The sequence below is a fragment of the Anaerovibrio lipolyticus DSM 3074 genome (genome assembly GCF_900141865.1).
In the GTDB taxonomy this organism is placed as follows: Bacteria; Bacillota; Negativicutes; order Selenomonadales; family Selenomonadaceae; genus Anaerovibrio; species Anaerovibrio lipolyticus.
Window position 1 is genome coordinate 173,014 of record NZ_FQYW01000005.1, and the last position, 44,729, is coordinate 217,742.

Genomic DNA, 44,729 nt, shown 5'->3' on the forward strand with positions numbered 1-44,729 from the left:
GAAAACTCAGGCATAATTTAATTACTCTCCCATTTTTGCTTTGATGGCCTCAGCAGCCACCTCTTTGTCGTCAAAATGAATTGTCTTATCCTTAAGAATCTGGTAATCCTCATGGCCCTTGCCGGCAATTACCACAATATCCCCAGTAGTGGCGATTTCCACTGCTCTGAAAATGGCCTCACGACGATCAATAATAGCTTCATGCTGCTTACTGCCCGCAGCCTGCTCAACACCTTCCACCACCTGACTGAGAATAAATGCAGGATCCTCAGTACGAGGATTATCGGAGGTAGCAACAATAATATCTGAAAGCTCAGCAGCTATACGCCCCATAATTGGACGCTTTGTCCGATCACGGTCACCACCACAGCCAAATACAGTAATAATACGATTGTCGCAAATCTTGCGGGCTGTGTTAAGAATATTTTCCAGTCCATCAGGGGTATGGGCATAATCCACAATAACGGCAAAGTCCTGACCGCCACGTACCAGCTCAAAACGGCCCGGCACACCGCCAAACTCCTCCAACGCTGCCTTAATGAATGGAAGTGGCACTCCCTCAGCCATAGCGGCTCCCGCCGCCGCCATTACGTTATATACATTGAAAATACCCGTAATCTTTAAATCCAGTGGCAAAGAGCCAAACTGCTGCTTTATCTCGAACTTGGTGCCACTGGCCAAGACCTGAATTTTTTCAGCCTTCAAGGATGCATCATTTTCAATACCATAAGTAATATGGCGACAATCAGCGTGATCCAACATGAATTTTCCTGCTTCGTCATCAATATTTACAACTGCAGTCTTACCATTCTTCACATTTGATGAACTGCTCACCATATCAAAGAGCTTTGCTTTGGCCAGCTTGTAGTTTTCCAAGGTCTTATGATAATCCAAATGATCCTGAGTGAGATTGGTAAATACCACCGTGTCAAATTCAACACCGGCCACCCTGTCCTGATCAAGGGCATGGGAAGACACTTCCATAACCACATAATCCATGTTTTTCTCCAGCATCATATTCATAGTATGCTGAAGCTCAACCACATCAGGGGTAGTATTATGAATCGGCAGCACCTCATCCTCTATCATTATCTGGATTGTACCAATAAGGCCAACCCTAAAGCCCATCTTACGCAGCATAGCCCGTATCATATAGCTTATAGAGGTCTTGCCGTTAGTGCCGGTTATACCAATTACACGCATACGCTGAGCGGGATAATCATAAAAAAATGGCACAATAACCTTCAGGGCTTCCTTCAGGTTTGGCACCAACAATACATCCATTCCAGCAGGCATAAAGGCGTTTTCATTATCTGTAATAATGGCCACAGCCCCCTTCTCCTTGGCCTGAGGAATGAAATCGTGACCATCTACATGTGCCCCCACCATACATACGAAAAGGGTACCTTCAGTAGCCTTTCTGGAATCATGTTCTATATCTTTAATTACAGTCTCACTGTTACCAATAATCTCTGCACCTTCAATAAGAGCTGCCAGTGAACCTAATGTTTTTGCCATTAGAAAATCCTCCTAATTTTTGTCATAACATAACTAAGATATTATACCGCTAAAACAAGTATTTTTCTACCATAAAAAAGTTAATTTAGACGTTCATATATCCTTTCAATAGAAAAAGGGACTGCTTGCGCAAATCCCTTCTTCATATCACCTATTCTTTTAATGCTTTGCCTGATTCCCTGCAAAATAATTTTCCTGTGGTACAGTCATCCCCAACTGGGTCACAGCTATTTCTTTGATTCGGGAATGAGACTTCAACTTTGCGTTCTCTACTCTGAGTGTTTCATTACTCTTCTCCAGGGCACTAGCTTCAGCCTGAATACGACCGACTTCGTATACTTCGCTTGCAAGGCAACTGCTGAACCATAAGATTAATCCATAAATAAGTGCACCTACAACTAAAAAGCAAACTGCCTTCCTACGACGAGGGTCCTTCTGCACGTTACGCCTTACAATCTTACGTCGTATAATCTTTTGCTGTTCCTGGGGAAGTTCCTCAAAGTACTCTTCTTCAACTAACTGACGGGCAAGCACACAAGTAACCTCCTTTCAGTGCTTATTTACCAGGTGTCAATCCAATTTCTCCGCTATTCGCAGCTTAGCGCTCTTGGCTCTTGAGTTCTGTTCCAGTTCATTGTCTGAAGCCACCGCAGCTTTTACAAGCAGCTTAATTTCTGGCTTATGATTGCATACACAAACTGGAAGAGATGGCGGGCAAATACATCTGCTGGACATTTCCTTGAGTACATTCTTGGCTATCCTGTCCTCAAGGGAATGAAAGGTGATTATCGCTATTCTGCCGCCCGGCTTTAAATGCGTAACTGCAGTACGGAAAGCTTCTTCAAGAATCCCCAGCTCGTTATTAACCTCTATTCTAACTGCCTGAAAAATACGCTTGGCAGGATGTCCCCCCTTGGCATTTCTCACAGCAGCTGGAACCGCTTTTTTTATTATGTCCACCAGCTCACCAGTAGTCTTTATAGGCGCTGTCTTTCTCGCCTCCACGATGAACTGGGCTATTCTCTTATACCATCTTTCTTCACCATATTCTTTAAAAATACGGCAAAGCTCGTCCAAGTCATACTTGTTGATTATATCATAGGCAGAAAACTCTGCCTGCTGATTCATTCTCATATCCAAGGGTGCATCCTGCATATAGGAAAATCCTCTTTCAGCTGTATCCAGCTGATGAGATGATACTCCCAGGTCAAAAAGAATACCATCTATTTCCTCTGCATCCTGCTCCCTAAGTATTGTTTCAAGATTAGAAAAATTCGCCTTAACTATATTAACGCGACACTTGACTCCAGTCAACCTCTCCGTGGCAGCTGCAATGGCTGCTGTGTCCTGGTCAATACCTATTAATCTGCCATCCTCATTTAACTTATCAGCAATCATCCGGGAGTGCCCGGCACCGCCCAATGTACAATCCACATAGGTTCCGGACAGGTTTGTTACCAAACCATTAACGGTCTCCTCCGGCATTACACTTACATGATGAAATTTCTCGCTCATTTGCTACCTCATATTCCCAGCTCTGCCAAGGTTTCAGCTATAGCAGAAACAGATGGAGTAATTTCTTCATTGTATTTAAGCCATTCATCCTTGCTCCAAACCTCTATGCGGTTGGAAACGCCGATAAGAACGGCATCCTTTTTCAAGGACGCATGCTGACGAAGGGTGGCGGGTATCAGAAAACGGCCTTGCTTATCCAGTTCGACCTGACGGGCACCAGCGAAGAAAAATCTTACAAAGGCACGGGCTTCAGTTTTTGCTAAAGGTAGTTGACGAAGCTTTACTGAAAGCTGTTCCCATTCAGATTGCGGATAGATGAACAAGCAGTTATCCAACCCCTTGGTAATAATGAAGGATTCGCCTAATTCAACACGAAAATCAGCCGGTAAAATCACGCGACCTTTCGCATCCAGCGAATGATTGTATTCGCCCATTAACATCCTTCATCACCACCTTGTAGACATAGTCTACCACAATCCCCCACTTTTTTCCACTTTTTACTGATTTTTTGCCCCCACAATTTTTATTTTTTGGAAAAACAGGAAAAATGTCCCATATTTTCAAGTAGCTAATACGAATAAAGTTAAGTTGAAAACTAAAAACACCTTTGACATACTGTCAAAGGTGTTAGTTGACATTATTTATTTTTTAACCCATCCATCCTTATTCATGAGTGGGAGATATAATACTCGTTCCAAAAAGTCCTTGTTAGTATTTTCTGTATGAAATATAGGTACCCTCTCAAGAGCATAAACATTACTGTTGCGGTTGACCGCATCATACTTAATGGTAAATCCGGCCTTATAGCCTGCATTCTTCACTAACTGCGCAATATGGAGGTTGTAAGTCCCAGTCGGATATGCGATGAAGCAGGAATCCTTTCCTAGCTTCTCCTTTAGCATTGCTTTGGATTTCGTCAGCTCCTCCATAATCTGATCGTCACTGGCCTCAGTCATGGACTTATGAGTAGCTGTATGTGACTCAATGGAAAACCCATTGGCCTCCAGTTCCCGAGCCTGATCCCAGGTCAGATAATTTGGATATTTCTCCAAATAAGTAGTAACCACAAAAATAGTTCCCACAAAGCCATATTTTTTCATTATAGGATATGCATTCTTATAGTTGTCGATATAACCGTCATCAAAGGTTATCATCACCGGATTATCCGGAAGCTCCGCACCATTTGTCACAAACTCGTATAGCTGATCAGGTGTAATAGTATGATAACCATGCTGGCTTAACCACTTCATTTGCTTTTCAAAATCTTCCGGTCTAACTGAAAGGGAATGAAATGTATTGTCAATTTTATGATAATTTAGAACCGTAACTCCTCTATGATCCTCCGATTTAGCTACCTGATGCACCACAGGCTCTTCCTTCTTGCCCATAAAAGCAATCAAACCAACAGCCAAAAGGATAATTCCTGCCACTATAAACAATCTGTATTTTTGAATATACTCATCAATATTAATCATAATTCTCCTCCATATTAATAACACCACTACATTATACCGCAATCATTTTATTTTTCCCACATTATATTAGGAAATTTTTCTTATTTATGTTATAATCGAGGGGTGTAATCAATAATAATTATTAAGGAGGTTATTATATATGACTATTACAAAGGACATGTCCATCATGGAGGTTGTTACGAAATATCCTGATACCGTTCCTGTATTCATGGAGAGCGGTATGGGCTGCATTGGTTGTGCAGCTGCACACTTCGAGAACATCGAGCAGGGTGCTTCTGCCCATGGCATTGACATTGATCAGCTCATTGCAGGTCTGAATGAAGTTGTTGGCGAAAACTAATAGCCGACATGGGATAACTTAGTCAACTCAAAGGACGTCTGGAAAATCCAGACGTCCTTTTTTTGTGTAAACGGTGGTCAGGATAGATTGACTGAAGTCAACTTTCACTGTCCAACTTTTTTAGTATACATATATACCTTGGCAGGGAAGTTAACTTTAGCTCGGGGCTCTGTGCTAAAACTATTTTTTGCTTTTAATTAGCAGCGATAAAAGCCGAACTCGCTTCGCTCAAACAACGACATTTTATCGCTGTGTAAGAACGCAAATAAATAGTTTTCTACGCCCATCGCCCTAATGCTTCAGTTAATCTTCCCTGCTCGTTCCCATACTACTTTCAAATCTTGATATTCTTGGCCTCAGCCAGGGTTGCCCGTGCCTCAGTCACTAAGCTCTCGATTATAGTAGCCATCGGCTCGATTTTCTTTAGTGGGGTCAGGCTCTGCCCAGCCTGAATCATGCCCTTTTCCATATCACCATCAACAGCAGCCAGCTTATTGGTACCTGTAGCCAGCTTAAGAAGCTCCTCCTTAGTAGCCTTGCCAGAAAATTCCAAAGCCTGATATTCCTCGGAGAATTTGTTTTTAAGACCTCTTACCGCACTCTTGATAGTCTGACCGGTTACTATAGTATCCGTATCAACTGCCTCAATGAGTTTCTGCTTAAAATTATCGTGTACCGGGCATTCCTCCGCCACCAGGAAGCGGGTACCCATCTGAACACCAGCTGCTCCCATCAACAGAGCAGCTGCAATACCACGACCATCTGCAATACCGCCAGCCATTACCACTGGGATATTTACCTCCGGAATAACCTGAGTCATCAGAGCCATGGTGGTAAGCACACCAATGTGACCGCCAGCTTCCATTCCCTCTACCACAATAGCATCTGCATTGTTCTGCTCAAGGCGCTTAGCGAGCTTAACATTTGGCACTACTGGAATTACCTTTATATCAGCCTTATGAAGTGGCTCCACAAAAGGAACAGGATTTCCGGCACCTAAAGTAACAAACGCTGGCTTCTCCTCACAGATAACCTCCAAAATCTCGTCCTTATTTGGAGCCATTAACATGATGTTTACACCAAAAGGCTTATCCGTCAATGTCTTGGCCTTGCGGATTTCATCCCTTACATAATCGGTGGTACGACCACCACAGGATATGATACCAGCTCCCCCAGCATTTGATACTGCTGCCGCCATCTTGGCATCAGAAATCCAGGCCATCCCCCCCTGAATAATTGGATACTTTATCCCCAGAACCTCACAAATACTTTTTGCCATATCAGCACCTCCATTTTCAAAATCTTTACCCCTTTAATTCAACAACTATATAGTTATTCCCTTTTTCTCTACATGCTTTGTTATCCACTCTGTAACATATTCGCAAGAAAAGCTGCCGTCAGCAACTCCTATTACCAATATTTCCATTTCTTCAGTTTCATACAATAAAGTCTTCTCATTCATAAAAAGAAAAACTTCCATTGCGTGAACGGCTGTCCTTTTATTTCCATCTACAAACGCATGATTATTGGCAATGCCAAAAAACAGGCGTGCCGCCTTTTCAAATAAAGTGGGAAACAAATCCTTTCCCCCAAAAGTCTGAAATGATGCATTTATTGCTGACTCTAGCAATGCCATATCACGAATACCGTCTTCTACTGGAATATTGCTCGCCTCTAAATCAGTATGAAATTGCACTATGTCATCCAATAAAATTTCAGTAATGTACTCTATAGTAGCATAACTCATTTATAAGCCAGCCTCCGATAAAGTTCCTCATTCTTTTTCATTATATCCTGAGACACTTCCCGCATTGCCTCCTTGATGGCCTCACTATTCCGAGAGTTAAGTACGACTCTTTTTACCTGTTCCTGATCATCTTCTTTAACATCAATATTATCAGTCATAATCAACACCTCCTACAATTCTTGCTTGAAGTATATCATTAGCCTATATTATTAGCAAGAACTATATTTATAAACTTTATATAAGTGTTCATAGAAAGTATTTAATATTTTTTAATAGCCAATCTCTATTTAAACACATATTAAAGGAGATGCCTCCCAAAGGAAGCATCTTCGTCAAATATGCTATTTATAAGCATTCTGTCAAGTCTACAATACAGCCGCCCCAGGACAGCCCCACTCCAAAGCCCATCAGCATTACCCTATGCAAATTCTCCGGTTCGTTTTCCTTCATCATATCCACCAAGGCAATTGGTATGGAATTTGAAACAGTATTGCCATATTCCTGCACATCATTCCAATATGGTAACTTCTTTAACTTGCATATTTTTTGCAAACTTTTCAGCATAAAGTTATTGGCCTGATGAAAAACATAATAATCAATGTCTGTTCTGTCTAAATTATTAGCTGAAAATATCTCATTCAGACTGGGCGGAACAACCTCAAGAGCAAAATCCATAATCGCCCCACCATCCATAAAAAGATTACGATTTGTCCTCTTATTATCATATCTATCGGTAACATTTTTAATTTCAGTGGTCTGGTAAGGGTGTCTTGCTCCGCCAACCGGGACAATAAGGTTATTATAGCCGCTTCCATCAGTACCATATTTAAAGCCATATAATCCCTCTGAATCACTTTCTTTACCTACTACCAATGTAGCAGTGGCTGCATCACCAAATAAAGGCAATACTGCATGATCTTCTGGATTAATGTACTTACTATAGGTCTCTGCTGTCAATAACAATACATTTCGTGCCTGCCCTGATTCGATAAGTCCTTTGGCCAATCCCAGCCCATAAATATATCCTGTACATCCATGATTGTAGTCCAAAGCCCCGCAATTCTTGGATAATCCCAATCTATCCTGAATAATACATGCAGTGGTCGGCAAATAATAATCTGGGGACTGACTACAAAACAACACATAATCTATATTTTCTTTAGATACATCTGCCAATAATTTTTCGGCGGCTTTAACGGCCATATCCGAGGAAGTTTCATTTCCACCAGCCACATGACGGTACTCTATACCAGTCTTTACCCGCAGACGTTCATTTAAATTTTCCTCAACCTTTTCTGGCAAATAATAAGTAATTCTTTCAATATATGCTTTCAATGATTATTCCCTCACACATTAAAATAATCGGTACTTGCTACCGTTATGTATATTTGCAGTGGTCAATTATACCCCCCCTAGGAGATAGCCACCATCCACCACAATATTTGTGCCTGTTATCCAACGTGCACGCTCACTCAACAGAAACAATACCATGCCAGTAACGTCCTCCGGCTCACCTATTCCCAATAAATGCCAATCATAAAATTTCTTATTAACCAAAGAGCTTTCATCTTCTTTTCTTGTCAGCTCTGTATTGACCCAGCCAGGGCTTACTGTATTTATACGATTTCCCCGCGTATAGATTTCCTTGGCAATGGAACGAACTGCTCCCTGTATAGCCAATTTCGCTGAGGAATAGGCAAAATTGCTTTTTTCACCAATAGTGGCTGCTACTGACGAAAATAATATACTTGAACAACCATCCATAGCATTTTTCTTTTTATTGACAAGCTGTATAAAACGAATACCGGACCAAAAACTTATATCCATAATTTTTCTAGCTTCCGACTCATCATAATTACGCAAAGGGGTACTAGAAAAAATTCCCGCAGCATGGACTGCCCCATTAATTTTTCCATAGCTTGCAACAAAAGAAGAAATAACCTCTGCCATCCCTTTAGTATCGCAAACATCAATAGTTGCTGTAATAATGTGTTTAGGATACTCATGTTTTAGCTCCTGCAACCGCTCTTTACGTCTAGCTATGGCTAAAACCATGGCACCAGAAGCAGCGAGTTCCTCAGCCACCTTTCGTCCCATTCCAGATGAAGCACCAGTAACAACAAACCGCTCCCCAGAAAAATTATATAGTACACTTCCCATCCATTCCTCCGCAAATCAGACTCTTATTTCATCAGTTCAAATAAATCTTTCACTGTCTTAGCCTCATTTACTACTTCACGATTTACATTAGTAAAACCAAGCTCTTTTGCCATAGCTATGAAGCTAACAAAACTGAGGGAATCCCATTCCTCAACATCTGCCAAAGCCATCTCCAGAGAAATCTCTACATCAGTATCTAAAACATCTTCCTGCATTTTTTCAATAAATTCCTGTTCAGTCATTTTTACATTCCTCCAAACTATATAAGACTATCTTTATTTATTCTAAACACAAATATTCCTGTAATACTTTCTTATGGGTAAGCCATCTTGTCTTATCGATTTCTAACCTATAAGTCAATTTCTCTTTTCCATCTTTTAACACATAATGTTCTTGCTCCTTGATAATTTCATATCCCAAGAACTTATCTAGTTTTAATGCCCGCTTATTATCAGCAAATACATCAGTATTAAGTTTGAGCATATCTAGAACCTTAAAGGCATATTCTATACTTGTGTAAAATAAACACATTGCTGCATCTTTTGGAGCATCTATATCAATGCCTAAATATGCTCCTGGAGAACATGAGTGATTTTCTTCATCATATTCTGTATACCCTATATAACCAATTGGTACGCCTCGATATTCAAACACAAAATTTCTTGTTACTGTTTGCTCCTTCATTCGCGTAAACCATCCATAATGCTCATCCCATGTAATTTTGTGATCAGTCAACATTTGTGAATGAACCTTCTCTGAGTTTCGCCATTCTAAAATTAACTTCAAATCTCTTTCCTCAACAGGACGAATGCTGTAGTCAACAGTTACATTCAATGGTTCCATAGTTACCCCCCTAATTTCATTATTTATGACCTCTTGCTTGTCATTACTCGCGTTTTCAGTGTAGGAATTGAATTTAACATGGTATTTTAATTCTTATTATGTTATTAATTATAACATATTTTATAATATATAATCTCTAATTATATATTTTATATTTAATAGTTTTAAATATATTTTTCATGTTTATAATCTAACATATATAAAACGTGTTTTTATAACATATGCAGAAACATTTATATATCATGTTTTTCAGTATAGAATATTCTAAAGAGGTGATGAACATGAGTAGTAAGCTGCTCATCACGAAGAAAATGCGCGGTGATGACGGTTACCGTGTGTTCTCGGTAAGATTAAAAACGGAACTTTTAGACCAAGTAAATGCACTTGCAGACGATACAGGACGTACACGCAACGAACTGATAGGAATGTTGTTAGAGTTCGCACTTGAACACAGCGAAGTAGTAAATGACCGTTAATGCGGCGTCTTAGATTGTCAACCTTATTAAGTAAACTAGCCAGCCCTTTACACAAGTTCGGGGCTGGCTAGTTTACTTATATTTAGCGGGTGGCATGGAGCGATTCCATGAATAAGCAGAGCTATAAATGTCACATCAATACGACATTTATAAGAGCATATATGATATGACTGACGGCTGCGAAGCCCGTCAATATTCTAACGAAGCAGATAATTTTGTGATGTGACACTAGCGGCGCGAATGAATGGAACACTCCATGTCAGGCCCCGCAAATGTTTCTGTAAAATAAAAAGGGATGCCCCATAAGGAAGCATCCCTTTATTATTTAATATGATTTACACCTCATCCGTCAACTGCGTTGACACCTTCTCCATAGGGGAAGGCAAGGTAAGGATTTTAGCCGATGATAACCATAGCCTCGCCTGCAGCAACAGTGGAGCCCTCGGATACGTTAACAGCCTTAACAGTACCATCGCAAGGAGCAGGAATCTCGTTCTGCATCTTCATAGCCTCGAGGATGATTACAGTGTCACCGGACTTAACAGCAGTGCCTTCGCCAGCAACAACCTTCAGAACCTTACCAGGCATTGGAGCTGCTACAGCAGTCTCACCAGCGCCAGCAGCTACAGCAGCCTTCTTAGCTGGAGCAGGTGCAGCAGCTGGAGCAGGAGCTGCCTTAGGAGCAGCAGGTGCAGCCTTTGGAGCAGCAGCCTTTGCAGAAGCTGCGCCCTTTACTTCCTCAACCTCAACCTCATAAGCGGTACCATTTACTTTGATATTGAACTTTTTCATTTAATCTTTCCTCCAAATATAAGTATTTCTTCTGAATTAAAGTGGAATGTTGCCGTGCTTCTTGGCAGGCATAGCCTCACGCTTGCAAGCGCAAGCATTCAGTGCAGTGATGATACGAGGGCGGGTCTCAACAGGCTCAATAACCATGTCAGCATAACCGCGCTCAGCAGCCTTATAAGGGGTTGCGAACTCATCAACATAATCCTGAGTGTGCTGAGCCTTAACATCTGGCTCATCACGCTTAAAGATAATGTTAGCAGCACCTGCAGGACCCATAACTGCGATTTCGGAAGTAGGCCAAGCCATAACCTGGTCTGCGCCCAGCTCGCGGCAGCACATAGCGATGTAGGAACCGCCATAAGCCTTACGGGTAATAACAGTAATCTTTGGAACAGTTGCTTCACTGTAAGCATACAACATCTTTGCACCATGACGAATGATACCGCCATGCTCCTGACCAACGCCTGGCAGGAAGCCTGGTACGTCAACAAGATTAACAAGAGGAATGTTGAATGCATCACAGAAACGAATGAAACGAGCAGACTTATCAGAAGCATCAATATCAAGGCAGCCGCCCATAACCTTAGGCTGATTTGCAATGATACCTACGCTACGGCCATCAAAACGTGCAAAGCAGGTAATGATGTTGGTAGCAAAATGCTGATGTACTTCATAGAACTCGCCGTTATCAACTATTGCAGCAATGATATCCTTCATATCATAAGGCTGGTTAGGGTCATCTGGAATAACGGTGTTCAAGCTGTCGTCCATACGATCTGGGTCATCACCAGTATCAAACATTGGAGCGGACTCCATGTTATTGCTTGGCAGATAGCTCAAGAGATAACGAATCTGCTCAATGCAGTCCTTCTCATCTGCAGCTACAAAGTGAGCAACGCCGGACTTGGTGTTGTGAGTCATTGCACCGCCAAGGGCCTCAGCAGTAACCTCCTCGTAGGTTACGGACTTGATAACTGCCGGACCAGTGATGAACATCTGGGAAGTCTTATCCACCATGTAGATAAAGTCAGTGATAGCTGGAGAATATACAGCACCGCCTGCACATGGTCCCATGATTACAGAAATCTGAGGGATAACGCCGGAAGCTGCGGTATTGCGGTAGAAGATACCAGCATAACCGGAGAGAGCATCAACAGCCTCCTGAATACGGGCACCGCCGGAATCATTGATACCGATGCAAGGAGCACCCATCTTCATTGCCAGATCCTGAACCTTCCAGATCTTCTTTGCGTGCATTTCACCAAGGGAACCACCCTCTACGGTGAAGTCCTGTGCAAAGGCATAAACCAGACGGCCATCAACAGTACCGTAACCAGTTACAACGCCCTCTGCTGGAAGATCCTTCTTCTCCTGACCAAAGTTAGTACAACGATGCTTTACAAAAGCATCCAGTTCTGTGAAAGAATCCTCATCAAAGAGGAGCTCAAGACGCTCACGGGCAGTCATTTTGCCCTTGGCATGCTGCTTTTCAATACGTGCCTCGCCGCCGCCGAGCTCAATGTGAGCCTTCTTTTCTTTCATAAGTTCAATTTTTTCCTGAACTGTAGCCATTTTTTGCCTCCTAATCAGCCACAAGTGGCTGTATTTAATACATGATTAACGGTCTTCGTGCTGACAAAGTTCGAGCAGAACGCCACCAGCAGATTTTGGATGAACAAATGCAATGTCAGCGCCGCCAGCACCCTTACGAGGAGCCTTGTCAATCATAACAATGCCCTTCTCCTGGAGGTCAGCAATTGCAGCAGGAAGATCATCAACACGGAGAGCAATGTGCTGAATACCGCCACGGCCGCCGTTCTTCTCGATGAACTTGGCGATAGGGCTGTCATCAGCAGTACCAACCAAAAGCTCAATCTCGGAACCGTTTGGAGTAGGATGGAAGGTAGTGGTAACCTTCTGCTCTGCAACAGTTTCCTCGCCAGTGCAAGCCAAACCGATAGTAGTCCAGAGATCCTTGCCCTCCTGTAAATCCTTGCATGCAATACCAATGTGATCAACGCCTAAAATCTTGAATGCCATTTTTGTTTTCCCCCTAAATCTCTAATTCACACTTACTTAAGCATATCCTTCATTACATTGCTAACAACCGTATAAGGATCGGTCTCCCTAGCCTTAATCTGCTCTACATATTCATCCATCTTGCCGGTTTCAACAAGCTTGTTGGTAATATAAGAACCTATATTGCTATGGAGCACATCCAGCATCTCGTTCTTTGAACGCTCTGTACGGCGTTTGGTCAATATTCCGTTTTCAGAGATATACTTAAAATGCTTTTCAATGTTTTCAATTGTTTCGGTAATACCTTCATTCTGGCTGGCAATTACCTTCTGGATAGGTGGACGCCAATCTGTCATCAATCCGTCCAGGTCAAGCATCATGTTCATTTCACGAACCAGCTTGTCAGCCCCATCATGGTCAGCCTTGTTAATGGTAAACACATCACCAATTTCAAGGATACCTGCCTTAATGGCCTGAATATCATCACCCATGCCAGGAATCAATACAACCATTGTTGTATCAGCCGCCTTGACAATATCTACCTCGGACTGTCCAACACCAACAGTCTCAACGAAAATAATGTCCTTACCAAAGGCATCCATTGCTTTAACTGCATCAGCAGTCTTATGAGATAGTCCACCAAGACTTCCGCGGGTTCCCATACTGCGAATGAAAACTCCTTCGTCCATGGTCAGACCATTCATTCTGATGCGGTCACCTAAGATAGCACCGCCGGTAAATGGGCTGGTAGGATCAATGGCGATAATACCTACTGTCTTGCCCTGTGCTCTGTAAGCTCTGGCCAGCTTGTCAGTAAGAGTACTCTTTCCGGCACCAGGAGGGCCGGTAATACCCAGAACGAAAGCGTGACCTGTATGAGGATAAAGCTTTTTCATAATATCCATAGCTTCATCGTACTCATTTTCGATGGCTGTAATCGCACGGGATAAAGCCAATCGGTTCCCCTTTAAAAGCTCTTCTACAATGTCCATCTATGCACCACCGTTACCAGCAACAAGATGACAGCCACCGAAGCAGCCGCCATCTCTGCTGTATAAAAACTTATTTTACGTTAGCTTTAATAAAGTCAACAATATCGCCGGTTGGGGTACCTGGAGTAAATACCTCAGCAATGCCTGCTTCCTTAAGAGCTGGGATATCAGTCTCAGGAATAACACCGCCGCCAATGATCAATACATCGTCCATGCCCTTCTCACGAATCAGATTAACAACTTTAGGGAAAAGATGTGGATGTGCACCGGAAAGGATGGACATAGCCACAACATTAACATCCTCCTGCAAAGCTGCTTCAGCAATCTGCTCAGGAGTCTGACGAAGACCTGTATAAATAACCTCGAAGCCTGCATCACGAAGTGCTCTGGCAACAACCTTTGCACCGCGGTCATGGCCATCAAGGCCTGGTTTTGCTACTAATACTCTAACTTTAGCCATTTCTCAATTACCTCCAATTAAAGATTTACATGAGCTTCATACTCACCAAATACTTCACGCATTACGCCGCAAATCTCACCGAGAGTTGCATAGGTACGAACTGCGTTAAGAATATGAGGCATGAGGTTCTCGTTCTCATCCTGACAAGCCTTCTTAAGGTCAGCCAATGCAGACTTGACAGCATCATTGTCACGCTTAGCCTTCATATCAGCCAGACGCTTGCACTGTGCAACACCTACAGAAGCATCAACCTTCAAGAGGCCCTTAGGTGGCTCTTCTTCAATCTGGAACTTATTAACACCAACGATGGTCTTTGCACCAGACTCAACATCCATCTGCCACTTGTAAGCAGAATCCTGGATTTCCTTCTGGATATAGCCCTTCTCGATAGCTGCAACAGCACCGCCGATTTCATCAATCTTCTTGATGTATTCCCAAGCTTCCTTCTCAATCTTATTGGTGAGGGCCTCTACATAGTAGGAACCAGCCAATGGGTCGATTACGTCAGCCAGGCCGGACTCATAAGCAACAATCTGCTGAGTACGGAGAGCGATCATTACAGACTCCTCGGTAGGAAGTGCCAAAGCCTCATCACGGGAGTTAGTATGGAGGGACTGGGTACCACCCATAACAGCTGCGGCAGTCTGGAGAGCAACACGGATAATGTTGTTGTTAGGCTGCTGAGCAGTCAGCATGGAACCTGCAGTCTGGGTATGTACGCGAAGCATCATGGATTTAGGCTTCTCAGCATGGAAACGCTCCTTCATAACCTTTGCCCATACACGACGGGAAGCACGGAACTTGGCAACTTCCTCAAGTACGTTGTTATGAGCATTCCAGAAGAAGGACAGACGACCTGCAAAATCATCGATATGGAGACCAGCCTTGATAGCAGCCTCGCAATATGCGATACCATCTGCAATGGTGAATGCGATTTCCTGAGAAGCAGTAGAACCTGCCTCACGAATATGGTAACCGGAAATGGAAATGGTATTCCATTTTGGAACATTCTTGGAGCAATACTCAAAGATGTTGGTAATCAGACGCATGGAAGGACGTGGAGGGAAGATATAAGTACCACGTGCAGCATACTCCTTCAGAATATCATTCTGAATAGTACCCTTCAGCTGATCAGCAGGAACACCCTGCTTCTCAGCAACTGCAATGTACATGGAAAGCAGTACAGATGCAGGAGCGTTGATAGTCATGGAGGTGGAAACCTTGCCAAGGTCAATCTGGTCGAAGAGGACTTCCATATCAGCCAGAGAGTCGATAGCAACGCCTACCTTACCAACCTCACCCTCAGAAATAGGGTCATCAGAGTCATAACCAATCTGAGTAGGAAGGTCAAATGCGCAGGAGAGACCAGTAGCACCGGACTCAATCAGATAACGATAGCGCTTATTGGATTCAGCTGCAGTAGAGAAACCAGCATACATACGCATGGTCCAGAAACGGCCACGATACATAGTAGGCTGTACACCACGGGTATAAGGATACATTCCAGGGAAACCGATTTCATCTGCATAGTCAGTGTCCTTGATATCAAGTGGAGTGTACAGACGCTGCTCTGGCAGGTTTGGACGCTCTGGGAACTTTGCAGTAGCTTTTTCTACGCTGGCATTATATTTATCTAAACCAGCCTGAATCTTTTCATTGCTCATAGTGAAATATCCTCCTATTATTTCTTCATTGTGCCTGTTTTCATAAATCTTTCATGCCAAGAAAGTGCCTCATGTAAAATATGTGGAGTATGAGCACTCTTGGTTTCTGCTAATGCTCTTTCATAATAATCCATCAGCATAGGCTTAAAGTCTGGATGAGCGCAGTTCTCAATAATAACCTTTGCACGCTGACGTGGAGACAGGCCGCGAAGGTCAGCCAGACCCTGCTCAGTAACAATGATATCTACATCATGCTCAGTATGGTCAACATGGGAAACCATAGGAACGATGGAAGAAATCTTGCCATCCTTTGCAGTAGATACAGTAAAGAATACAGTCAGGTAAGCGTTGCGGGCGAAATCACCGGAACCACCGATACCATTCATCATCTTTGTACCCATAATATGGGTAGAGTTGATGTTGCCATAAATATCTGCCTCGATGGCGGTGTTCATGGCGATTACACTGATACGACGCACAACCTCTGGGCTATTTGCAATCTCCTGTGGACGAAGCACAATATGCTTTCTGTATTCCTTGATATTAGCATAGAAACGCTTCAAGCCTTCTGGGGATGGGGAGAGAGAGGTGACTGATGCAAAATTCAGCTTTCCTGCATCAATCAAGTCAAACATACCATCCTGGATAACCTCAGTATAAACTGAGAGATCCTTCAAATCAGACTCAACGAATCCGCTAATAACAGCATTAGCAACAGCGCCTACACCAGACTGCAGTGGCAGCAGGTTCTTAGGCATACGACCAGCCTTTACCTCTGCATGGAGCAGTTCGATAAAGTTCTGGGACATTTTGCGGGAGTTCTCATCGATTTCACCCAGTGGACGAACCTTGTCGGTAATATCACAAGGTACGATATACTTAATCTTGTCTGGAGAACAAGGAATATAAGGAGTACCAATTCTGTCATTAGGCTTTACAACAGGAATTGGAAGACGATTTGGTGGATCGAGAGGAACGTATACATCGTGCATTCCCTCAAGCTCCAATGGCTGAGAAGTGTTTACTTCTACGATAACTACATCTGCAGTCTGAACATAGGATGCAGTATTACCCATGGATGTAGTAGGGATGATGTTACCCTCTTCAGTAATGGCACAAGCCTCTACGATAGCCACATCAATCTTGCCGCCCAAATATCCGTAACGAGCCAACTGAGCAGACTCGGACAGATGCAGGTCAGCATACTCAATCTTACCGCTGTTGATAGCGTTACGCATATCCTTGTTTGTCTGGTATGGCATACGGAATGCAATACCATCAGCTCTTGCAAGACATCCGTCCTCTTCATCACCGGTAGAAGCGCCGGTCCAAAGGTTAATCTTAAAATGCTCCTTTTCCATGCGAGCAGCCAAAGCCATTGGAACAGCCTTTGGATAACCTGATGGTGTGAAGCCGGAGGTACCAACATTCATGCCAGGCTTGATAAAAGCAGCTGCCTCCTCAGCAGTCACAATCCTGGACTGTAATTCTTTGTTGCGTACCCTGTCGAGAATGTCAATCATCGAAAATCCTCCCCTAAAGTCGTTGTAAACGACCTAAAATTTTCTGTGCGATACGTACGATATTTTCCCCTGTGATTGGTGATTATAACTTTAAGGTATAATTCGCTCAAACCATAGTTATACGTTCTCGCATATATACATTATACATCACTCAAAGTCTACCACTCCAGATGATTTGAGTCAAGAAAAGTTGCAGAAATTGTCATACAAATAAAGAGGATAGCTTACGCTATCCCCTTCATAATGATTGAATTTTCTGTCAAAAACAGAAGTATATTCAGATATTGCTCAGGAATTAATATACTCCTTGAACTTTTGAATATCTATTTGCCTTGGAGCATCCGGATTCTTCTCAAAATAGTCCTGATGTGTCTCCTCCGCCTCTACAAACATCTTTATTTCTTCGGATTTAACAAACAATTTCCTCCGTTGCTTCTGATCGCTTACAGGGTCGTTAATCGTCAGATTACTTCCGGCTACTGCCGGTGGGTTGGTTCTATTGGCCATGAAGTTCAGATGAAGCTGTATTTGGGGTAAATCTTCAGGAGTGTTGTAGTATACTCCACACATAAACATCGGACCAATTAAGTCACCTTGGCGATTTTCACTGTAGGGATCAGCAACAGAAAAAAGAATGTCCAACAAATAAGAAACGTCTGTCTTTTTCGGATTATATTCCACGCAAATGCCCATCACGACATCTACGCGCCCAGCTGTCACAGATTCATAATCCACAGGAGTTGATGCTGGATTAATATAACCGCATCTCACATTGATAACACCAGTCAATTCTTTAAAAACTGCCTGTAAATCATGAAAGCTGCCACCGGAGAAATAAATCTTTTTGGTATACATTTATGACTTCACCTCGGCTTCCGGATGGAATATATCCACTTGACGGCGGGCTGCCATGTCCACATCAAACATATTTACAAGTTCCTTCACCGCCTGGGTTGGTGAAATTATTCCGTTGAGTACAGCATCCTTGACCTCCGGCATTCTGCCCGTTATAACTGGATCATCAAAGAACAGACTATGAAGGTGTTCATCAATCATGCTGTACATCCATTCCAAAAGCTGACGATTGCGGCGCTTGTTAAACACACCGCTTTCAGTTGTCATTTCTTTAAAGGCCTGGATCACCTTCCAAAGCTCTGGTATTCCGTACTTTGTATAGGCTGAACACATATAGGCATGGGTTGGCCAGCCCTCTGTTGCAGGACGGATGTATTCAATCATCCGCTCGTATTCGGCTCTGGCCACCTTGGCCTTTAGGAGATTATCTCCATCTGCCTTATTAATAACTATAGCATCTGCCAACTCCATGATACCCTTCTTGATTCCCTGAAGGTCATCACCAGCACCTGTCAGCACCACCAGCATGAAAAAATCCACCATGGAGCGTACTGTGGTTTCAGATTGGCCTACGCCAACAGTTTCGATAAGAATAATATCATAACCTGCAGCCTCGCACATCAGCATAGTCTCACGACTTTTTCTGGCGACGCCCCCCAATGTCCCCCCCGCAGGAGAAGGCCTGATAAAGGCCTCCTGACGACGGGAAAGTGTGCCCATTCTTGTTTTGTCGCCCAATATTGAGCCCTTGGTAACCGAGCTGGTAGGGTCAACGGACAAGACAGCCACTCTATGGCCAGCATCACAGAGCATATTACCGAAGGCCTCGATAATGGTACTCTTGCCAGCTCCCGGCACACCTGTAATACCTATTCTAAGTGCCTTTCCTGTATGTGGTAAAAGCCTTTGTAAAACCCGCTGTGCCTTGGCAAAATGCTTGGAATTATTACTTTCAATGAGAGTTATAGCCCGGGATAATGTCATACGGTCCCCTTTAAGGACCCCATTGACATAATCATCCTCACTTAAGACCAGCCGCCGTTTTGGTTTTGTCTTGCCACTTAATAAATTAGGGTTGATATTACCAACGGTGGTGTCCTTTATCCCCTCTATGCCGCCCATAACACTGCAGGCGAACTTTTCATTGGGCTCATCAGGAACCCAGCTTGGTTTTGAAGTGGTGTATTTTGCCATAACTCGTCACCATTACTCCTCTGCTAAATCTTCCTTGGCTCTTTCTATCAAAAGGGTCAACAGCTTTATGCCTGCCTCAGGAATATTGGTTCCTGGCGCAAAGATGGCCACTGCTCCGCTTTCGTACAAGAAGTCATAATCCTGTACTGGGATAACGCCGCCGATACAAACCATGATATCATCACGGCCCAGTTTTTCCAGCTCCTGAACCAGCTGTGGAAGGAGAGTATTATGACCAGCGGCCAAAGAGCTGAACCCAACCATGTGAACATCATTATCGACGGCATCCTGTGCAGTTTCCTCCGGGGTTTGGAAAAGAGGACCTACATCAACATCCCAGCCCATATCGGCAAAGGAAGAAGCTATAACCTTCTGGCCTCTGTCATGACCATCCTGGCCCATCTTGGCCACGAAAATTCTTGGACGGCGACCAGTAAGATTTTCGAATTCATCAGCCATTTCACGGGCCTTCTCCAAAGCACTCTTATCGGTAAACTCAGAAGAATAAACACCGGAAATGGTATGGATAACAGCCTGGAAGCGGCCGGATACCTTTTCAACGGCATCGGAAATCTCACCCAATGAAGCATGAGCACGAGCAGCATCAACAGCAGCCTCAAGAAGATTACCATTGTCACGGGACTCTGCTGCCTTTGTAATACCTTCAAGGCAACGGCGAACATCGTCATCATTACGCTCAGCACGGAGTTTTTCCAAACGCTCAATCTGGGCCTGACGTACAGCGGTATTATCAATGGCCAAAATCTCCAGTGGGTCTTCCTTTTCCAGACGGAAGCGGTTCAGACCAACGATAGATTCGTTGCCGGAGTCAATCTGGGCCTGACGGCGGGCAGCAGCTTCCTCGATACGCATCTTAGGAAGTCCGCTGTTAATAGCCTTAGCCATACCACCCAGAGCCTCAACCTCCTGAATATGAGCCCAGGCACGACGGATAATCTCATTGGTAAGTGCCTCCACATAGTAAGAGCCGCCCCATGGGTCAATAATCTTACATACGCTGGTCTCATCCTGAATGTAAAGCTGTGTATTACGGGCAATGCGGGCGGAGAAGTCAGTTGGCAAGGCAATGGCCTCATCCAGTGCATTGGTATGGAGTGACTGGGTATGACCAAGGGCTGCACCCATGGCCTCCATCAATGTACGTGATACATTGTTAAATGGATCCTGGGCAGTAAGTGACCAGCCGGAGGTCTGACTGTGGGTTCTGAGGGCCATGGACTTGTCATTGGTAGCCCCAAAGGACTTAACAATCTTCGCCCAAAGAACACGGGCCGCACGCATCTTGGCAACCTCCATAAAGTAATTCTTACCAATAGCCCAGAAGAAGGAGAGTCGTTTAGCAAAGGCATCTACTGGCAAACCGGCGGCTACACCAGTACGGATATATTCAAGGCCATCTGCAAGGGTATAACCCAGCTCGATGTCAGCAGTAGCTCCAGCCTCCTGCATGTGATAGCCGGAAATGGAAATACTGTTAAACTTAGGCATGTACTTGGTGGTATATTCAAAAATATCACCTATTATACGCATGGACATTTCTGGTGGGTAAATATAGGTATTACGCACCATGAACTCCTTCAGAATATCATTCTGAATAGTACCAGCCATTACGCTCTTATCTACGCCCTGTTCCTCACCGGAGAGAATGTAGAAGGCCAAAATAGGCAGTACCGCACCATTCATGGTCATGGATACGGACATCTGATCAAGTGGAATGCCGCTGAACAGAATACGCATATCCAAAATAGAGTCAATAGCAACGCCGGCCTTACCAACATCACCTAAAACTCGTGGGTTATCGGAGTCATAGCCACGATGGGTTGGAAGGTCAAAGGCTATGGACAGACCCTTCTGACCAGCAGCCAGATTTCTTCTGTAGAAGGCGTTTGATTCCTCAGCAGTAGAAAAGCCTGCATACTGACGAACTGTCCAAGGGCGGAATACATACATAGTGGAATATGGGCCACGAAGGCATGGTGGAATGCCGGAGGCAAAATCCAAATGATTCATGTGCTCATATTCATCATAGTTATACAGCGGTTTTATAGGAATATGCTCCATCGTTTTGCCAGTCAGCTTGTCGAAATTGGCACCGGCAGCGTCCTCAAACAGCTTACGCCATTCTTCAGGGCTTCTCTCTGGAGCTTCTTTCAGATTCATGCTGGTAAAATCAGGATTGTTAAAAGAAGCCATCACTCAATCATCCCTTTCTTCTTCTGCAGTGCCTGCAGGATTTCATAACAATTTGCCTTGACAGAAATATACTTGTCAATTCCGGCATTATCATAAGTTTCCTTAAGATCCTTAGGAGCCTCGCCTGCCAGGAATACAGTGGCATTTGGCAACGCCTTATGGAGCATAGGAGCCAGCTTAGGCACAATATCAGGATAGGTTGCATCTGTGGAGCAGATAACAACTGCATCAGCTCCGGATTCCTTGGCAGCAGCTGCAGCCTCTTCCTCTGTAGGGAAGCCGTTATTGCCCAGAACCTCAAAGGCACCCACCTGCAGGAAGCCAGTGGTAAAGTCTGCTCTTGCCTTGTGCTGTGGGATAGGGCCCATATTAGCCAGGAAAATCTTAACATTATCGTCATTCTTTTCCTTGTATGCCTCTGTCACCATGCGAAGAGCCTCATAACGCTCACTCCAACGATGTCTTTCTATTTTTTCAATTTCCTCAGCGTTTTCGGCGCATTTTGGACAAGTCATGGCACTTCTCAGCTGCTCAATGGTTGCACCAGCCTTGGCTGCCGCTATAACAGCTTCCATAGAGCCCTTCTCATCCTTAATCTTGGCAAGGGCCTCATCACAGAATTTAGTGTCGATATCATCAAGATATGATGATATTTCCTCTGAACGCAGCTTCTTATTCTCCACAAAATCCTCTGGTCTAGGGTCAAGGCGAACCTCTGTCATATTAGGATACATATTGGAACCAACAATACGATCCCGACGAAGCTCCAGCTTCTTGAAGCGCTCGGCCAAAATAAGGCCAATCTGCTCCTGAGGGTAACCCTCCTTCAGAGCCTCAACAATACCGCCCTTGGTTTCAATTACTTTGAACTCGTCCCAAATCTTTTCCTTTACCTGTTTGGTAAGGGTCTCAACAGCCCAGGAGCCACCAGCAGGATCGATTGGCTGCAGTAAGCCAAACTCCTCCTGAAGCATAATCTGAACATTTCTGGCAATACGGCGGGAGAATTCATCCCCCTTGCGAATAACCTCATCAAATGGAGGATTTTCAAAGGAATCCAATCCCCCCACAACCCCTGAGAAAATCTCCGAGGTATTACGCAGCATATTTACATAAGGATCGTATACAGTCTTGAAGAAACGGGCCGGACGGGCATGAACATACATCCTCTGAACTTCAGCACCCCCACCGAAGGCCTCCACAATCTGGGACCATATTGGACGTACTGCTCTCAGCTTTGCAATCTGCATAAAGAAATTGGCACCCATGGAGAACTCAAAGGCCACCTGTCCTGCGGCCTCGTCCACAGTAAGTCCACGCTCCAGCATTGCCCTGATATAATCAGTGGCTACAGCCAGACTGTAGGCAACCTCCTGAATATCATTGGCTCCACCATTGCTGAACACATCACTTTTTACAAAGCAAGTCTTTACACCAGGGGCATTTTTGATAGCCCACTTGGCAGCTTCATAGGCTTCGTCATAGAGCTTTGCCAAGGACTGCTTGTTTTTACCGGTTGCCACCAGTTCTCCCACTGGATTGGCGCCAATAATTCCCTTAAGTCTATTGGTTGACTGGCCACTAGACTTTAAATCAGCTGCCACCATGGACAGCATAGGTACAGCAGATGCTCCGGCATAAATGTAGATTGGATATTTTTCCAGCTTCAATCCATCCAACAAATCATGTACATCCTGCAGCGTGGTTACACTACAGCCCTCATCACCCGGCTTATCTGTTTCCCTGGCATCCACACAGGAAATAGTAGCCTTGTCGAGAGTTATATTATAAATTGTTGACCCCCTGTCAATTTCATGCTTCAGAAGCTCATTGTTCTCCTTAGGCATTGTTTCATCACAGGCCTGAGCGATACCCCATGGAGATTCTATGTAGCCGTTTGGCTTTGCACCCCTCATAAAATCATCCATGCCAGGGAAGGATTTCTTTGGCAGGATAGGGTCAGTATCCTTCCTGAAATACATTGGAGAAAATGTAATACCCTCATAGGTTTTTGTATACATTTTCTTTTCGAATGGAGCACCCTTCAACAGGGCAATGCATGCTTCCTTCCACTCATCATAAGTAGGCGGTGTAAATTCATCCAAAGGCACGTCAGGAAAATCAGTAACCTGCTCAGCCTTTTTCAAAATGGCCTGAAGATCCAGCTCTTCTTGGGCCTGACCGCTTTTCTCCTCATTCATTGAATTTACCTCCTTCACACAAAGTCATAAAAAAACCATCTGCCTAGAGTGTGCAGATGGAGATGATGGTGCGAATAGTGGCCCATAAAATAAAAAAACCGACTTAAATAAATAAGTCGGAGATTGAGACCAGATATTCCATCCATCATAGTTCCATCCCCTACCCATCGCTCGCAGGTACAAGCATTTTTTTATCAAAGGGTTGCTGGCAGCCCTTTGAATATTGCTAACGGAAATGATAAAACAGGCAGTTCTCCTGGCTCTGGATCAATGCTTGGTACGCCTTCCCAGATTACATTACCCGTAATCCAGTGACATAATTGTACCTCGCTCCCCATTACAGTGGCGGGACCGCTCCGGCTTATACCGGATTCTCTATTAAGTCTGATAGACAGACACCTGTCCTCACTCTATTCAATTTAATCTCATTCTAAATCGTTATATATTAATTGTCAATGCACAAAGGGCATATTTGTATGACAATTATTACAAAATATGCCTATGGTGACGCTAATATATCACCATAGGCATACCTACTATCTCATAATAACGCCATTGTTCATGTTTTTCTTCCCTAGAAGAAAAACTTCCAATTAGCGTTTCCCTTTCAGGACTAGCTTCGCGTCGCAACGAGGTGGAATGGACCTTCTTCATCTCGTTATTATTCTTCTTACAACGTCTACTGGTATGACCAATATTGCCATGAAGGCACATATAAGCCATGTTTTTAAGGAAAGTGGCTCAACGCTTAGAACCTCGCCACCAAATTCCACAAATACCCATTGCATGGCAAAAATAGCAAAGCTCACCAGCAAAAAAGTATTATTGCGCCCCAAATGTTCAAATACATTAATATGCTCTGTACGGGCGTTAAAGCCATTAAAAGTAATGGCCATCATAAAGGTGGCAAAAAGAGCTGACTTCAAATATGTTACTGTAACATCTCCAAAAAGCGCCCTTACCGGCTCAAAGAACAAAATGCTCAGACAAATTACCGTAATAACCAGAGCATTGATAATAACCTGAGTAAGCATTTTTTTAGTCACAATATTCTCCTGACGTGCCACCGGCTTTTCCAGCATATACTCCTGCAAAGCTGGCTCACTGCCATAGGCAATGGCCGCCAAGGTATCCATAGCCAGGTTAATCAGCAATAACTGTATAACTGTGAGCACAATATTCTCTCCCAGCATTGGTCCCAAAAAGCACACCAGTACAGCCGCCACATTAACCGTCAGCTGAAAGATAAGGAACTTTCTTATACTTTTAAATATTGAACGTCCATATAAAATTGCCTTAACTACAGAACGGAAGTTATCATCAAGGATGGTAATATCTCCTGCCTCCTTGGCTACCTCAGTTCCACTGCCCATGGCAAAGCCAACCTCTGCCTTTTTAAGTGCTGGGGCATCATTTACACCGTCGCCAGTCATGCCTACCACCATGTCAAGCTCCTGGGCAATATTCACCAGACGGCTCTTATCTGTAGGCAAGGCTCTCGCCACCACCCGAAGCTGAGGTAATATTTCCTTCAGCTCATCATCTGACATTTTCTTCATTTCACCAGAGGTCAGCACCACATCATCATCAGAGTGAATAAGGCCGGATTCCTTGGCTATGGCCACAGCAGTTTCCCGCTTATCACCGGTAATCATAACCACCTGTACACCGGCATTCTGAACCTCACGGATAGCCCCTATGGCCTCGGAGCGAAGGTTGTCACGAATGCTTATAATACCAATCAGCGTAAGGCTGCCATCATTCTCAGCCTCTCCATGTTCACTGACATGACCAGCACCATAAGCCACCGCCAGCAATCGCATTGAACGGGCAGCCTGATTATCAATATATTTTTGAATTTCGTTGACAGAATTTAACTGATGAATGGTACCGTCTGCCCCCAGATACTGATGACATTTTTCCATCATTACCTCCGGGGCACCCTTAAGATAACATATGCACTTATCAGCTTCATTCACTGCCACTGCAGAATACTTGTCCCTGGAATTAAAATACTTAAAGCCAAGGGCTTCATCACGATTGATGGCATCGGTCAGACCGGCATCCATCAATGCCTTGATTATGGAGCGGTCAGTGCTGTTACCGCCGATGACAGAATCAGCTCCCGGGTGGGCACTATTATTAAGACCAGCAGCTTTTATAAACTTATTGATATATTCCCCTGAAGCCTCTATTCCCTCATTGCTCTTCAGCTCAAGATTACCAATATGCTTTAAATGTACTAAATCTCCCAGTGCTATATCTACCACTGACAGCTTTCCCTCGGTAATAGTACCTGTTTTGTCGCTAAATAAGATACTCAAGCTGCCCGAGGTTTCAATACCATTTATTTTCTTGACTAAAACATTGTCCTTCTCCATTTTCAGACTCTGAACGGAAAGGAGCATGGAGGTAAGCATTGGCAAACCCTCAGGAACAGCACACACAATAACAGTTACAGCTACAGTAACCGCATCAATAATCAGGCGCACCCAGCCCCATAAATTGTCAGGAGCCTCCCCAGTAACAAAGGTCTTTATAAGTATGCCCAGCACAATAGCAATTGCACCTATATAGCCAAAGGCAGAAATATGATGGGCCAGCTTATCCAGCTTCACCTGTAGCGGTGTCCTGCGGGCCGTAGACTGTGCTTCCAAAGCCAACTGACCAAACAGCGTTTTATCCCCCACTACATTGGTTTCCAGATATGCCTCACCACTGCACACCACCGTACCACGATAAGCATAGTGGGGATTAAGCAGATCCTCAATATCATAGGTGTCATTTTCCGCATCCTCCAGGGAACATTTTAGTATTTCCTCAGTCTCACCATTGAGTACCGACTGGTCAATATGTACAGAGCCCTCAACCAGCAATCCGTCTGTAGGAAGCCGGTCCCCGGCCTGTAAAAATACAATATCCCCTGCCACCACGTCACTGACTGGAATTTCCCACAATTCACCGTCACGAAGAACCTTGGTTATATCCTTGGCAGCTTCGTCATTTCGCAGGGTCACAGCCTTACCTTCCTGATTATATTCACTGACAGAAGCAACACCGTTGGCAATAAGAATAGCCACCATTATTCCAACAGGCTCAAACCACTCCGCCTGACCCATAAAATAAAGTACGCCCTGAATAATCAGAGCGACTAACAGAATCATTATCATGGGGTCCTTAAACCCCTGAAAAATCTTTTTTAATAGAGAATCCCTTTCAAGCTGAGTCAAAGAATTGCTGCCATATTTGGCCCGACGTTCTTCAATTTCAGCAGAACTTAAACCCATTAAGCTCATAAAACACTCCTACACACAACACAAGTTTTAATCAGGCTGTACTTGCTTCTTTTTGCTGTAACCAATAACACACACGCCCACGGCCAGTACAGCAGGAATAATTATGGAAGCCATGGATCCCAGAGCACTCTCGATTACAGGGCCAATGCTGGCATCGTGAACCAACATGCTGCCACCCGTCCAACCTAAAATACCGGCACCAAGATAAATCAGCACTGGCCAGTTATCCAACAGCTTGCCAATAATCTGGCTGCTGCCCACAACGATAGGCACACTTATAACAAGACCAATTACTACCAACAAAAAGCTGCCGTGGGCAGCACCAGCTACCGCCAGTACATTATCAATACCCATGGCCGCATCAGCCACGATAATAGTTTTCACAGCCCCGGCGAAATTATCCGCCTCCTCTACATGACCCTCCTTGGCTGGCGCCAACAGCTTAATAGCAATCGGCAATAACAGCAAGCCACCCAAAGCCTGCAGATATGGGATAGACAAAAGATATACCGCCAGCAGTGTCATAATAATTCTTATGACCACTGCTCCCGCAGTACCTACCAAAACTGCCTTCTTTTTTAGCTCATCCGGAAGACGATGGGCTGCCATTGCAATTACCACCGCATTATCCCCGGCCAAAACCAAATCAAGTATTACGATAGAAAACAAAGCTGTCAAAAAATCCAATGTCATAATTGTCATTAATTATATCTTCTCCTTCATTACATACACCAGTCCGCAAATCATCCACAAAAGCATGGACGAAGGAACATTATACAATACATCATCTGTAAGGCCATTAAGGGCTACAGACACCAACCCCAGGCCCAAACCAAGCATCAGGCCCTTGGAGAATTCATCAGGCATAGTCTTTTGAGGGTGCAGGGCAGTAACAGTATATCCTAAAAAGAATACTAAAAAGGCACACCCACCCACAATACCAATTTCAGCAAGATAGTTCAGATAAATATTATGAGCATGAACCAAAGTCACACTGCCATCCACAATGTAGGTATCATAAATAGGATAAACCAGTGAATAGGCTCCACCACCAATACCCAAAAGGGGATGATCCAAAATCATCTGTATGGTGCTTTCCCACATAGCAATGCGCATCTCCGATGATGTGTCCACAACTGTAAACATAGTGCTCATGCGTTCAAACAGCACCGGATTCAACAGCAGAAAGCCTGCCACCAGCACTGCCACTGCCACCAAAATACGCTTGTCCTTCAATACACCGTAACCAGCCATGATAACTGCGATGGTAAGACATGCACCTCGGGCATAGGTCATGGCTATACATCCCAGAGTACAAACTATGGCTATGCCAAGGGCAATACGAAGCCGCTTATCGCTTAGAGTACCAAAAAGCCCCAGGAGAACACAAACCACTACATCCAGGTATGCGGCCAATATATTGGGATTCTCAAGAGTTGAAAAAACACGTTTGCTAAGCTCTGGAAAGGCTTCACCATCAACCCATTTCATTTCCGAGGTATCAATACCGAAAATGAACTGGAAAAAGCCGTAAGCCACAATAATGGCTGCTGACGCCCCCAAAGAATAAGCCAGCAATCTCACATGCCGAGAATTTTCCAAATTTTGGGTTACCAGCACATAGGTCAATAAATAAATTACCACCAGCACAAACCATATCGTCAGTGTATACACTTTATCAGGTGACACTAATATTGACGCTGCACTGCACAACAGGTAAACGATAATGGGCCAATGAAAGGTGGTACGCTTTACATGGAAATCCGGATCCTTCCACCAACGAAGCAAAAATAATGCTATGCCAATTCCCATAAATACTATAGCAGTAGTTTGTGATAATCCGATGAAAAAAGCCTCCATCAAAATTGATAAATATATTGTATCCTTAACGGCCCGAGATGATGCCAATCTCTTTAACCCACTCAACTACTCTCACCTCAAAAAATCTATAATCACATTCATATAATTATAACGCAGTTGTTCAAATTTTCCCATATTTATATGGGAAAATATTCCATATAGCGTTTCCCTTTCAGGACTAGCTTCGCGTCGCAACGAGTTCAGTTTTTATCTCGTTATACAAAAAAAAGAAAAAAAATGGAACCAAAAACAATGGTCCCATTTCTCTCCCCCATTAACATCGTATAAACAATCTGCACATCACTATCTACTTTAATAGAGTACGCAAATAACCAATAAGATACAGCGAACCGGCACATATCACAATTGTATCTGATTCCGTACCTTCACTCTCCCTTGTGGCATTTTCTGCCAGCTCCATACCACGCTCCAGTGCCTTTTTCGGATCACCAATAGCATCCTTGTTTTCGACCTTTGCACATTCCAAAAGCTCCACAGGATCTGCTGCTCTTTCTGATGAAGGCGTTGTAAAGATAACTCTGTCCTCAGGACGCAGAAGTATCTCCAGCATCCCCTCGAAATCCTTATCCCTGAGAATTCCAAGTACAAAAATCCGTTTTTTGTCAGGATAATAGTAATCCAGACTGTCCCGAAGTGTTCTGATGCCTGCAGGATTATGAGCGCCATCGATAATCAGCTCATAGCCATTACGAGGCATAACCTCAAAACGCCCTGGCCACTGAACAGAGGTCATAGCCTGTTTTAATGCCCGCTGGGTAATACGCAAATCATTTACTGCCAGCAACATAGCTGCCGCAGCCGCCAGACTGCTGTTGCTCACCTGATGAAGCCCCATTAGTGCCAGCTTATAGTCAAGGGAAGCCATCTGGTCATTATGGGAAGCAAATTCCACCAACTGGGTTCTTACGGTATTTCCCTCTGACTCGCACCTGCCATAAGGCAATGCTGACAGGGCCTCTATCTGCAGGTCAATCATGGAAGGACTCATATTGCCCACACTGGTATTGCCCAGGTTAGGTGGGATACTAAGCTGCCCCAAGGGTTTAATCGGTTTAGCTTCAAAATCCCTGCCAACAATATATATCTCTGACTTATTATCTGCCGCCACCCGTTGAATAATTTCCAATGCCATACCATCTGCACCAGCTATTACAGGCACTCCAGGCTTTATAATACCCGCTTTATGTTTTGCTATACCTTCCAGAGTACCACCACATTTATCTGCGTGCTCAAAGGATACGTTGGTAATGACAGAAACCTCAGGAGTAATTACATTTGTGGAATCCAGCAGACCACCCAGACCAACTTCAATAACAGCGTACTCCACCTTTTCCTTCATGAAAATATAAAATGCCGCTGCTGTCAGTACCTCAAACTGGGTAGGGTGCTCGTCCCCCTCTCCCACCATAAAGTCACAGAGGTCACTAACCACAGTAATAGCCGCCGCCATTTTTTCCCGGCTTATTTCATTACCGTTGATAACAACCCGCTCGGTGTAAGAATCCAAATGAGGAGATGTGTACATTCCCACGCTGATGCCTGATTTTTTAAGGATTTCCGCAAGCATACAGGTAACAGAGCCCTTACCATTAGTACCGGTTATATGAACGGTCTTGTATTTATTTTGGGGATTTCCCATCAATTCAAGAAGCTTCTGTATTCGCCCAAGACCCAAGTTCATGCCAAAGACATTAAGCTCCTCTAAATATTGTAGTGATTCTGAATAATTCATAATATCCCCCTAACAGCACTACTAACCAAAAAGGGACCGGTAAAACCGGTCCCCCCTCTCTCATCCTGCCTTCCCCTCTAGGAAGGGGGACCGCTTCAGCGGTGGATGAGGTTACAGCTTAGCCAAATCATCAAGACGTGCCTTCACAGCATCCATCTTTTCCTGATAACCAGCCAGTTTTTCCTTCTCACCAGCAACTACATCAGCAGGAGCCTTTGCCAGGAAGCCCTGATTGGACAGCTTTTTGTCCAGACGGGAAATTTCCTTCTCCAGCTTGGCCATTTCACCATTGAGACGGGCAGTTTCCTTCTCCACATCGATCAGATCCTTCAATGGCAGGAAAATTTCCACACCGTTTACAACACCAGCCATGGCATTTTCCGGCTTTTCAGCTCCAGCCGCCATGTGAGTAACAGGCTCAGCAGAAGCCAAAACAGTGAGATAGCCCTCGTTATCAGCAAACACCTGACGCAAGGATTCATCAGTAAAGTTAAGTACAACCTCACTCTTCTTGCTTGGAGCCGCATTTACCTCCAGGCGGAGAGCACGAATGGTCTTTATAGTTTCCATAATGGTGGTCATGCTGCTTTCACTGGCTTCGTCAATGAGAGCAGTAATGGTCTTGTCCTCAGCAGGCCACTGGGATACCATAATGCTCTTGCCCTCATGTGGAATATGCTGCCAGATTTCCTCGGTGATAAATGGCATAAATGGATGCAACAGACGCAGAGTACGCTCCAATACATAGCCCAATACATACTGGGCAGTCTGACGAGGCTTAACATTTTCCTTATCATAAAGACGTGCCTTGGAGAGCTCAATGTACCAGTCGCAGAACTCACTCCAGATAAACTCATAAATCAGACGGCCGGCCTCACCCAGCTCATACTTCTCCAGATTTTCAGTAACACCCTGGGCTGTCTTGGCGAAGCGTGACAGAATCCACTTATCTGCCATGGTGTAATCTTCCACAGCTGGAACAAAGCTCTTATCAAAGCCCTCCAGATTCATCAGCATGAAACGGGAGGCATTCCACAGCTTGTTGGCAAAATTACGGGCAGATTCAACACGCTCGTTATAAAAGCGCATATCATTACCAGGAGTATTGCCGGTAATCAGCATAAAGCGCAGAGAGTCGGCACCATATTCCTCAATCATTTCCAGTGGATCAATACCATTTCCAAGGGACTTGGACATCTTACGGCCCTGGCTATCTCTCACAAGGCCATGGATATAAACAGTCTTAAATGGAATATCCTTGCCAAATTCCAGACCCATCATTACCATACGGGCAACCCAGAAGAAAATAATATCATAACCGGTTACCAGAGTAGCGGTAGGATAAAAATGTTTCAGCTCGGCAGTCTCCTCAGGCCAGCCCATGGTCTCGAATGGCCACAAGCCAGAGGAAAACCAGGTATCCAGTACATCCTCATCCTGACGTACATTCTTGCTGCCGCACTTAGGACACTGGCAAATATCATCACGGGATACAGTGGTCTCACCGCAGTCGTCGCAATACCATGCAGGAATACGATGTCCCCACCACAGCTGACGGGAAATACACCAGTCACGAATGTTATCCAGCCACTGGCAATAAATCTTGGTGAAGCGCTCCGGAACGAACTTAATACGGCCATCTCTAACAGCATCAGCTGCTGGCTTTGCCAGAGTATCCATCTTTACAAACCACTGAGTGGAAATCATTGGCTCAATAGTGGAATGACAACGGGAGCAATGACCTACTGCATGCTCATGGTCCTCAATGGAAACCAGGGCGCCAATTTCCTCCAGCTCCTTTACCAGAGCTTTACGGCACTCATAGCGGTCCATGCCCTCATACTTGCCGGCACCTTCCAGCATCTTACCAGTGTTTGACAGGACCTTCACCTGCTCCAGATTGTGACGCAGACCCATCTCATAGTCGTTAGGGTCATGGGCAGGTGTAACCTTTACTGCACCAGTACCAAAGGCAGAATCAACATATTCATCAGCAAAGAGCGGAATTACGCGATTAACAACAGGCAAAATTACATTCTTGCCAACCAAGTCCTTGTAACGCTCATCATCAGGATGAACAGCCACGCCAGTATCACCGAACATAGTCTCAGGACGGGTGGTGGCAACCTCCACATACTTGTCTGGCTCACCTTCCACCTGATAGCGGATATGCCACAAATGCCCCTGCTCAGTTTCATGCTCTACTTCAATATCGGAAATAGCGGTATTACAATCAGGACACCAGTTGGTAATGCGGGTACCCTGATAGATAAGACCTTTTTCATAAAGGCTTACGAATACCTCGCGAACAGCCTTGGAGCAGCCCTCATCCATGGTAAAACGCTCTCTGTCCCAATCCAAAGAAGAACCAAGGGAACGAAGCTGGCTCATAATACGGCTGCCAAACTTTTCCTTCCACTGCCATACTCTTTCTAAAAACTTTTCACGGCCCAGCTCATAGCGGTTGGTGCCTTCCTCACGAAGAGCCCCCTCAACCTTGGCCTGGGTAGCTATACCAGCATGGTCACAGCCCGGCATCCAAAGAGTATTATAGCCCTGCATACGGCGCCAACGTATAAGAATATCCTGAAGGGTATTATCCAAAGCATGGCCCATGTGAAGCTGGCCAGTTACATTAGGAGGCGGAATAACAATGCTGTAAGGCTCCTTCTCCTCGTCTACTACTGCGTGAAACAGCTTGTTTTCTTCCCAATAACCATACCATTTTTTCTCAAAGGATTTTGGGTCATATACCTTAGGGATATTGTTTTCTTCCATATTCAAAACCTCCTGTATTTTTTATTTGCCTTCCCCTTGAGGGGAAGGTGTCTGCGCAGCAGACGGATGAGGTGTCCAAAACAAAAAAAGCACTCTCATCCTACTTAAAGGACGAAAGTGCCTGCTTTCGTGGTACCACCTAAATTCCTTAAAATCCAAAAGATTTTAAGCTCCTTTACATAACGCCGTTTCCGCGTCCCACCCTACTATACTTTCAGCCAGGAAACTCCAAAGCTACCTTCTCTGCCGCACACCCGGAAGGCTCTCACCTAATCCTTCCTCTCTTTGGGGCTGCATCTGCAAATACTCCTCTTTATCATTGTATTTAAATATAAAATTGTGCATTTTTGGTGCGGACGAGAGGGGTCGAACCTCCACGCCTTGCGGCACTGGATCCTAAGTCCAGCGTGTCTGCCAATTCCACCACGCCCGCAACTCCGTTGCGAAAAGCCCCGAAAGGCGATTCACGGCATATATTTTACAAGTTTTTTAAATTAAAGTCAAATTTTCGCCCATTTTCCACAAGTAGCCATAAGCAACGGAAGCCAAAAAGCCCCAAAATACATCAAATTGGCATTTGACTTTTATGTTGATGTCAAGCACAAACCCATATACACCAACGCCTACAGCGATTTTAAAAAATTTGACTTTTAAAAAAAGCACTCATTAAAAGATTGTATTTTTTAATGCGTTTAATTTGCTATTTTCCGTTGCGTGTGTGTATATTTCTAACAATGTACTTGAACGACTCCAACCACCTAACGCCATTACTGTTTTAATGTCTGCACCGTTAGTGATTAGTTTGGTCGCAAAATAATGGCGTATAGAATGTATATGTAAATCTTGGTTAATATTACATTGTTTTCTAATACGTTGAAATATATCAGTAACACGGGACAAAGACAAAAAAGGATATTTCCCCGCCGTTACACATAAGGAACGGAATACAAAATCTTTAGGTTTGCCGTTAGTTGTTTTTTTTAGGCTGTAAAGCATTAGCCCCATTTTGGGACTAATAGGAATACGGCGAACGCTCGACGGTGTTTTTGTTGCTCCAACATATTCAGCATATTCATTTTCCCTCCAACCTTTAGAAATTGACTTGTCAATGTATATAGAATATTTCCCTTCCTCAAAGCAAACATTTTCCCATTGTAGGGCTAATAGCTCACCTTTTCTGCATCCTGTCTGAAAATATAGCAAAAATAACATATACCACCTAACACCATATAGGCTTTTAGCCATGCACAGAAAAATTTCTTTTTCCCTGTCGGTAAATACAGGCTGTTGTTTTTTCTTCGTCTGTATTATATCCGTTGGGGTAATTGGATTATTTTTTAGTTTCTTAGCTATATGCGGGTATTTGTCCATGTAATATTGATACATAGATTTAACCCGCCCGACCATTCTTTTAGTATACCTTTGTGACCAATTATTTTGATTTTGAAGGTAAAAAAATAAATCGTTCCATTTTTCGGAGGTTATGTCGGTTATTTTTGCTTTTCGCAAAAATGGGAGTAATGCGTCAAAACACCGCTTATATGTGTATACGGTTGATGGCGTTAATTGTTTCAATGCCTGTATATGCTCCATATAAGTAAGATAAGCTTCAGCGAATGTCGGGATTTTTTGCTTTTTATTATCCTCGTTCTTTTGTTGTATGGGATTGGGTAATTTAATCCCTAATTTTCTATACATTTGTTTGCGAAATTGTAAAGCGTCCGTCAAACGTTCAAAATATTCACAATAAAAAGCTCCATTCCGTCTGATTGTTACTTGATACATTTTTCTGTCGTTTCTGTATTGAATATTTGTAAATTTCATTTTATACCCCTTTCATTTTTTACAACAAACTAAAAAAGCAAAAGGGCTAAAACGTTGGTACTATATTCAGTTATCAAGGTACAGTGAATTATAATTTACGTGTCGGAACACGTTACTATAATTCATATAAATTATAGTAGCTCGAGTATGTTCTATTTGTCAACCTATAATATAAGACAAACCCTGATAAAATCAGGCTTGTAGATGTTCGCCAAACATATATATTATTTTGTTTTTCCCGCCAACTTTCCAACAAATCCCCCAACACAAAAAACAACCATACCCCCAACTTGCCAACCATACCCCCCAACGCCCCCAAAAAGCCATAGACCTATATACTTGTAAACAGTAATTAAAATTTAACATTTGTAAACTTATATAACTGTCAACGGTTTTTAATATATTTTTCAACCTTAAACGCCCATAAATTGGACAAATGCCCTGTAACGTCGCCAGTTAGCTTGTGTGGGGTTTTAGGCTATGCGTAATATAAATACATTACCAAGCTAATTTAAAACGCTTATACGGCGTTTGATAAGGTCGAATTTTTGAGAATAAAAAAAAAGGTATGCACCTGTTAAAGATACATACCCTTGTTTTATTGCTCTATAATTTTGTAATCCGACCATGCTGTTATACTACTTACTGCCCTTATTTGCTTCTCAATCACAATAACACGTTTAAAAATTTCCTTTACCTGTTTTTTTGTCCCCTCTCCATAAGGTAACGGCATTACCCGCCATTTAGCCCGCTTGTTATATTTAGGCTTGGTAACAATAATATAGTTCTCCATTTGTTCCCCCTCTGCTTTCATTTATTAACTTTTTAATGAAAAACGCTGCTTTTATTTTGAACATCATTATTGTATCTCGAGTTTTTTCTGAAGTCCATCTATTTTGCAAAATAAAAAAAGGTATGTACCTATAAAGATACATACCCGCTATATTGTATTTAGTTTTCCATAATGCTATAATGTCATTAATAAAGGTGCTACCTGTAGACGGTCAGCCCCGAAAAAGAAAAGCAATAGAATTACCGCCATCTAGTTGGACGCTGTGGCGGTTTTTCTATTTTATGCCTTAATTGCTATTATGCAAAGAGTGACTAAAAACACGATTGTTAAAAAGTCGTATGTAGTCATAAGCAACGCCCCCAATCTGAGGCTATAGAGTGACCGCCTACCGCTATGGTAACACCTTCTTATACAGTCTAATTTATTAGTATTATATTGTCAAATATAATAACCGTGTAATCCCTGTATTATCAAGGACTACACGGTTATTTAATTACCAACGATAATAATTTGGGCTTTCCCCATTGTCTCTAACATCCACGTGACAACCCCAATCATAAATACCAATAGCATCAAATCCGACCTTTTCACAATACCAAGCTAATTCTTCAGGCGTGCTACACCACCTATAATTAGGGGTTTGAACGTCTGCCCCATTTCCTAGAACATGCTGAGAATTTGGAACGCCCCCAACCTCCTCATTGTGAACAGGGCATCTATATGCACAAGATAATTCTAATGCACCGCCTACCATTTCCCTAAGTTGGTCTAATTTTTGTAATAAAATTGGGTTGATTTTATCAACGCCACCATTACAGCATCCGTCCCCATGACATTCTAGTTCGTAATCGGAAAAATATCTACTACCCATATTAAAAGCCTCCTAAAAAATTTGCAATAAAAAAGTGTATTGATAAACATATCAACACACTACATTTTTAAATCATTCTTATTGTTGTTACTCATATAACCTATAAGACCGCTAACGATTGCTATTATTATTTCTTGGCTCAAACCAAGATAAATACAGCCCCATAGGCTAATTACTAAGCCAATAGCTATTATTAAATCAATCTTTAGATATTCTTTTATATACTTCATTACTGTTTTACCTCTAATTCCTTGACTTGCTCATATACATGAGTAGCCAAGCCATTACCACCTAGCTTTTTATAGCTTGTATACATTCTTGTAATATTTTCAAGTGCTAGCGGGGTTATTTGCTTTTCCTCAATAAAATGTGTACATGACTGCAAAATCCTATCCCTTAGTATTGCTTGTGTACCTTCCTTTAACTCTAGTATTGTCTTTTCTAATTCCTTTTGCTTCTGTCGTTTCTCTTGTTCTTTTTGCTCCTGCTTTTCTAACCTATAATCTAGCCATTTACCGATTACTAGCAGAATTAACGGACTAACAAAATTTATTAATATTGTTAGTAGTTCCACATTATCACCCCCGATTAAGCCCCAATAATAACGGCGGTATTATCTTTTGTTAGCTGTACCCATACCTGTACACCGTTATATACATTGACTTGCGTACCCAATACAGCCCGATAAGTAACGCCATTAATTAATACAGTATCACTACTTGTCATAGTACCCCTTAAAGCTCCAACATTTACAGGCTTTTTGTTGGCTTCTTTTATGATTTCATTTACTTTTGATTGTAATTTGATTAAATTATCCATTTTCAAGCACCTTTTTAGCTTTTTTAATATCCGTTTTTCTCAGCCTCAAATTATAGTTTCTGTAATCATTTGACAGATTTTTTTCTGTGTTGCCGTCCCACGCATATACACCCCTTACGGTTTGGACTAGAAAAGCTTTTTTGTTTAGTGGTTGATAATCAAGGGGTAAATATTTAGTTGTGTAACCTTTCACATCGAATTTTTCCGACTCGGCATTATATACGGCTGTTGTTTTGTCTAAAACCCAATTAAAATTATTATTACATTCTATATAGTTCTTTTTATCGCCTAATATTCTATGGGTTTGCACCTGTACGGCGTATAAATTGACGTCTTTTATTCCTGTAGTGTCCCCACTAATTACGGCGTTTGCTGTTATATTTACATATCCCGCACCTGCAACATAGTATTTATAATGCCAATAATGGGCGGTTTGTTCCCGCCACAAATAACCCCAAGTGTAACCCATAGAATAGGAATAAGGCTTTAAATATATATCATAATCAATATGATAATAATAATTATCTCCTAGTGTTACATCCTCGTCCACTCCATGACGCACCCAAACCTTTTCTTGTCCTGAATAGTCACCTTCAAGGCTTCCTGTCATCTTCAAATCACCCACACCAACATAAACATAATCAGCACTAGTAGTTGTGTATTCGTCATCTATATATTTTTCTTGGTATGATTCCACTCTATATTGTCGCTTTAGTTCTGCAATAGCGTTCCATGTTCCGTTGGGGTGAATTAATGCTTTGTCTGTTATTGTGTTTTCTGTAGTTTTGAGCTTGTATTCTAATGGTTCACCGTTTTGGCGTTGTAAAAAGTCCCCGCCTTGAACATATTTATTAACGTCTATGTATTTTTCAATGTCCACAACGTCACCGTTGGCAGAAAACAATTTATTATTATTTTTATATATTTGTATGGTCGTATCGTCTTTATCTGCTTTTCTTATTTCATATAATATTTGTTTTTTGTCTTTTCCATAGCCAATACTAGCATCTACAGTTTGACGCCCTAATATTACCAACTCGCCTTTTTCCCCACATGTAAATTGACTAACCATAGATACACATAAACTATTAACTTTTAGATTTTCCTTAAACCATTTTACAAATCTAGCATCATAAATAAGATAACCTTTATTAATTGAAGCAGGTATATATGATTGTGAGCCTGTAAAGGTATTTCCATATATTATTTTTCCGTCGGTAAATACTTGCTGACCTGCAACAAGATTATTGTTACCTGCTATATAATATACTTTTCCTGTTGTGTCCGTGGCTGTTGTGCCTTGTACTGATTGAATGGTAGTTTGATACAATTTATTCATTCACCCCCATATTAAAAGGGGACTTTGTTCAGCCCCCCATTTTTAATACCAACGTACTAAGGTAATAGATTGTTTTAGTTCCTTGGTGGTTTGGGTAATATTATTACTTTGCAAATAATAAGTATTCCCTTTGAATTTCACCCGCTCCGAAAAATCTACAACATGACTATAATTATATATATCCATGCTTACGGTTTCTTTGATTTTACGGTTTAACCATTTCAAGTCATTAAGATATGAATTCATAACATTTTTATCCGTGGTTGGTACATTAACGGACTCTTTCAACACATTACCATTACCCAACGGATTATCATTATCGGGATAATTCGCCCCGCCTAAAGTAATAGACTCTTGATTTGTTAGGTATCGGCTTGCAACAGAAGCGGGTGAACCTGTCCCAATGCTACTACCTTGATATTCGCCATCTATATATACAGAAGTCCCATAAAAGCCTCCGCCTAATGGAGCATGGACGGTCTTCCTTGTTGTTTCGTTGCCGTCTTTATCCTTTGTTACTTCTGTTTCACTACCTAATACCATTACCCCGCTTTTTGTTTTAGAGTAATCATATGTAGTGGTAGTGGTTGAGCCATCAGCGTGATTTGTGGTTTTTTTGTATAAATACTTATTTTGCCCGAATCCGTCGCCTGTATATTCGTAATATGTTGTATTACCTTCGTTTTGCTCAGAGTACAAGTACCCTGAAACGTAAGTACATACCGCCTCCCCCATCGTTAGAGTCCCATAGAACGGCAACGGCTCAATATATAAATTATGTCCTTGGTCGTGTCCTGCTCCATTTGAATTACTATAATTTATCATCGTGCGTTCTAAAGACTTATTAATTATAGGTCTTGTATGTGCTGTGGTTGTTATATCTATTGTTGTTTGTTCTTGTCCACGTTGGATGACGTTCAAGCTGTTATCCCCCGCCCTCATAAATACGTTTATAGCCTTATGGGGAATACTACTACTCCAACCAAACAAAGAGGAAATAATACTTTCGTAAGTCTGCCCATCACCTATCCATTTTTGACTATGTTTGAAATTATCAGCATGATAGTTTAGGCGTTTATTCAACGCACCCGCTATTTTTTCAGCGTGTTCCTGTAGGGTGTGAGTTTGATTTCCAAAATTATAATTTATAGATTTATACAAAATTTCGTCGCAATCATACATACCTTTTAGGCTTATAATCCTGTCTTGTTGGCTTGTTTCTCCAACCCTGTATAAATAAGGAAAATCTAATATTTGCCCGCTTACATAATCCAATATATTTATATTTTCGGTCGTGTCCATACTGAATGAATCAGCAAGGGTTAGCTCCTGCAAATTAATACTTATACTAACAACCCCGCTTTTTTGTTCCTGCTTAACAGGGATAAATGGGTTTGTTGGTGTTGTGTCCGTTTTTATAGTCGTATCATGTGGGGAATTTAAGCTAATATCAAAATAATATGTAGCTTCTGCGTTGACCTTTATATTAGTATCATAATACATTGTTACGGTTTCCGCTGTAATAGCTTTTACTTTAGTATCATAATGCTGATTTATTGATTTTTGGGTTTTTACTCTAGTATCATAATTTATACTAATGTCTTTGTGAATACTAATTGAAGTATCAAAAAACCTTGTAACGTCTGCGTTTACGCTTGTATAAGTATCATAATAATATGATTTTTTATCTTTGCTTTCAACGCTTACATTAGTATCATAATGCTGTACTAGGTCAGTATTTAAGCGGGTTTGTGTATCATTGTATTGTATTATGTCAGCTTTTACGGCTGTATTAGTATCATAACACTGATTTATTGATTTTTGGATTTTTGTAACAGTATCATAATTAGCATTAATGTCCTTGTTGGCTTTAATAGCCGTATCAAAATAATAGCTTGTATCTGTGGACGGTACAACAGTACATAATATTCTTGGTGTGCTTATACTTGATTTTTTTATAATTGCCGTCGTTAATATGCGGGGCGTGCTTACAGCAGAATTTTTTAAAATTGCTGTGGTTAATATTCGGGGTGTACTTATTGAGCTTTCAGACATTCAAGCCACCCCCCTATTTTTTAGCCGTCATTGTTATATTACTAATATTTGTTGGTAAACCGTCAAAATACATCCCTTTTCCCGTTGTCGGTATTTCCTTTGTATTGGAATAATTGCCCATATCACATTTTATATTTTTTATGGTGTCGCCTAATTCAGTCGTACCCATACCCACGTTACAAGCTGTCACCTTATAGCCGTTTAAAACTGATAAATCGGGTTTTGCTTGTAGGGTGCTGTTTTCTGCTTCTGTAGAATATAAACCTGTACTCTCGTCATAGCTGAAGCCGTTGTTTGCTACTGTTGCAGGTATGACGATAATTGATTCGTTAATGGGAAAATATTGGTCTGATATGATTATATTTCTAATTCTAAAACGGTAATTATCACTAGAGTCGTTATTGGTTTTTATTTTGCAACTTATAGCTTTTACGCCCGTTTTTACATAACTTGAATACGTCCCCACCTTGTCACCGTCAAGGTAATAGTCTATCGTACCCGCTACGCTGTCTATAACTAAATATATTTTATGCCATCTATATGTACCATTTATAACAGTTTTTAAACGTTCAGAATCATTTGTGCATAGTCTTAACTCTTTTCTGTCGTAATAATAATAAATTTGTACTGTTGACACTTTAATACTGTTGTATGTCCCATCACTGAAATATATTTGAATGGGCCAGCAAGTGCAAATATTGGTGGGATATATTTCCATAGATACATACAACTTTGTATTTTCGGCAGGGAGCGTTAGTTTTGCCTCTCCATTACACAAATACTGACTGCCGTTAGTGTCGGTATAACGAACAAAAGTATCAGAATCAAATAAACTATAATTAGTATTTATATATTTCATAACAAACCACCTCTTAAACGGCTTCAACAGTAGCCTTTAAGCATACGGCGGTTGTATCGTCGTTGATTGGTGTTGTGGCGTTGCTTGCGTCATATTTTACCCAAATAATTGTATTTGTGTCTGTTATATCGCTTGTTATGTCGGCACTATGTCCCCATGTGCCATTAGTCAAGGCGTTTTCTGCGTCGGTGTAATTATTATCCAGGCATACAAACCAATTATTAATATTCCCGCCTGTAGTCTGATATTCTGAGCCGTCCCAATATGCAAAAGAAATATTCACGCCGTCGGCGGTCTTGTAACCTGTATCGGTTCTTACAGCCACCTTTACCGCTTTTTGCTCTGTTAGTTTGAGCGTAATGGCTAAAGGTGCTGTGTTGGTATGGTCTTGACTTATTAATGTACCGTCCTTTTGGTCTTTGGTTGGGTTATTTGTGTATAGATTAATCATTGTTTAAATTCCTCCATAAAAAATATTTATATAGTCCACAATTCAAGCTCACAAGTTATATAATCCTCAAACCTAGAAAAATAGCCGTATGAGATTACTTTTACCCTCATGCTTTGCCATGTTATACCACTAGGGTCTATAAATGTTATTAATGTTCTAGTTTGAAAGTAATTCCATACTAAAATAAAATTGTCCTTGTGGAATGTGGCTGTTAATGTGATTTTATCCCCTGAAGCTATATGTCCATAATCTTGGACAACGTTCCCGCCGTCTGTCTGTATCATGGTTTGTCTATCATCTGTTGTGATTTTGAATGACTCGGGGGTGGACAAGCTTACAGCGTTACCGATTTTTATTTTCATATATTACGCACCCCCATAAGAAATATTTATGTTTGTTGTGTTATTATTAGGTAAAATGTCCAATATCTTTTTACAAGCACTTTGGGCTACTTCATTACTAACGTCTTCCAATCCCTCAACACGAACATTCAAGTTATAGTTAATGTCTTCTTGAGGTGCTTGTGTTGCTGTTATCGTTGTTGCTGTGTTTAGATTTTGCATATTATTAGCATATTCGGAGCTAAACATCGGGATAGCTTGTGTACCTTTTAGAATCCAACGGTCAGGCATAGAATCATAAATCGGAATTATATTATCGTTCGCCTGTTTCATCGCCATTTCAAAACCTGCTATTTCTGCCTTTGTAGTCCACGCATCTGCTGGCAAATTAGCGTCTTTTCTCATTTCCCCGATAATGGCATTAATAGCGTTGGCTTGCTTTTCTTCTTCTGAGCCACCGCCCGCCATAGCTTTACGGTACAGCTTGAGGTACTTGTAATTCTCTTTGAACATATGGAGAGCCGTTTCTTGTTGGAGCTGGCGTTTTTGCTCCTCAGCCCATTCAGTGGCTTTTACCTCGTCCACGCCTTTTTGTTTCCAGGCTTCTTTTTCTTTTTCGATTTCGTCAAGGCGGTTTTGATACGCTGATTTCCATACAGAATTGATTTTATCAATAACTTGGTCGTTAAATTCCTTTATTATCTTTGCTTTTTGGGCTTGTGTGGCTTTTTCTATTTCAGTTTCACTTACGCCTTTTTCTTTCCATTTTTGCATAGAAACATCAATATTATGTAATTGTGTTTCTAGGTCTGTATGGGATAATGAGTATAATGACTCGTGTAGTTCAGCCGTTGCCTTTGCTTGCTCCTCCTGCTGTCTTTGTTGGGCTTTTTGTGCTTGCGTTTCTGCTTGTATTTGTTTTTGCCGTTCTTGGCTTCTTTTGTCTATATCGGCATAGTAAGCTTTTAATGCTTTTTGTGCTTCTTCTTGTTGGTCGTTGGCTTCTCTTTGAGCTTGTACGTCGTCTTTATTTGCCAACAAACCCGCCATTAATGGCATCATTGTCGGATTTCCCGCATATGAAAGCAACGCCATACCATAGCCCGCATCAAATTCAGCTTTTATATTTTTTAGGACGTTCCCGACATTTTCGCCGTTCACGCCCACCGCCTCAAGGGCGTCTGCGACGGTTCGCACGGCGTCGCCCGCTGTTTTCATGGAGTCTATGAGAATTTCACCCATTAGTTGGATATTTTCTTTATTATCCCTAATTAGAGTTATCCAACTTTCGAACATTTCTATAATCTCAGGCATCATTTCCTTAGATACAGGAAGAAGGGCAGAGCCTAGAGCTAATTTTAATTGGCTCATTTCCATTTCCATTTTTTGCCACTCAAGATATGTTTCGTGGGCATCTTGTGGATTTAAAAGGTAAGCGTCAAAGTTTAAGTCGTCTTCCCGCCAGCCCATTCTCGTGGGATAATAACACTAACAAATTAAAGTTTTGCCGAATGTCTTCGTGTTTCGGGAAAACTTCAAATTGGAGGTGTTTTCTTTGGCGGATAATTCGTTAGAAATACGAACCAGGGTCCGCATGGCTCAATGGCAGTCAATAATTAAAGAGTGCAAGGAATCCGGCATGACGGTAGCTGAATTCTGTGAAGACAGAAATATCAGTTGGCACGCCTATTACTATTGGCTG

44 protein-coding genes, 1 tRNA gene, 1 riboswitch and 1 other annotated feature (1 of these 47 running past the window's edge) are annotated in these 44,729 nt (G+C 42.4%); of the genes, 3 read left to right on the plus strand and 42 right to left on the minus strand.

The window, feature by feature from the left end; translation table 11 throughout:
* The 6 genes from B6K08_RS03005 to B6K08_RS03030 form a co-directional block, all read right to left on the minus strand.
* On the minus strand, positions 1 to 14 hold the beginning of the coding sequence (locus B6K08_RS03005) for a UDP-N-acetylmuramoyl-tripeptide--D-alanyl-D-alanine ligase (protein WP_039210179.1). Its footprint begins 1,366 nt before the window's first position; only the first 14 of its 1,380 coding nucleotides appear in the window; the start codon lies at positions 12 to 14; its stop codon lies off the left edge, out of view.
* 7 nt (positions 15 to 21) lie between these two features.
* Positions 22 to 1,518 (minus strand): UDP-N-acetylmuramoyl-L-alanyl-D-glutamate--2,6-diaminopimelate ligase, encoded by a 1,497-nt coding sequence (locus tag B6K08_RS03010; RefSeq protein WP_039210181.1) that lies wholly within the window; start codon positions 1,516 to 1,518, stop codon positions 22 to 24.
* Positions 1,519 to 1,677: 159 nt separating this feature from the next.
* Positions 1,678 to 2,052 (minus strand): cell division protein FtsL, encoded by a 375-nt coding sequence (gene ftsL, locus B6K08_RS03015; RefSeq protein ID WP_052212376.1) that lies wholly within the window; start codon positions 2,050 to 2,052, stop codon positions 1,678 to 1,680.
* 36 nt (positions 2,053 to 2,088) lie between these two features.
* The gene (gene rsmH / locus B6K08_RS03020; protein WP_080325325.1) at positions 2,089 to 3,033 is read right to left on the minus strand and encodes a 16S rRNA (cytosine(1402)-N(4))-methyltransferase RsmH; all 945 of its coding nucleotides are present in this window, start codon (positions 3,031 to 3,033) and stop codon (positions 2,089 to 2,091) included.
* An 8-nt stretch (positions 3,034 to 3,041) separates the two neighbouring features.
* Positions 3,042 to 3,473: a division/cell wall cluster transcriptional repressor MraZ gene (mraZ, locus tag B6K08_RS03025; RefSeq protein ID WP_027396281.1), complete on the minus strand. Its 432-nt coding sequence runs from the start codon at positions 3,471 to 3,473 to the stop codon at positions 3,042 to 3,044.
* A 201-nt stretch (positions 3,474 to 3,674) separates the two neighbouring features.
* Positions 3,675 to 4,508 carry a polysaccharide deacetylase family protein gene (locus B6K08_RS03030; protein WP_080325326.1) on the minus strand — a complete coding sequence of 278 codons (834 nt, stop codon included), beginning with the start codon at positions 4,506 to 4,508 and terminating at the stop codon, positions 3,675 to 3,677.
* 139 nt (positions 4,509 to 4,647) lie between these two features.
* On the opposite strand from B6K08_RS03030, the gene B6K08_RS03035 reads away from it, so the two are divergent.
* The gene (locus B6K08_RS03035) at positions 4,648 to 4,848 is read left to right on the plus strand and encodes a DUF1858 domain-containing protein (RefSeq protein WP_027396279.1); all 201 of its coding nucleotides are present in this window, start codon (positions 4,648 to 4,650) and stop codon (positions 4,846 to 4,848) included.
* Between the two features lie 334 nt (positions 4,849 to 5,182).
* Here the strand turns inward: B6K08_RS03035 and B6K08_RS03040 are convergent, their stop codons facing one another.
* From B6K08_RS03040 to pseH, 7 genes are all read right to left on the minus strand, one after another.
* On the minus strand, positions 5,183 to 6,127 hold the full coding sequence (locus B6K08_RS03040) for a nitronate monooxygenase (protein WP_080325327.1): 945 nt from the start codon (positions 6,125 to 6,127) through the stop codon (positions 5,183 to 5,185).
* 45 nt (positions 6,128 to 6,172) lie between these two features.
* A complete protein-coding gene (locus tag B6K08_RS03045; RefSeq protein WP_080325328.1) occupies positions 6,173 to 6,595 on the minus strand; it encodes a type II toxin-antitoxin system death-on-curing family toxin in 423 nt (140 codons plus the stop codon).
* Entirely contained in the window at positions 6,592 to 6,753 is a 162-nt protein-coding gene (locus tag B6K08_RS13680; protein ID WP_159446673.1) for a hypothetical protein, read from the minus strand. The genes B6K08_RS03045 and B6K08_RS13680 overlap by 4 nt, the downstream gene beginning before the upstream one ends.
* Before the next feature lie 187 nt (positions 6,754 to 6,940).
* Positions 6,941 to 7,930: a 3-oxoacyl-ACP synthase III family protein gene (locus B6K08_RS03050; protein WP_080325329.1), complete on the minus strand. Its 990-nt coding sequence runs from the start codon at positions 7,928 to 7,930 to the stop codon at positions 6,941 to 6,943.
* Positions 7,931 to 7,996: 66 nt separating this feature from the next.
* Entirely contained in the window at positions 7,997 to 8,755 is a 759-nt protein-coding gene (locus tag B6K08_RS03055) for an SDR family NAD(P)-dependent oxidoreductase (protein WP_080325330.1), read from the minus strand.
* Between the two features lie 23 nt (positions 8,756 to 8,778).
* Positions 8,779 to 8,997 (minus strand): hypothetical protein, encoded by a 219-nt coding sequence (locus B6K08_RS03060; RefSeq protein ID WP_039209680.1) that lies wholly within the window; start codon positions 8,995 to 8,997, stop codon positions 8,779 to 8,781.
* Between the two features lie 37 nt (positions 8,998 to 9,034).
* On the minus strand, positions 9,035 to 9,598 hold the full coding sequence (gene pseH / locus B6K08_RS03065) for a UDP-4-amino-4,6-dideoxy-N-acetyl-beta-L-altrosamine N-acetyltransferase (RefSeq protein ID WP_080325331.1): 564 nt from the start codon (positions 9,596 to 9,598) through the stop codon (positions 9,035 to 9,037).
* 281 nt (positions 9,599 to 9,879) lie between these two features.
* Between pseH and B6K08_RS03070 the strand changes: the two genes are divergently transcribed.
* A complete protein-coding gene (locus B6K08_RS03070) occupies positions 9,880 to 10,074 on the plus strand; it encodes a ribbon-helix-helix protein, CopG family (protein ID WP_039209687.1) in 195 nt (64 codons plus the stop codon).
* A 396-nt stretch (positions 10,075 to 10,470) separates the two neighbouring features.
* Here B6K08_RS03070 and B6K08_RS03075 read toward each other — a convergent pair whose 3' ends face one another.
* The 29 genes from B6K08_RS03075 to B6K08_RS03205 all read right to left on the minus strand — a co-directional run bounded on the left by B6K08_RS03075 (position 10,471) and on the right by B6K08_RS03205 (position 44,497).
* Positions 10,471 to 10,866: a biotin/lipoyl-containing protein gene (locus B6K08_RS03075; protein WP_039209689.1), complete on the minus strand. Its 396-nt coding sequence runs from the start codon at positions 10,864 to 10,866 to the stop codon at positions 10,471 to 10,473.
* Positions 10,867 to 10,902: 36 nt separating this feature from the next.
* Positions 10,903 to 12,438 (minus strand): methylmalonyl-CoA decarboxylase subunit alpha, encoded by a 1,536-nt coding sequence (mmdA, locus tag B6K08_RS03080; protein ID WP_039209692.1) that lies wholly within the window; start codon positions 12,436 to 12,438, stop codon positions 10,903 to 10,905.
* 45 nt (positions 12,439 to 12,483) lie between these two features.
* On the minus strand, positions 12,484 to 12,906 hold the full coding sequence (gene mce / locus B6K08_RS03085; protein ID WP_027396274.1) for a methylmalonyl-CoA epimerase: 423 nt from the start codon (positions 12,904 to 12,906) through the stop codon (positions 12,484 to 12,486).
* Between the two features lie 32 nt (positions 12,907 to 12,938).
* Positions 12,939 to 13,877 carry a methylmalonyl Co-A mutase-associated GTPase MeaB gene (gene meaB, locus B6K08_RS03090; protein ID WP_027396273.1) on the minus strand — a complete coding sequence of 313 codons (939 nt, stop codon included), beginning with the start codon at positions 13,875 to 13,877 and terminating at the stop codon, positions 12,939 to 12,941.
* 70 nt (positions 13,878 to 13,947) lie between these two features.
* Positions 13,948 to 14,337 carry a cobalamin B12-binding domain-containing protein gene (locus B6K08_RS03095; protein ID WP_039209696.1) on the minus strand — a complete coding sequence of 130 codons (390 nt, stop codon included), beginning with the start codon at positions 14,335 to 14,337 and terminating at the stop codon, positions 13,948 to 13,950.
* 17 nt (positions 14,338 to 14,354) lie between these two features.
* Positions 14,355 to 16,001 carry an acyl-CoA mutase large subunit family protein gene (locus B6K08_RS03100; protein WP_039209698.1) on the minus strand — a complete coding sequence of 549 codons (1,647 nt, stop codon included), beginning with the start codon at positions 15,999 to 16,001 and terminating at the stop codon, positions 14,355 to 14,357.
* Between the two features lie 17 nt (positions 16,002 to 16,018).
* The gene (locus B6K08_RS03105; RefSeq protein ID WP_080325332.1) at positions 16,019 to 17,524 is read right to left on the minus strand and encodes an acetyl-CoA hydrolase/transferase family protein; all 1,506 of its coding nucleotides are present in this window, start codon (positions 17,522 to 17,524) and stop codon (positions 16,019 to 16,021) included.
* A 288-nt stretch (positions 17,525 to 17,812) separates the two neighbouring features.
* Positions 17,813 to 18,379, minus strand: a complete 567-nt coding sequence (locus B6K08_RS03110) for a peptide-methionine (S)-S-oxide reductase (RefSeq protein WP_039209702.1) — start codon at positions 18,377 to 18,379, stop codon at positions 17,813 to 17,815.
* A complete protein-coding gene (gene meaB, locus B6K08_RS03115) occupies positions 18,380 to 19,573 on the minus strand; it encodes a methylmalonyl Co-A mutase-associated GTPase MeaB (protein WP_027396268.1) in 1,194 nt (397 codons plus the stop codon).
* A 12-nt stretch (positions 19,574 to 19,585) separates the two neighbouring features.
* Positions 19,586 to 21,787 (minus strand): methylmalonyl-CoA mutase, encoded by a 2,202-nt coding sequence (gene scpA, locus B6K08_RS03120; RefSeq protein ID WP_027396267.1) that lies wholly within the window; start codon positions 21,785 to 21,787, stop codon positions 19,586 to 19,588.
* Positions 21,787 to 23,988, minus strand: a complete 2,202-nt coding sequence (locus B6K08_RS03125; protein WP_080325333.1) for a methylmalonyl-CoA mutase family protein — start codon at positions 23,986 to 23,988, stop codon at positions 21,787 to 21,789. Before B6K08_RS03125 ends, scpA begins: the two co-directional genes overlap by 1 nt.
* Before the next feature lie 229 nt (positions 23,989 to 24,217).
* Positions 24,218 to 24,406: riboswitch (cobalamin riboswitch) on the minus strand.
* Between the two features lie 232 nt (positions 24,407 to 24,638).
* A complete protein-coding gene (locus B6K08_RS03130) occupies positions 24,639 to 27,284 on the minus strand; it encodes a calcium-translocating P-type ATPase, PMCA-type (RefSeq protein ID WP_080325334.1) in 2,646 nt (881 codons plus the stop codon).
* A gap of 27 nt (positions 27,285 to 27,311) precedes the next feature.
* Positions 27,312 to 27,986 carry a TerC family protein gene (locus B6K08_RS13505; RefSeq protein WP_143254819.1) on the minus strand — a complete coding sequence of 225 codons (675 nt, stop codon included), beginning with the start codon at positions 27,984 to 27,986 and terminating at the stop codon, positions 27,312 to 27,314.
* 3 nt (positions 27,987 to 27,989) lie between these two features.
* A complete protein-coding gene (locus tag B6K08_RS13510; RefSeq protein ID WP_234985184.1) occupies positions 27,990 to 29,210 on the minus strand; it encodes an O-antigen ligase family protein in 1,221 nt (406 codons plus the stop codon).
* Positions 29,211 to 29,451: 241 nt separating this feature from the next.
* Positions 29,452 to 30,897, minus strand: coding sequence for a bifunctional folylpolyglutamate synthase/dihydrofolate synthase (locus B6K08_RS03140; protein WP_080325335.1), 1,446 nt, complete (start codon positions 30,895 to 30,897; stop codon positions 29,452 to 29,454).
* A gap of 111 nt (positions 30,898 to 31,008) precedes the next feature.
* Complete coding sequence (locus B6K08_RS03145) at positions 31,009 to 33,675, minus strand: valine--tRNA ligase (RefSeq protein ID WP_080325336.1); 2,667 nt, start codon at positions 33,673 to 33,675, stop codon at positions 31,009 to 31,011.
* 104 nt (positions 33,676 to 33,779) lie between these two features.
* Positions 33,780 to 34,004: a binding site (T-box leader), on the minus strand.
* Between the two features lie 19 nt (positions 34,005 to 34,023).
* A tRNA-Leu gene (locus B6K08_RS03150) sits at positions 34,024 to 34,108 on the minus strand.
* A gap of 233 nt (positions 34,109 to 34,341) precedes the next feature.
* The gene (locus tag B6K08_RS03155) at positions 34,342 to 35,499 is read right to left on the minus strand and encodes a tyrosine-type recombinase/integrase (protein ID WP_080325337.1); all 1,158 of its coding nucleotides are present in this window, start codon (positions 35,497 to 35,499) and stop codon (positions 34,342 to 34,344) included.
* 598 nt (positions 35,500 to 36,097) lie between these two features.
* The gene (locus tag B6K08_RS03160; protein ID WP_080325338.1) at positions 36,098 to 36,292 is read right to left on the minus strand and encodes a hypothetical protein; all 195 of its coding nucleotides are present in this window, start codon (positions 36,290 to 36,292) and stop codon (positions 36,098 to 36,100) included.
* A 493-nt stretch (positions 36,293 to 36,785) separates the two neighbouring features.
* The gene (locus tag B6K08_RS03165; protein WP_080325339.1) at positions 36,786 to 37,163 is read right to left on the minus strand and encodes a D-Ala-D-Ala carboxypeptidase family metallohydrolase; all 378 of its coding nucleotides are present in this window, start codon (positions 37,161 to 37,163) and stop codon (positions 36,786 to 36,788) included.
* A 59-nt stretch (positions 37,164 to 37,222) separates the two neighbouring features.
* Positions 37,223 to 37,393, minus strand: coding sequence for a hypothetical protein (locus tag B6K08_RS13685; protein ID WP_159446674.1), 171 nt, complete (start codon positions 37,391 to 37,393; stop codon positions 37,223 to 37,225).
* Entirely contained in the window at positions 37,393 to 37,737 is a 345-nt protein-coding gene (locus B6K08_RS03170) for a hypothetical protein (RefSeq protein WP_080325340.1), read from the minus strand. The genes B6K08_RS13685 and B6K08_RS03170 overlap by 1 nt, the downstream gene beginning before the upstream one ends.
* Before the next feature lie 14 nt (positions 37,738 to 37,751).
* The gene (locus tag B6K08_RS03175; protein WP_080325341.1) at positions 37,752 to 37,982 is read right to left on the minus strand and encodes a hypothetical protein; all 231 of its coding nucleotides are present in this window, start codon (positions 37,980 to 37,982) and stop codon (positions 37,752 to 37,754) included.
* Entirely contained in the window at positions 37,975 to 39,321 is a 1,347-nt protein-coding gene (locus tag B6K08_RS03180; RefSeq protein WP_080325342.1) for a hypothetical protein, read from the minus strand. Before B6K08_RS03180 ends, B6K08_RS03175 begins: the two co-directional genes overlap by 8 nt.
* Before the next feature lie 42 nt (positions 39,322 to 39,363).
* Positions 39,364 to 41,376, minus strand: coding sequence for a hypothetical protein (locus B6K08_RS03185; protein WP_080325343.1), 2,013 nt, complete (start codon positions 41,374 to 41,376; stop codon positions 39,364 to 39,366).
* Positions 41,377 to 41,389: 13 nt separating this feature from the next.
* The gene (locus B6K08_RS03190) at positions 41,390 to 42,235 is read right to left on the minus strand and encodes a hypothetical protein (protein WP_080325344.1); all 846 of its coding nucleotides are present in this window, start codon (positions 42,233 to 42,235) and stop codon (positions 41,390 to 41,392) included.
* Between the two features lie 13 nt (positions 42,236 to 42,248).
* Positions 42,249 to 42,686 carry a hypothetical protein gene (locus tag B6K08_RS03195; protein ID WP_080325345.1) on the minus strand — a complete coding sequence of 146 codons (438 nt, stop codon included), beginning with the start codon at positions 42,684 to 42,686 and terminating at the stop codon, positions 42,249 to 42,251.
* Between the two features lie 26 nt (positions 42,687 to 42,712).
* Positions 42,713 to 43,048, minus strand: coding sequence for a hypothetical protein (locus tag B6K08_RS03200; protein ID WP_080325346.1), 336 nt, complete (start codon positions 43,046 to 43,048; stop codon positions 42,713 to 42,715).
* A 3-nt stretch (positions 43,049 to 43,051) separates the two neighbouring features.
* On the minus strand, positions 43,052 to 44,497 hold the full coding sequence (locus B6K08_RS03205; protein WP_080325347.1) for a hypothetical protein: 1,446 nt from the start codon (positions 44,495 to 44,497) through the stop codon (positions 43,052 to 43,054).
* 124 nt (positions 44,498 to 44,621) lie between these two features.
* On the opposite strand from B6K08_RS03205, the gene tnpA reads away from it, so the two are divergent.
* A partial coding sequence (tnpA, locus tag B6K08_RS14300; protein WP_407639833.1) for an IS66 family insertion sequence element accessory protein TnpA occupies positions 44,622 to 44,729 on the plus strand: 108 nt, incomplete at its 3' end.

Excerpts from the sequence above, each read along its gene's own strand:
- B6K08_RS03185 (WP_080325343.1), bottom strand. The coding sequence starts at position 41,376 with ATGTCTGAAAGCTCAATAAGTACACCCCGAATATTAACCACAGCAATT.
- scpA (WP_027396267.1), bottom strand. The coding sequence starts at position 21,787 with ATGGCTTCTTTTAACAATCCTGATTTTACCAGCATGAATCTGAAAGAA.
- B6K08_RS03160 (WP_080325338.1), bottom strand. The coding sequence starts at position 36,292 with ATGGAGAACTATATTATTGTTACCAAGCCTAAATATAACAAGCGGGCT.
- B6K08_RS03110 (WP_039209702.1), bottom strand. The coding sequence starts at position 18,379 with ATGTATACCAAAAAGATTTATTTCTCCGGTGGCAGCTTTCATGATTTA.
- B6K08_RS03055 (WP_080325330.1), bottom strand. The coding sequence starts at position 8,755 with ATGGGAAGTGTACTATATAATTTTTCTGGGGAGCGGTTTGTTGTTACT.
- rsmH (WP_080325325.1), bottom strand. The coding sequence starts at position 3,033 with ATGAGCGAGAAATTTCATCATGTAAGTGTAATGCCGGAGGAGACCGTT.
- B6K08_RS03180 (WP_080325342.1), bottom strand. The coding sequence starts at position 39,321 with ATGAATAAATTGTATCAAACTACCATTCAATCAGTACAAGGCACAACA.
- B6K08_RS03175 (WP_080325341.1), bottom strand. The coding sequence starts at position 37,982 with ATGGATAATTTAATCAAATTACAATCAAAAGTAAATGAAATCATAAAA.
- B6K08_RS13680 (WP_159446673.1), bottom strand. The coding sequence starts at position 6,753 with ATGACTGATAATATTGATGTTAAAGAAGATGATCAGGAACAGGTAAAA.
- B6K08_RS03070 (WP_039209687.1), top strand. The coding sequence starts at position 9,880 with ATGAGTAGTAAGCTGCTCATCACGAAGAAAATGCGCGGTGATGACGGT.
- B6K08_RS03035 (WP_027396279.1), top strand. The coding sequence starts at position 4,648 with ATGACTATTACAAAGGACATGTCCATCATGGAGGTTGTTACGAAATAT.
- B6K08_RS03205 (WP_080325347.1), bottom strand. The coding sequence starts at position 44,497 with ATGGGCTGGCGGGAAGACGACTTAAACTTTGACGCTTACCTTTTAAAT.
- mce (WP_027396274.1), bottom strand. The coding sequence starts at position 12,906 with ATGGCATTCAAGATTTTAGGCGTTGATCACATTGGTATTGCATGCAAG.
- B6K08_RS03095 (WP_039209696.1), bottom strand. The coding sequence starts at position 14,337 with ATGGCTAAAGTTAGAGTATTAGTAGCAAAACCAGGCCTTGATGGCCAT.
- B6K08_RS03100 (WP_039209698.1), bottom strand. The coding sequence starts at position 16,001 with ATGAGCAATGAAAAGATTCAGGCTGGTTTAGATAAATATAATGCCAGC.
- B6K08_RS03130 (WP_080325334.1), bottom strand. The coding sequence starts at position 27,284 with ATGAGCTTAATGGGTTTAAGTTCTGCTGAAATTGAAGAACGTCGGGCC.
- B6K08_RS13505 (WP_143254819.1), bottom strand. The coding sequence starts at position 27,986 with ATGACAATTATGACATTGGATTTTTTGACAGCTTTGTTTTCTATCGTA.
- B6K08_RS03190 (WP_080325344.1), bottom strand. The coding sequence starts at position 42,235 with ATGAAATATATAAATACTAATTATAGTTTATTTGATTCTGATACTTTT.
- B6K08_RS03030 (WP_080325326.1), bottom strand. The coding sequence starts at position 4,508 with ATGATTAATATTGATGAGTATATTCAAAAATACAGATTGTTTATAGTG.
- B6K08_RS03125 (WP_080325333.1), bottom strand. The coding sequence starts at position 23,988 with ATGAATGAGGAGAAAAGCGGTCAGGCCCAAGAAGAGCTGGATCTTCAG.
- B6K08_RS03105 (WP_080325332.1), bottom strand. The coding sequence starts at position 17,524 with ATGATTGACATTCTCGACAGGGTACGCAACAAAGAATTACAGTCCAGG.
- B6K08_RS13685 (WP_159446674.1), bottom strand. The coding sequence starts at position 37,393 with ATGAAGTATATAAAAGAATATCTAAAGATTGATTTAATAATAGCTATT.
- B6K08_RS03040 (WP_080325327.1), bottom strand. The coding sequence starts at position 6,127 with ATGGCAAAAAGTATTTGTGAGGTTCTGGGGATAAAGTATCCAATTATT.
- mraZ (WP_027396281.1), bottom strand. The coding sequence starts at position 3,473 with ATGTTAATGGGCGAATACAATCATTCGCTGGATGCGAAAGGTCGCGTG.
- meaB (WP_027396268.1), bottom strand. The coding sequence starts at position 19,573 with ATGGCAAAATACACCACTTCAAAACCAAGCTGGGTTCCTGATGAGCCC.
- B6K08_RS03010 (WP_039210181.1), bottom strand. The coding sequence starts at position 1,518 with ATGGCAAAAACATTAGGTTCACTGGCAGCTCTTATTGAAGGTGCAGAG.
- B6K08_RS03195 (WP_080325345.1), bottom strand. The coding sequence starts at position 42,686 with ATGATTAATCTATACACAAATAACCCAACCAAAGACCAAAAGGACGGT.
- B6K08_RS03155 (WP_080325337.1), bottom strand. The coding sequence starts at position 35,499 with ATGAAATTTACAAATATTCAATACAGAAACGACAGAAAAATGTATCAA.
- B6K08_RS03165 (WP_080325339.1), bottom strand. The coding sequence starts at position 37,163 with ATGGGTAGTAGATATTTTTCCGATTACGAACTAGAATGTCATGGGGAC.
- B6K08_RS03045 (WP_080325328.1), bottom strand. The coding sequence starts at position 6,595 with ATGAGTTATGCTACTATAGAGTACATTACTGAAATTTTATTGGATGAC.
- B6K08_RS03145 (WP_080325336.1), bottom strand. The coding sequence starts at position 33,675 with ATGGAAGAAAACAATATCCCTAAGGTATATGACCCAAAATCCTTTGAG.
- pseH (WP_080325331.1), bottom strand. The coding sequence starts at position 9,598 with ATGGAACCATTGAATGTAACTGTTGACTACAGCATTCGTCCTGTTGAG.
- B6K08_RS03140 (WP_080325335.1), bottom strand. The coding sequence starts at position 30,897 with ATGAATTATTCAGAATCACTACAATATTTAGAGGAGCTTAATGTCTTT.
- B6K08_RS03060 (WP_039209680.1), bottom strand. The coding sequence starts at position 8,997 with ATGACTGAACAGGAATTTATTGAAAAAATGCAGGAAGATGTTTTAGAT.
- B6K08_RS03075 (WP_039209689.1), bottom strand. The coding sequence starts at position 10,866 with ATGAAAAAGTTCAATATCAAAGTAAATGGTACCGCTTATGAGGTTGAG.
- meaB (WP_027396273.1), bottom strand. The coding sequence starts at position 13,877 with ATGGACATTGTAGAAGAGCTTTTAAAGGGGAACCGATTGGCTTTATCC.
- mmdA (WP_039209692.1), bottom strand. The coding sequence starts at position 12,438 with ATGGCTACAGTTCAGGAAAAAATTGAACTTATGAAAGAAAAGAAGGCT.
- B6K08_RS03200 (WP_080325346.1), bottom strand. The coding sequence starts at position 43,048 with ATGAAAATAAAAATCGGTAACGCTGTAAGCTTGTCCACCCCCGAGTCA.